Here is a 56,720-nt window from a genome sequence, read left to right on the forward strand (position 1 = left end):
GAACCGCGCGTCACCGTAGCAAAGGCAGGGGCCTGAATTATGACTGACGAATTCTCAGTGGAAAGCGTGTACGCCGAACTTCTTGGCCGTGCACCTGAAAACAAGATGGAACCCCGGTTGGCACCACTTTTCAGGGCCATGGACGTGCTGGGGGAGCCCAACAAGGCTTTCCCGATCATCCACATCACGGGAACCAACGGCAAGACCTCCACGGCCCGCATGATTGAGGCCGGGCTTCGTGCACACGGGTTGAGCACAGGCCGTTACACCAGCCCGCACCTTTCAAAAGTCACCGAGCGCATCAGCATTGATGGTGAGCCCGTATCAGATGCGACGTTTGTTCGGATCTGGGACGAGATCCGTCCGTACCTGGAAATCGTGGACAACGAGCTCATAGCTGAGAACCAGCCCCGGCTCACATACTTTGAGTGCGTGACGATCCTTGGCTTCGCGATTTTCGCTGACCAGCCGGTGGATGTGGCGGTCATGGAAGTTGGTCTCGGCGGCATTACGGATGCCACCAATGTGGGCGATGGCCAAGTCTCTGTCATCACGCCGATCTCCCTGGACCACACGGATCTCCTGGGCGACACCACCGAGGACATCGCCTATGAGAAGGCCGGGATCATCAAACCGGGTGGTTTCCTGGTGAGCGCGGCCCAGCCGGTGGACGCTGCCCAGGTCCTGCTGGAAAAGGCCCGCGAGGTGGACGTCCCGTTCCGCTTCGAGGGTGTTGAGTTTGGTGTGGAGTCGCGCAGCGTTGCGGTGGGCGGACAAGTGCTGACCGTCCAAGGCCTGGCGGGTCGCTACGAGGACCTCCTGCTGCCTCTGCATGGTGCGCATCAGGCAGAGAATGCGGCCGTTGCTGTAGCGGCATTGGAGGCGTTCTTCGGTGGAGGAGAGAAAGAGCTCGATATAGATGTCTTGAAAGAAGCCTTCGGCAATGTGACGTCCCCCGGCCGCCTGGAAGTGGTGCGGACAGCACCGACCATCGTGGTGGATGCCGCCCACAACCCCGAAGGGATCCGTGTCTCTGCGGAGGCCATCCATGAGGCCTTCAGCTTCGGCAAGCTCGTGGTGGTCGTGGGAGTACTCCGGGAGAAGGATGCCGAGGAGATCCTGAAGACCCTGAAGGAGCAGCTCGGAGACCTGGCCGAGGAGTTCTGCTTCACCCAGTCCAACTCGCTGCGGGCCGTCCCTGCAGCGGAACTGGCCGAACTCGCCGTCGATCTTGGCTTTGGCGAGGACAACGTCCACATCGCCGAGAAACTTGATGATGCCCTGGAGTGGGCCGTTGAACGCGCCGAGTCCAATGATGACCTTTCCTGCGGCGTCCTGGTCACCGGCTCCATCACTCTGGTGGCCGAGGCACGCATCCTCCTTGGCAAGGAAGGTGCCTGACCGTGGCAAAGCTGACCAAGGCCCAGCGTGAATGGCGCCCCGGGATGCCCAAAAAGCGCCGGTCCACCAAGGTGATGTTTGCATCCACCGTGCTGTTGCTTGAAGCCTTCGTAGCCTTCTTCGGCACGTTGGTGGTCTTTGGCTTAAAGCGTGGCGAAGTGCCTCCTGGAATCATCCTGGGCGTCGGCATCACGCTCAGCGTAGTCCTCGTTCTGGCCTGTGCCGTGTTGTCCAAGCCCTGGGGAATCGGCCTGGGCTGGGGGCTGCAGCTCCTGTTGATCCTGACTGGGATCGCCGAGCCCATGATGTTCATCGTGGGCGTCCTCTTCGCCATCTGCTGGTGGTACGGAATCCGGACGGGGATGCGGATCGACCGTGAAGTGGCTCAACGGGACCGGGAACAGGCTGAATGGGATGCAACGCACAGTGACGGGGCAGGTCCGGAAACCCCGTAAACTGGCTGGGAAACCCACCCGCCCATCACATTGGAGCAACTGTGAGCATTGAACGGACCCTTGTCCTGATCAAGCCCGACGGCGTCGCCCGCAACCTCAGCGGAAGCATCCTCGCCCGGATCGAAGCCAAGGGCTACGCCTTGGCTGAGCTGAAGAAGGTCAACGCGACCCGCGAGCTGCTGGAGCAGCACTACGAAGAACACGTGGGCAAGCCGTTCTACGAACCACTGGTGGAATTCATGCTCAGTGGCCCGGTCATCGCCGCTGTCTTCGAAGGCCACCGCGTGATCGAAGGCTTCCGCTCCTTGGCGGGCACTACCGACCCCACCACTGCCGCGCCGGGCACCATCCGAGGCGACTTCGGGCGGGACTGGGGCCTGGCAGTCCAGCAGAACCTCGTGCACGGCTCGGACTCCGTTGACTCCGCCGAGCGTGAGATCAAGATCTGGTTCGCGGGCTAACGACGCCCTCGCCGAGATAACAGTTAAGGCCAATGTTCACCATGAACATTGGCCTTAACTGTCATCTCGCGGAGTTGTTTTAGTAGCCCGAGGTACCGGCGAAGACGTGGATGAAGGCGAAGAAGATCGTGGCGATCACAGCTACGTACAGCAGTGCCACAATGATCCATCCGGAGTCACCCAGGATCTTGGCCAGCGCTGGCGGGGCTTTGATGACTCCATGGGAGATGTTGCGGATGGTCACCCAGACGAACATGGGAATCATGACTGCCCACACCACCATGCAGTACGGGCACAGCACGTTGATGACGTACAGGGCCTGAGACCACAACCACACAACAAAAACGAATCCAAGGGTTACACCTGCCTGCAAGCCCAGCCAGTAACTGCGTGAATACTTGGCCCCGGCCAGGAGTCCCATGGCAGTGGTGATGATCACCGCAAAGGCAACGATCCCGATGAACATGTTGGGGAACCCGAAAACGGAGCTTTGCGGTGTCTGCATCACGGCTCCGCAGGAAACCCACGGATTCACATCGCAGAGCGTGATGTGGTTGGGGTCTTTGAGCACTGCCAGCTTCTCAAGGACCAATGCCCCGGAAGCCAGCCAGCCGACGACGCCGGTGATCAGCAGGAGCCACGCAAATGGCTTGTTCTGCACGGCCCTAGGCAGGGAATCAGGCAGGGCCGCCCGCTGCAATCCTGGCTCGGTGATCTTTCCACCTGCAGGGGTGGAGGCTTGATTGGCCAGGTTTCCCCTGGCGGTGCTTGGCATCGCGGACGCAATCCTTTTCGACAATGACCCGGCCGGTCCGGGAACGGCTCTTGTGAGGATTGTAACGCCGGAGGCTGGACATGGTCCCCAGCTTGTACAGGCACTTTCCCCACCGTGCGACACAGTCTCCTACGCTTCGAATGTGCAGGGGTGTGAGAGAATGAACATGGCCGGAAGCCGATCCACATTCGGAATCCGGTCCGGTGACTTGTTCCCAAGACCGCCAGTATGAGCAGGGCCTGCCCGGATCACGTGATCCTCGGCATGCCCGCCATGACAATGGACGGCACCTGGTTGTGGCAGCAGAACAACGGGTTTCAGAGCAAAGCCACCGGCCTTCCAGGGCTGCCGCACCCCAATGATGGTGCGAACCGGAAGGAATACTACCGACTTCTGTCAACGCCTGAGGGTTTTGACAAATAATTGCCCCACTGGGCGCCGGATGTGGCGGCGTCGCTGGGGCAGGAGTGTTGCCACATATGGATAATGACCAGGTTGTAGCCGTTAATGAAGAGGCAGCTACCGCGGAAACTGCGGAAGCGCCCAAAAAGACCACCCGGACACGGCGCAAGGCTGCGCCCAAGGTGGTCGAAACAGCCGGTACCGAAGAAGCCGTCGCTTCTGAGGAAGCTGCCGAAGAAGCCACCGGTACTGAACCCACCGAAGCAGCCGTGAAGGCGCCGGCACGCCGCAGCCGCGCGCGCAAGACAACAGTGCCTGCCGAGCCGCTCCCCGGTTTTGATGACCAGGCCGGGGTAGCGTCCCAGCCGGAAACCGATGTCGAACCTGCCCCTGAAAAGCCGGTCCGCCGTCGTCGGACTACCAAGCCCAAGGACGTAAACGCAGCTGACGCAACGGCCGCTGAGACGCCTGCAGCCTCTGCCGCCGTGGAAACCACCGAAGAAATCACGACGCCGGATGCCGCGTCCCAGCCCACGCCGGACGCTTCTGTAGAAGGCACCATTCCCGCCGAGGAAGAGGCCGAAGCTGCCGAGGAGTCCGCCCCCGGTTCAACGTCTTTGTTCCTGGAGCCGGTCTCCATTACGTCCATGATCTTCCAGGCCCCTGACCTCAGCACCGTGGCACGTCCGGCCGTCGAGGAAAAGGCCGAAGAGGCTGAAGAAACTCCGGAAACGGGGACAACCGAGGAGCTGGAGGATTCCAGCAGCCGTCGTCGTCGCCGGAGCCGTGGCCGCCGTGGTCGGCGCGGAAACGAACGCGACGAGTCCGATGCCGAGGACGGCACTGAGACTGAGGACGAAGAAGAAGCTCCGGCAGCGGAAGCGCTCGAAGAGGGCGTCACGTCGCGTCGTCGTCGCCGTCGCCGCAGGGGTGACCAGGATCTCGAACTGACTGGCGGCTCTGACGATGACCCGCCCAACACGGTGACCCGTGTCCGCGCGCCCCGCCCGATCACTGAGACGGCCCCGTCAAACCGCGTTACCAGCGTTAAGGGTTCCACCAGGCTTGAGGCCAAGAAGCAGCGCCGCCGCGAATCCCGCGAGACCGGACGTCGCCGCCAGGTGATTACCGAGGCTGAGTTCCTTGCCCGCCGCGAGTCCGTGGATCGCCAGATGATCGTCCGCCAGCGCGATGACAGAATCCAGATCGCGGTCCTTGAAGACGGCGTCTTGGCCGAGCACTTTGTGTCCAAGACCCAGCAGGACTCCCTCATCGGCAACGTGTACCTGGGCAAGGTCCAGAATGTTCTGCCTTCCATGGAGGCTGCTTTTGTTGACATCGGACGTGGCCGGAACGCGGTGTTGTATGCCGGCGAAGTGAACTGGGACGCAGTGAACCTTGAGGGCCAGCCGCGCCGGATCGAGAATGCGTTGAAGTCCGGCGATTCCGTCCTGGTACAGGTCACCAAGGACCCCGTCGGCCACAAGGGCGCCCGCCTTACCAGCCAGATTTCCCTCCCGGGCCGCTACCTTGTGTACGTGCCGGGCGGTTCCATGACCGGTATCTCGCGCAAACTGCCTGACGTCGAACGCAACCGCCTCAAGCGCATCCTCAAGGATCGATTGCCGGAGAACGCCGGCGTCATTGTGCGCACAGCCGCTGAAGGTGCTTCCGAGGAAGAACTGACGCACGATATCAACCGTCTGCGCGCGCAGTGGGAAGGCATTGAAGGGCAGGCGTCCTCCACCAAGGTGCTTGCTCCGGAACTGCTCTACGGAGAACCCGACCTCACCATCAAGGTTGTCCGGGATGTCTTCAACGAAGACTTCTCCAAGTTGATCGTTTCCGGCGACGACGCCTGGGACACCATCGAGGCTTACGTCACCTACGTTGCTCCTGATTTGGTGGGCCGCCTCGAGAAGTGGACCAAGGACCAGGACATTTTTGCTGCCTGGCGGATCGACGAACAGATCCACAAGGCGCTGGAACGCAAGGTTTTCCTGCCGTCTGGTGGTTCCCTTGTCATCGACCGCACCGAAGCCATGACTGTGGTGGACGTCAACACAGGTAAGTTCACCGGCAGCGGCGGAAACCTGGAAGAAACCGTCACCAAGAACAACCTTGAAGCAGCCGAGGAAGTTGTTCGCCAGCTGCGCCTGCGCGATATCGGTGGCATCATCGTCATCGACTTCATTGACATGGTCCTCGAATCGAACCGTGACCTGGTGCTCCGCCGAATGGTGGAATGCCTGGGTCGTGACCGCACCAAACACCAAGTGGCCGAAGTGACATCGCTGGGCCTGGTGCAGATGACGCGCAAACGCATGGGCACCGGCCTGCTCGAGGTCTTTGGTGAGCAGTGCGAGCACTGTGCCGGACGGGGTGTCGTCACCCATGATGAGCCGGTGGAGCACCGACGCGCCAACGTCGTTGCTGCCGAGCATCACCGCCCGCACGTCGAACCCCAACAGCCTGCTGCACGCACTGATCGTAAGCGCCGCCGTGGCAAGGGTGGGGGACCGGCAATGGCCGAAGTGCCTCCTACAGTCCACAGCACGCCGGCCGCCCCCGCAGCTCCTGCGACCACGGAGTCCGTGGACCCGGTCCGCCAGGCGAAGGCTGAGGCGACCAGGGCAGCTCTTGCCACGATCGCCGCTGCAGCACATGCCGCCCACCTGCACGATGACGAGGTTCACCGCGCGGAGGAGCAGGCCCGTGCAGCAGGCCAGCAGGGTCACACCGATGGATCTGCACCTGAGGCTGCAAGCGGCGAGGCTGGCGTTCCGGCTGCACCTGATACCGCCAGTCATGAGGCTGCGGTTCGGGAAGCGCGCGCCACTCCTGTTCTGCGTTTCGGTGGCGAAGAAGTGGCTCTTCCGTTTGTGGAACACCATGAGGAACCAACTGCTGGCAAGCCGGCCATGAGCCTGGACCTGCTGGCCGAGGCGTTCTCGCACCTTGGTGCCGCACCTGCTGCGGAGGAAGAGGCCACGGCTTCGGTTTCCGAACCTGCGGCTGCTTCCGCCGTTTCCCCTGCCAATGCTTCTGCTGGCATTACCGATGAGCACGATCATTCGTTGCGTTCCCGTGGTCGTCGTGGCCGGAGGAACCGCAGTGCCAGCAGGGCGCAGGGTGCCGCAAACGAAACCAGTGTGGAACACCGCGAGGTAACTGCTGCTGCCGCAGGCGGATCTGCCCATGAGGCCAAGGCGCCGGCAGCGGAAGAGCCCGCCAAAAAGAAGGTAGCGGACGAACCCATCATCCTTGGGGTGGGAGTTCCCGCTTCAGAGTTGTAAGCAGGGCAACCAGTCACTAAGCAACCAAAGAGTCCCGCAGCATCCGTTTACGGCGGATACTGCGGGGCTCTTTCGTTGCCCGCCAGTCACATCGATTCCCCGAAGCTGTCCGGTTCCCGGGGCGAGGGGCTTCCGGGCTACGCTAGGAAACTGACACGGGGTGCCGGGCACGGGCCAGGCTGAGATCCAAACCCGTTGAACCTGTCCGGTTAGCACCGGCGAAGGGATGTCCACCATGGCTTCATCGTCGAATTCCGCTGTCTACCCTGTCTACGCCGCGGGTATGGGAGCAGTCCCGGCCCGGCCACATCCGAGGGTGCTCAGCATTGCCGGCTCGGATCCTTCTGGCGGCGCCGGAATCCAGGCAGACTTGAAGAGCATCGCAGCGCACGGGGGCTATGGCATGGCTGCCATCACGGCTTTGACGGCCCAAAACACGTTGGGCGTCAGTGCAGTCCATGTTCCGCCCGTCGAGTTCCTGCGTCAGCAACTGGACGCGATCAGCAGCGATATTGAGATTGATGCGGTCAAGATCGGGATGTTGGGTGATGCGGCCGTCATCGACGAAGTCCGCAGTTGGCTCGAAGAGGTGCGTCCCGCCGTCGTGGTCCTTGACCCCGTGATGGTGGCCACCAGCGGCGACCGCCTTCTGCGGGAGACCGCTGAAACTGCGCTGCGCAGCCTCCTGCCGTTGGCGGATCTCGTCACCCCAAACCTTCCCGAGCTGGCGATGTTGCTGGGGGAGCCCGAAGCCCCCGACTGGGCTACGGCGCTTGACCAGGGTAAACGCCTGGCTGCTGAGTGTGGAACGACGGTTTTGGTAAAGGGCGGCCACTTGGCAGGAAACGACTGCCCCGATGCGCTGGTCAATACGAGCGGTTTGCTGCGACAGGACGTCATCGAGGTGCCTGGGCCCCGCGTTGATACCAGGAACAGCCACGGAACGGGGTGCTCGCTCTCCTCGGCGTTGGCCACGGTCCAAGCCCGTACCGGCGACTGGGAGGCGTCTCTCCGCGAGGTAAAGCCGTGGCTGCTGCAGGCCCTCGCGGCGGCCGACGGGCTGAAGGTAGGTAAGGGTAGCGGGCCGGTCCACCACTTCCACCACATGGAGCCAGCGCTGAATCATGCTGGGAAATCCGGGAAATCCGGCGACTTTGCCGCGCGGCTGTGGGCCGAAGCTGCGCCGGAATTGGATGCGATTTACGGTCTCGCCTTCATCCAAGGCCTGCAGTCCGGGCGGCTCCCGGAGCCCGAGTTCAACTACTACCTGGCCCAGGACGCCATTTACCTGAACGGCTACTCCCGGGTTTTGGCGCGCGCAGGCGCACTTGCCCCCACTGAAGAAGAGCAGCTCTTCTGGGCGAAGTCATCGCAACTCTGCCTTGAAGTGGAGTCCGAGCTCCATCGGAACTGGCTGAGCACGCGCTCGGCCTCAACACAGACCGGACCCGTGACAAGGTCGTACGTGGACCACCTGCTGGCCACATCAGCCTCCGGCAGTTACGCCGTGTTGCTGGCGGCAATCCTGCCCTGCTATTGGCTGTATGCGGAGGTAGGACAGCAACTCCACGCCGCCTATGTGGACGCCGGCGCCCCCAGCGAGCACCCGTACGCCGCCTGGCTGACGACGTACGCGGACGAGGAGTTTGCTGCCGCAACCCGGAAGGCGATCGACTTTACTGATGCCGCGGCAATTAGCGCCTCCGCCCAGGAGCGCGGGGCCATGGTTGAGGCCTTCGCCCAGTCTTGCCGCTACGAGACAGCCTTCTTTGATGCACCCCGGCTCTTCGCCTGAGCAGGGCTTCCGGGGTTGGCGGCTGGGCAATTCCACAAAAATCCAGCGCGTCGTCGGCCAAATCGCAGTATTCCTCCACAAACCCTGTAGGCTGTATGGGCACGGTGCCGGGAGAGTCCGTTACAACTGGTGATGCAAGTCACCCGATAGCCTCCGGACGCGGCCTCATTTGCAGCTGAAGGTCAAACTAGCGTAATCTTGATCTTCGGTGCTTACGCCAACACTTGGGTTATGCCCCTTGGAATTGTTCATGGGATGACTCGCGGGCTTCGATCAGAAGTCCACGGCGTTGAGGCACAGCGCGAACCAAGCCTGATTCCGGTTCAAGGTTCCGCACGCAAATTTAGTAAGAAACGTCGAGAGAAGTGAGTACCCAAGTGGTGTACGCGATTGTCCGCGCAGGCGGCCGCCAAGAAAAAGTTTCCGTTGGAGACTACGTAACGCTTAACCGCGTCCCCGGTGGAGCCGGCAGCACTCTTGAGCTGCCCGCCTTGCTCCTGGTTGACGGCGACAAGGTCACGTCCGCTGCTGCGGACCTGGCCAAGGTCACGGTCACGGCTGAGATCCTTGAGGACCTTCGCGGTCCCAAGATCGTCATCCAGAAGTTCAAGAACAAGACCGGCTACAAGAAGCGCCAGGGTCACCGTCAGGAACTGACCAAGATCAAGATCACGAGCATCAAGTAACTTTCGTTACTCTGTTCAGATTTTCAGTTTCCCCAGAAATTTAGAGGCAGGCATTTCACATGGCACACAAAAAAGGCGCGAGCTCCACTCGCAACGGTCGTGACTCCAACGCACAGCGCCTCGGCGTCAAGCGGTTCGGTGGCCAGGTAGTTTCCGCAGGCGAGATCATCGTTCGCCAGCGTGGAACCCACTTCCACCCCGGTGCAGGCGTCGGCCGCGGTGGCGACGACACCCTGTTCGCACTCGAGGCCGGTGCGGTTGAGTTTGGTACTCGCCGCGGCCGTCGCGTAGTGAACATCGTTGCTGCTGCAGCTGCAGAGTAACAACAAGTTCTGAACCGGTGGAGCGGGCCAAACGGCCCGCTCCACCGTTCTTTTAACCGCATTACAATCGATTAGGGCGTCTATGGCGCTCTGATTTATGCAACAGCGCTGGCAACAGCAAGAGGAGATTCACGTGGCGAGCTTTGTAGACCGGGTAGTCCTGCACGTATCCGGCGGAACCGGCGGCCACGGCTGTGTCTCTGTTAAGCGCGAAAAGTTCAAGCCGCTAGGCGGGCCTGACGGTGGCAATGGTGGCAATGGTGGCGACGTCATCCTTCGGGTGTCTGCGCAGACCACCACCCTGCTGGATTATCACCACGCCCCCCACCGCCATGCCACCAACGGTGGCCCTGGCATGGGCGATTGGCGCGGCGGCAAGAACGGCGAAACCTTGATCCTTCCCGTGCCGGACGGCACTGTGGTGAAGACCAAGGACGGCGAAGTCCTGGCCGACCTCGTTGGCGAGGGCACGGAGTATGTTGCGGCTGCAGGTGGCCAGGGAGGCCTCGGAAACGCCTCACTTTCCTCCCAGAAGCGCCGCGCGCCAGGCTTTGCGCTGCTTGGCATCGAGGGCGAATCCAGTGACATCGTCCTGGAGCTGAAGTCCATCGCCGATATCGCCTTGGTCGGATTCCCTTCAGCTGGAAAGTCCAGCCTCATTGCAGCGATGTCAGCTGCCCGGCCCAAGATTGCCGATTACCCGTTCACCACCCTCATTCCCAACCTTGGCGTCGTCCAGGCCGGCGACATCCGCTTCACCATCGCCGATGTTCCCGGACTGATCGAGGGCGCCAGCGAGGGCAAGGGCCTTGGCCACAACTTCCTGCGCCACGTCGAGCGCTGCGCAGCACTGGTTCACGTCCTGGACTGCGGCACTTTGGAATCGGACCGTGATCCCCTCTCCGATTTGGCCATCATCGAGGCGGAACTGGAAAAGTACGCCGTTGACATGAGCTATGCCGGCGTCGACGGCGAAGTTGTGCCGTTGAACGAACGCCCCAAGCTTGTTGTCCTGAACAAGGTGGACCTCCCTGACGGCAAGGACATGGCTGAGTTCGTTCGTCCGGAACTCGAATCACGCGGCTACCGGGTCTTCGAAGTCTCGGCCACCAGCCATGAAGGCCTGCGCCAGCTTGGCTTCGCCATGGCGGAGATCGTCAAGGCTGCACGGGACGCCGTTGAGACTGCGCCTCCCAAGATTGCCCCGCCTGTCCTTCGTCCCCGCGCCGTCAACGAGAGCGGCTTCCGCATCCGCCGCGAGGAAAAGAATCTCGAACCGTTGTTCCGCGTCCTTGGCGAGAAGCCTGTCCGCTGGGTCAAGCAGACCGATTTCACCAACGAGGAAGCCATTGGCTACCTGGCTGATCGTCTGGCCAAGCTTGGCGTCGAGAATGAGCTTTTCAAGGTTGGTGCCAAGCCTGGCGATACCGTGGTCATCGGTGAGGACGATGGCGTGGTCTTCGACTGGGAGCCCACCATGATGGCCGGTGCCGAACTGCTGGCTACTCCCCGCGGTACCGACATCCGCGTCGCCGACATCGGCGACCGTCCCACGCGTTCACAGAAGCGCGATGAACAGCTTGAGCGCCGCGAAGCCAAGGCTGCTGCCCGCGCCGAATTGGAAGCCGAGCGCAAGGCAGGCATCTGGACTGAGTCCGTCAGCCGCCGTCGTGCGCAGCCTGTGACGGAAGGCACCCTGGATACCGGTGATGACGACTAGGACCGTCGAAATTCCGAACGAAGAGGTTCTTGAACGCCAGGCCCTGGCCACCGCCAAGAGGATTGTGGTCAAAGTGGGCTCGTCCTCGTTGACCAGTATCAAGGGTGGCATCTCCGAGAAATCGCTGACGTCGCTGGTTAATGCGTTGGCGGACAAGCGAAACGCAGGCACTGAAATCATCCTGGTTTCTTCGGGTGCTATTGCAGCCGGCCTTGCTCCCCTGGGGCTGGCCAAGCGCCCGAAGGATCTTGCGACGCAGCAAGCCGCGGCAAGCGTGGGGCAGGGCCTCTTGATGGCGCGCTATACGCAAGCTTTCAGCGCTCACGGCGTCACGGTCAGCCAGGTCCTGCTGACGGCTGATGACCTCATGCGCAGGACGCAGCACACCAACGCGTTCCGGGCCCTGGATCGCTTGCTGAATCTTGGTGTCGTTCCGGTCGTGAATGAGAACGACACCGTCGCGACCCACGAGATCCGCTTTGGCGACAATGATCGCCTCGCGGCTTTGGTGGCCCACCTGGTCCGCGCCGACGCGCTCGTGTTGCTCTCCGACGTCGACGCCCTCTATGACGGTCCGCCCTCCCATGGGGCCAAGCGGATCGCCTTGGTTCGCGGTCCCCAGGACCTCGAAGACGTGACCATTGGCAAGGCGGGCAAAGCAGGTGTGGGCACCGGCGGCATGATGACCAAGGTGGAAGCCGCTTCCATCGCGGCGGGCTCGGGCATCCACGCCTTGGTGACGTCCACGGCGAACGCTGCGGCAGCCCTTGCGGGGGAGGACGTGGGAACGTGGTTCGCCGTGAACGGCAACCGCAAGCCCGTTCGCCTGTTGTGGTTGGCCCATCTGGCAACGGTTCACGGGCGCTTGATGCTCGATGACGGCGCGGTGAAAGCCGTGCGCGACCGGCACAGGTCACTCCTTCCTGCGGGCATTTCGGACATCAGCGGTGATTTTGAAGCAGGTGACCCCGTGGAAATGGTGGCCTTGGACGGGACCGTCGTGGCGCGTGGTCTGGTGAACTATTCCTCGGAAGAGCTTCCCCGCATGCTTGGTCGCAGCACACAGGAGCTCGGACAGGCGATGGGCAGGGGTTACGACCGCGAAGTTGTTCATGTTGACGACCTCGTACTCCTTCAGGCCGTCCGCTCATCTAAACTTGGAACATGACTGAAGCGCTGACCCCTGACGCCCCTGTGATTTCCGACGTTACCGGTGCCGCCGGCCCGACGCCGGAGACCCCTGTGGCAGGCGGCGTTCCGTTGTCACCGGAGGACGTCCAAACCGCGGTATACGCCATTGCAGACCGCTCCCGCAAGGCTGCCCGACGCATGGGACAGGCCAACCGGGCATGGAAGGATAGCGCCCTGCGTGCCATCGGGACCGCCCTTCAGGAGCGCCGGAAGCACGTGCTGGACGCAAACGCGAAGGACGTCGCCGCAGGCCGCGCCAATGGTACGTCTGCCGCACTCCTGGACCGGCTGACACTTACAGCTGCGCGCATTGATGGCTTGGTTGCGGCTTTGGAGAACCTGGCTGGCCTGCCGGATCCTGTCGGAAACGTAGTCCGCGGCCAGACCCTTCCCAACGGCTTGCGCCTGCGCCAGGTCAATGTTCCCATGGGCGTTGTTGCCGCTATTTATGAAGCGCGCCCCAACGTCACGGTGGATATTGCCGGACTGGCACTCAAGAGCGGGAACGCCGTCATCCTGCGCGGCGGTTCAGCAGCTGCGAACACCAACGAGGCCTTGGTGCAGATCCTTCGCGAAGCTCTGGACTCGGTAGGCCTGCCTGCCGATGCCGTGCAGACCGTGGACCAGTACGGCCGTGAGGGCGCCAACGTGCTCATGCGTGCCCGTGGCCGCGTTGACGTCCTGATTCCCCGCGGCGGACGGGACCTTATCCAGACTGTCGTGACCAACTCTGCCGTGCCCGTTATTGAAACCGGTGAAGGCAACGTGCATATCTTCATCGACGAATCAGCAAACGAAGAGATGGCCGTTGACATTCTTTTGAATGCCAAGACACAGCGTCCCAGTGTCTGCAACACCGTCGAGACCCTCCTCGTTCACTCGGGCTCCACCGCGTTGCCTGCCGTTGCAGCCGCACTCCGCTCTGCCGGAGTCACGCTCCACGTGGATGACCGAATCGCCGCTGCCTTGGGCAAGGACGTGGAAACCGTTCCGGCCGACGACGACGATTGGGCCACCGAGTACATGGACCTGGACCTCGCTGTGGCCATGGTGGACAACCTTGATGATGCCGTTAATCACATCCGGAAGTGGACCACTGGACATACCGAAGCGATCCTGACGAACAACCTGGCCAACGCCGAAAGATTCATCGCTGAAATCGACTCGGCCGCCGTCATCGTCAATGCTTCCACGCGTTTCACCGACGGCGGTGAGCTCGGGCTCGGAGCAGAAGTGGGCATTTCCACCCAAAAGCTGCACGCCCGCGGGCCCATGGGCCTTACGGAACTGACCACTACCAAGTGGATCGTCCAGGGCGAAGGCCAGATCCGCGGCTAGCTACGCGGTAACATAGAACAGAAGTCCGGAACGGCGGGGAGTCCCGCCGTCGAAAATCCTTGAGAACCAACTAGGGGAGAAGATGCTGTTTCAGCAGATCGCCACGTCCATAGCAGCCCAAACAGAAGGCGGCCACGAAGCGCCCGCCCCGCTCTGGGCCGAGCCGTGGGTCTTCGGAGTCAGCATGTTTGCTCTCCTGCTGGTTTTGATGTTCGTTGCTCTCTCCTACACCAACCTCGGCAACCGTCACGAGGCTGTCGAAGAGCACTCGGACCCGCACCGCCAGCACCCGAACAAGCACACCCACAAGCAGGGCCACTAACATTATCGCCGCAACTCCGCGCGGGGAGTCGGAGCGCAGGCTCCGGCTGGGCGTGATGGGTGGAACTTTTGATCCCATCCATCACGGCCACCTTGTGGCTGCAAGTGAGGTTGCCGCCAAGTTCGATCTCGACGAAGTCGTTTTCGTGCCTACCGGCCAACCTTGGCAGAAGTCCAGCAAGCAGGTCAGCAAACCCGAGCATCGCTACTTGATGACCGTGATCGCCACGGCGTCAAACCCGAGGTTCACGGTGAGCCGGGTTGATGTTGACCGCCCCGGACCCACTTACACCATCGACACCCTGCGCGATCTAAGGGCCCAGCGACCCGACGCTGATCTGTTCTTCATCACCGGCGCCGACGCCTTGGCCCAGATTCTGTCCTGGAAAGACGTTGACGAACTCTGGTCTTTGGCGCACTTCGTTGGTGTCACGCGCCCTGGCCACGAACTGGACGGCATGGGCAGGGAAGACGTCAGCCTCCTGGAAGTTCCAGCTATGGCGATTTCTTCAACGGATTGCCGAACCCGGGTAGGTGCCGGGAACCCCGTCTGGTACCTCGTGCCCGATGGCGTGGTGCAGTACATCGCCAAATATGGTCTATACGCCGCGCACTCCGGGAGCGCGCGGCCAGGGACAGGGGAGCTGGCCCCCGCACTATCCGGATCAGACGACCAAGCACGTACTGAATGAGTTTTGAATGAGCAGCCAGGAACAGCGACCCATCCGCAGCAGGCGTGAGCTTCGCCGCGCCCGCGAAGAGAATCAAGAGCCGCAGGCGGAAGCTACACCACCCCAGGTAGTGGACGCAGCGGAAAATGCTGTAACTGGTCGTAATCGCCGTGCTGCTGACGCGCCCGTAGACGCAGTGGGTGCCGCCGCGCAGGAGCGCTCCTCCCAGATCCGCGCCCGCGACCGCGCAGCCTTGCGCACCATCAAGGAGCTGGCAGACAAGGAAGAGCAGCTCTCCGGCGGCGGCCCACCAACACGTCGGCAGCTTCGCCTGCAGCAACTCCAGGCAGAAGTAGCCACGTCTGCCAACCCCATTGTTCCCATACCTTCCGGAAAGCCAGCCGATGAACCGACTGACAAACCGGTTGCTGCCAAGGCCGCCCCAGCGCAAGATGCGGGCGCCAAGGGTTCCGACGACGATTCGGCAGCCAGCGCTGGTACCGCAGAATCTGAAATGTCTGTGGAGCAGGCACTCGCGGTACGTGAACTGATTGCTGCCCAGGTCCAGAATCAAACCGCCAAGCTTGAGCACATTGCCGAGCAAGATCCACTGGCTGTCGATCCAGAAGTCCTCGCCCAGCAGATTGCCCTTGCCGAGCGTGCTGCTGTGTTGAACAAGCGGGCCGCGGCCAAGCAGAAGCTTGCCGAACAGAACCAAGCCGAAGCAAAGGTGCCAGCTGCAGCCTCGGTCGGCCCGTCCACTGCCAACAACCTTGCCATGGTCACGCCGCTGGAGTTCGTCAAGGTTCCGGGCATTGAACGCCCGGTCATGAAGCGTCCCAGCACCACGTTCGTGCCGCTCGTGACGTCGTCGGGTCCCACGCTTGATAGCGCGAAGGCCCCGGCCAGCGGAAAGGGCACACGTGGCCGTTCGGGTGTTCTCGCGCGTGCCGAGGCTGTGGCAAGGAACGCGCGGAAGCGGCCTGTCGCCGTCGACGAACAGCTTGAAGAAACGCAACGCCCGCCGGTTTCTGCCAGTGCGGCCTATGGGCTTGACCCCCTGGACGCCAACACGGCCGGCTTGGCCCGGGCACAGCGCAACAGGCTGCTGCAGCTCGGCGTTCTGGCGTTGGGTGTTCTCGCGCTCATCGTCGGCATCATCATGATCACCAGCGGCTAGTTTCGCTAGAACCCGGCTAACGCCATTTACAGGCCACTGGCCACAACAAGGAGTCCCCGTGTCTGCACATGAACAATCCATCACCCTCGCCCGTCACGCCGCGCGTGCTGCGGCCGACAAACTGGCAGAGGACATCGTTGCCCTCGATGTCAGCGAACGTCTGGCCCTGACTGACATCTTCCTCATTGCCTCTGCGCCCACAGAACGCCAGGTCAACGCAATCGTTGATGGCATCGAGGAAGAGCTGATGAAGCAGGACCTTCGCCCGGTGCGTCGTGAAGGACGATCCGAGGGCCGCTGGGTGCTTTTGGACTACGCTGACATCGTCATCCACGTCCAGCATGCCGAGGACCGTGTTTTCTACGCGCTGGAGCGCCTTTGGAAGGACTGCCCTGTAGTTGACCTTGAACTCGGGGATGACGCCTCGGCAAAGGCCGCGCCAGCAGGGGAATCAGAACTCTAAACATGGGCCGGCATCCGAATATGCCCGATTTGGAATTTTCGGAATCGCTGTTCTAAGATATTTGAGTTGCTTCGGCGTGAACAGCTTTGAAGCAGCAAGGATATGGGGCTGTGGCGCAGCTGGTAGCGCACCTGCATGGCATGCAGGGGGTCAGGGGTTCGAGTCCCCTCAGCTCCACTCTTGAGGTTCTGCCCTTCTTCGTGATGAAGAAGGGCAGGGCCTTTTTTGTGTGGCTTTCGCCCTGGCTGCGACCTGCTAGGCGCCAGCATCCGCTTCGATGGCTGGCAGCATGAATTCCCACATCTCGTCAATGCGGCGAAGTACGTCCGAGCGGGCATTGAGGACGTTGGAAACCATCTGGACTCCGGTGAAGGAAGCAACCAGGTAGCGGGCAAAGGCGGCGGGATCCAGCATGGTCCGAACGGTCCCCTCGTCCTGGGCTTTGCGAAGCAGTTGCTCCACCGTTTCAATCCAGTCCTGGTAGGGGCCCGAGATATCGGCATCAAACGCGGATGCTTCGAACGTCAGGCGGATTCCGCCCTGGACAATCGCTTCGTCCAGCAATTGCCTGCCAAACATCCTGCAGAGCGCAATGATCTTCTCCAGGGCAGGCATGCTTGAGGCCACAATGCCAGCACCCGCCGCGAGGACCAACGCATGCTGCTCCTGGATGACGGCCAAGGCGAGCTCCCGCTTGGACGTGAAGTGGAAGTACAGTGCTCCCTTGGTCACTCCGGCACGCTTGGTGATGTCGCTCAGGCTTGCGTTGCCGTATCCAACTTCTGCGAAGACATGGGCGGCGCCTTCAATGACGGAAAGGCGGGTGTCTTTCGCACGTTGCTGCATGGAGGGTGGGGAGCCTCTCAGTTATTCCGAGGTGTGGTGGCAAGCAAAAACGCGCCGCCGGACCCCACTACGCTACCACCGTGCCTAAATTCAGGTCGCTAAAACCGACTGGACGGTTTGGTTTATCCTTCCCATGATTCTAGACTTCAGATGGAGTCGCCGGTCCGGACCGGAGGGACTCCCGTGCAGCCGTTGGGGGGAGGTGCGGTGGAGCAATCCAGCGCACCCCGGCTGCGGCGTTACGAGTTCAGCAGGGCGGAAATACCCAGAATCCCGGTGATGGGGATCACTCTCCTGTGATTTCGCTTCTCGGGGGATTGTGGTTAGTATTGACGAGTTGCTTCGGCGGGAAGGGAAATCTTCCTACGGAAATCAACAAAATCCGGGGCTGTGGCGCAGCTGGTAGCGCACCTGCATGGCATGCAGGGGGTCAGGGGTTCGAGTCCCCTCAGCTCCACTTCGGATAAAAGACCCCGCTCGGGTGAGCGGGGTCTTTTGCTTTCTGGTTCCCTTGAGGGATGCCTGCCTTAGCGGGTTAGGAGGCCGGATTCCTACTCCGGACGGACGCCGAACTCGGCTGCACTGAGGAATTCGATGCCTTGGAACGGCTGATCGCCTACCACCCGGGCATGGTGTCCCGGTGGGATCGAGTAGGAATCACCGCCGGAAATGCTGACCTGCCCACCATCATTGGTTTCCACCTCGAGGGAGCCGGAGACGCAGAAGCCTACATGGCTCAATTGGCAGGAGTCTGTTCCGACTACTGGTTTGATGCAGTCGTCCCATGTCCAGCCGGGTTCAAAGGTGGTTCGGCCGATTGTGTAGTCTCCGACAGTAACGATCTCAACCGTTGTCTTGTCCGGACTGCGCGTTTCATCGGGGGAGTTAAGTGACTTCACTTGGAGTTGCGTGACAACATTGACACTCATGGTTTGCTCTCAGGGAGGGAGCCGGTTAAGTGCGGTCCCGTGGCCTGGCTCTGCGGTTGGGCGGGACCGGTGCCTGCTGCCGTCAGGGTATGGGTTCGCCATCCGACGCGACAACAGGTGCTTGGAATGCTGCATCATCCACATTCCTCCGAAGCCAGCATGAAGTCGAGACACTAAAGCGAACGAATTTAAGGAAAGCGAGAACGCGATCGTGACCGTACAGGAACTGGAGTCGCTGTTCGGCGCGCTTCGTAGGTTCCCCGATGTCGAGGCGGACAACCTTCAGGCATATGACGCCACAGACAGGCTGTTGCTTCAGGCGGCCTCGGATCATATCCGGTCGGAAACCAAGGTTGTTGTCATCGGCGACCGGTATGGTGCCCTGACGCTGGGCGCTTTGGCCGGGACCGGCGTCGGGCACGTCCGCGTTAATCAAGATCTCTACACCGGCAGGCTTGCGCTGCAGCGCAATGCGGAAGCAGTTGGCCTGCAGGGACGGTTCAGTTCCCACGAATTGGGTGCTGAACTCCTGGAGGGGGCCAATCTGGTGCTCATGCAGTTGCCGAAATCGCTGGCGGAGCTGGAGGAAAACGCCGACGCCGTTGCCCGCTACGCAGCGCCGGATGCGGTCCTGCTCGCGGGGGGCCGCGTCAAGCACATGTCCCTGGGTATGAATAAAGTGCTGGACCGTTATTTCTCATCTGTGCAGCCGCAGTTGGCCCGGCAGAAGTCCAGGGTACTGGTGGCCAGCAATCCCAAACCGGTTTCGAGCGAGCCTCCCTACCCTGTGGTGGAGCAGTTGCCGGAATTGGGGATCACGGTTTGTGCTCATGGTGCTGCATTTTCCGGTGCACGCCTGGATATCGGAACCAGGTACCTCCTGACCTTCCTGGACAGGATGCCGCAAGCGCGACGGGTGGTGGATCTGGGGTGTGGGACCGGCATTCTTGCCACGATGTTGGCACGGCACCAGCCGAAGGCGAGCCTGGTAGCAACTGATCAGTCGGCGGCGGCCGTGGCATCAGCTACGGCCACGGCAGCTGCCAATGGACTGGAAGACCGGATTTCCGTGATCCACGACGACGCCTTGTCAACGTTTGATGCAGGCAGCGCGGATCTTGTCCTGTTGAATCCACCTTTCCACCTTGGAGCCAGCGTGCATGCCGGCGCTGCCCTGAAGATGTTCGAGGCGGCTGCCCGCGTTCTCGCGCCTGGCGGCGAGCTGTGGACTGTGTACAACAGCCATCTGCAGTACCGGCCGGCCCTTGAGCGGCTCATTGGCACCACCGTGGAGGAAGGCCGGAACCCGAAGTTCACGGTGACTCGGAGTCGTCGTGGATGAGCCGGTCCCGCGCTTCACGGCGGGAATTTAGTGTCATCGTTACCAAGCCCTGACACCGTTGCCTGCGTGTGCGCATACCCGTGTGAGCATGGGTATCGTACGATTCAGACAAAGACGAAGTACGATGATGTTTTTTCGAAAACGACTAGGGGAATCAGTGACTGAGATCCGGCAGCCCACACCGAGGCGCGGAACGAATCTACCCCGCATGGGTGACTTTAATCTGACGGTCATCCTGGAGGCGATCCGGCGGTCCTCGGGAGGGCTCAGCCGTGTTGAACTCGCACAGATTGTTGGACTGTCCCCGCAAACCATCTCCAATATTTCCCGTCGCCTGCTTGACCAGCACTTGATTGTGGAGGCAGGCAAAGAGGGTACTGGCCCAGGCAAGCCGCGGACCATCCTGCGGCTCAATCCATCGGGCATGTATGCGGTAGGCGTCCACCTTGACCCTGCAGTCATCACCTTTGTTGTTCTGGATCTCCTCGGCGACGTCGTCAGGCATTCGCGGATGGCTACTCCCGGTGGAGACCCCGCCGCGGTGATCACGAGCATCGCCCAGCAGATCAAGGTCCTCATTGAGGAATCGGGCGTTGATGCATCCAAGATCGCGGGGCTCGGTGTAGCCGTCCCGGGGCCAATCGACCTCGATGAAGGTTCCGTCGTGGAGCCTCCGCTGTTGACTCGATGGAACCGTGTGCGTATCCGCGAAGCCCTCACAGAGGCCACGGGCCTGGAGACGCTGGTGGACAAGGACGTAACGAGTGCTGCGGTGGCCGAAACCTGGGCCGGCGGGGCCAGCGGTGCCGGCAGTTTCGTCTTCATGTATATGGGCACCGGTATTGGCTGCGGCATTGTCCTGAACGATGAAGTGGTCCGTGGAACGTCCGGCAACGCGGGCGAAATCGGCCATATCATCGTTGATCCGATGGGGCCCCAGTGTGACTGCGGGCTCCGTGGTTGCGTGAAGTCCTCGTGTATCCCACAGGTCCTGGTGGCTGAGGCCGAGGCGGCCGGTGTGCTGGACAGCCATGGCGAGGACGCAGATGGGCCGCAGGTACAGGAACGTTACGCCTTGTTGTGCGACAAAGCCGATGCGGGCGACGAAAAAGCCATCGCCATTCTTGATAAGTCAGCCACTCTTGTGGCCCGTGCTGTCTCGGTGGTGACCAACACCCTTGACGTGGAACGCGTTGTTTTTGGTGGTCCTTTCTGGGGGCGGATGTCAAAGTACTTCCTGGAGCGTGTTCCGGGCCTGATTGCTGAAAACAGTGCGGCCCGCATGATCCACGGTATTGAAGTTGTGGGTTCCGGAGTGGGTGAGGATGTGGGCGCCATTGGTGCGGCCTGCCTCGTGCTGGAGCACACGCTGGCACCACGCGCCCAACGGCTCCTGCTGGAGGGCTAACTACTCCGCCACGTCGACTCGATTGGAGCATAATGCGCCGCCCCATGAGGTTTGCCACCGTCCTTCCCGTCGTAGCCGCTCTTCTCGCTGCAACCGCTTGTTCCTCGACGCCGCCTACTGCCGAGAACAAGACCCTGAAGATCGTCTACCAGAAATCCGACTCCTTCACTGCCCTGGATACCGTGATGCAGGACGCCAAGAAAGAATTCGAGGCAGCCAACTCTTCGGTGACGGTCAATCTCGAACCGATCCAAGCCAACGATGACGACTACGGCACCAAGCTCGCTCTGGCCCAGCGATCCCCGGACACCGCGCCGGACGTCTTCTATGAGGACACGTTCAAGGTGCGCTCCGACGTCGACGCCGGTTACCTCCTGAAGCTGGACAGCTATCTGGAAAAGTGGGATGACTGGTCCCAGTTCAATGAAGCGGCCAAAGCTGCAGGCCGGGCCGACGACGGAGGTATTTACGCGGTGCCTCTGGGCACTGACACGCGTGCTATCTGGTACAACAAGGCAGTGCTGCAGAAGGCCGGAATTCCTGTTCCGTGGCAGCCCAAAACGTGGGAAGACATTCTCTCCACGGCACGTGCCATCAAAGCCTCGGACCCAACCGTGATTCCCTTCAACATGTACGCCGGCAAGGGTACGGGCGAGGGAACCGTCATGCAGAGCTTCTACGAACTCCTCTACGGGACTGACAGCACGCTGTACGACGAAAAGGAAAAGAAGTGGGTAGTCGGTTCCCAGGGTTTCACTGACTCGCTGGCTTTCCTGAAGACCCTCTACGACGAAAAACTCGCAACTAGCCCGGCTGAAGCCCTCGACGCCAATGTCTGGAAGAAGGTCTTTGGCGAGTGGTTCCCGCAGGGCAAACTGGGGGCAACCGTGGAAGGCTCCTACACGCCGTCGTTCTGGCAAAAGGGCGGTCCCTATGAGTGGGCAGGCTACGAGCAGGACATGGGCGTGGCCATGTTCCCCACGCGGAACGGACAGGAACCGGGTGGCGTCAGTATGTCCGGTGGATGGACCCTTGCAGTTGGTGCCAAGAGCAAGAACGCTGAGCTGGCGTTCAAGTTCCTCACCACCGCGCTGAACAAGAAGAATGCCTTGGCCTTTGACGTTAACAACTCCCAGATAGCGGTCCGCACGGATGTTGCCAAGGAATCGAGCTACGTTTCGGCGAATCCGTTCGTCAAGGACGTGTCGGAATTGGTGAAGGTGACGCATTACCGCCCAGCCACCGCCGATTATCCGAGGATTTCGACGGCGGTCCAGGTAGCCACCGAGTCTGTCATCACCGGAAAGCAAAGCCCTGAAGATGCCGCAGCCGAGTATGACGCCACGGTGCGCAAGGTTGTTGGCGATGACAAGGTCCTGGACAGATGACGGGCATGAGATGACATCAAAGAAATGACAGCAGCGAAATGACGATTCGCCGCTACCTGCGGCTCCTGCCGGTCGTTCCGTCCGTTCTCTTGCTCTTGTTGTTCCTGCTTGCCCCGGTGGCCTGGTCCTTTTATGCGTCTTTTACCAATGCCGCACTTTCAGGCCGGGCTGCCCGGGATCCACAATGGGTGGGGCTGGAGAACTATGTCCGGATGTTCAGCGATGACTCGTTTCCACTGGCGGCATGGCTGACTGTTGTTTTCGTCGCGGCCTCAGCCGTGTTCGGCCAGAACGTGCTCGGCCTATTGATCGCCCTGCTCATGACGCGCTCACGTAAGGCAGTTTCCTCGTGGGTGGGAACGGCGGTGGTAGCCGCCTGGGTACTTCCGGAGATCGTGGCTGCCTTCGCGGCCTACGCCTACTTCAACCGTGACGGCACACTGAATCAGATGCTGGCCTTCTTTGGCGGGCAGGGGCCGGACTGGTTGTACACGTTCCCGCTTGTCGCGATTATCCTGGCGAACACGTGGCGGGGAACGGCGTTCTCCATGCTTGTATACAGGGCCGCCCTCGCGGACGTTCCGCAGGATGTCTCGGAGGCTGCCCTGATGGATGGGGCTCAAGGCTGGCAGCGCCTGGCATTCATTACGTTGCCATTGATCAGGAGCAGCATTGCCACCAACCTGATGCTGATTACGCTGCAGACGTTGGCCGTGTTCACGCTCATTTGGGTGATGACGGCCGGCGGCCCAGCCAATGCCAGTACCACCTTGCCGGTGTTGGCCTACCAAGAGGCCTTCAAATTCGGGGATATTGGCTATGGGACGGCCATTGCCTCGGTATTGATCGTGTTGGGAGTGGTCTTCGGCGCTGTCTACGTGCGCCTGCTCAAGGAGCAGAAGTCGTGATGTCCAAGCCGCGGCTGGCGGCAGATGTTGCCTTGGCCGTGATCGGTTTGTGCTTTGTGGCGCCGTTGCTCTGGTTGCTGCTGGCCGCCGTCGATCCTCACGCGGGCTATCAGACGGCGGTGCCGTCGGCGCCTTCGATGGATAATTTTGGTGCGGTGTTCACGCCGGAATTGTTGTTCCAGCCCTTGACCAACAGTTTCCTTCTCTCGGCCGGAACAGCGGCGGTCAACCTGGTGGCAGCAGTCCTTGCTGCGTATCCGCTGTCCCGCTACCAGTCCAGGTTCAACAAGCCGTTCATGTACTCGGTCCTTTTCGGGACGTCGTTGCCCGTGACTGCCATTATGGTGCCCGTCTACGGATTGTTCGTCCAGCTCCAGTTGCTCGATTCCATGATGGCCACCGTATTCTTCATGGCTACAACCACCCTGCCCATGGCCATCTGGATGATGAAGAACTTCATGGACTCCGTTCCTTTGGAAGTGGAGGAGGCGGCATGGATGGATGGCGCCTCAAGCATGGCGGCCTTACGCACCGTCGTGCTGCCTCTTATGAGGCAGGGACTGGGCGTGGTATTCATCTTTGTTTTCATACAGGCATGGGGAAACTTCTTCGTCCCGTTCATCCTGTTGCTCTCCACAGCCAAGCAACCAGCGGCAGTGTCCATTTTCAGCTTCTTTGGCCAGCATGGCGCCATAGCCTATGGGCAGCTGGCGGCGTTTTCCATCCTGTACTCAGTGCCGGTGTTGTTGCTGTACGTGCTGGTATCCCGGAGCGTGGGGAGCTCCTTCGCGTTGTCCGGCTCGGTGAAGGGCTAGTCGATGTCCTCGACTATTTCGCCGTAGGGTATCGATTCATCCAGATGAGCCTGGTGCCCGGTGGGGCCTGTGTTGTAGATAATCCGGACTCCATGCCTTTGGTCTGCGGCGGACTGCAACAGAACTGGGCGGACGGCGTCGATGACGCGCTGGCTTTGGCCGTTGAGGTACTGCTCATAGCGGACTGGTAGCTGAGGCATGGCAAAAGAATAGACCTCAGAAGCCCGCATGGGGAGGTCTCCCCATTGCAAGCTTGTTCAGGGGAGGCTTGGATAGAGTGATTCACGCCAGCGAGGGGACCACGAGTGCTTCAGAACACAGCCACGACCGGAATCCATGCACCGGACTTGGCCCGTGCCCAGCAGCTCGTCGGCAGCATTATCCGCAGCTTTGAGACCAAGGTGGTGGGCCAGTCGAGGCTCCAGGAGACGCTGGTGATCGGCCTCCTGACCGGCGGACATGTCCTTTTGGAGAGCGTTCCGGGTCTGGCCAAGACCACAGCGGCGCAAGCTCTTGCGGAATCAGTGAGTGCGGATTTTCGCCGGATCCAATGCACTCCGGACCTGTTGCCCAGCGACATCGCGGGCACCCAGATATTTGATGCGGCCAAAGGCACGTTCGTCACCCAATTGGGACCGGTTCACGCGAACATTGTGCTGCTTGATGAGATCAACCGTTCCAGCGCCAAAACGCAGAGCGCCATGCTGGAGGCGATGCAGGAACGGCAGACGTCCATCGGTGGCGAGTCCTATCCTCTGCCCGAGCCCTTCCTGGTGCTGGCAACGCAAAACCCGATTGAGCAGGAGGGAACCTACCGCCTTCCGGAAGCACAGATGGACCGCTTCATGCTCAAGGACGTCCTGGACTATCCGAGCCCGGCGGAGGAAGCCGAAGTCATCAGGCGCATAGATGCCGGGGTGTTCAGCGCAGCGCAGAAGCCACCGGCGGCCGCTTCCCTTGACGCCATTGTCAAGGTGCAGGAACTCGTCAAGAGGGTTTACGTTGATCCTGCCATCATCAGGTACATCGTTGGCCTGGCCTATGTGACCCGTCATGCTTCCCAATACCTGGAGCCACGTTTGGCCAACCTCATCGAGTTTGGTGCAAGTCCGCGCGCGAGCATTGCCTTCAGCCAGGCGGCGAGGGCGTTGGCACTCTTGAGCGGGCGGGATCACGTCATTCCGGAGGACGTCAAGAAACTGGCCCACAGGATCCTGCGTCACAGAATAGTGCTCGGGTTTGATGCCGTGGTTGAAGGGGTCCCCGTGGAAACCATCATTGATGCAGTGCTCGCGTCCGTGCAGACGCCGTAGCGGTCACCGCATGCCAAGCCTGCTCCGACGCGTGAAGTCGAAGATGTTCATCTTCGCCCATCGCAGGACCCTCACCCTTTTGGATGGCGAATACGGTTCTGTCTTCAAGGGCCGCAGCTTGGACTTCGATGAATTGCGCTCGTACGTACCCGGCGACGAAGTCAGGGACATTGATTGGAAAGCCACTGCCCGCCACGGATCACCACTGGTCAAGCGCTATGTGGCCGTCCGCCGTCATTCGGTGCTGTTGCTCGTGGACACAGGACGGAACATGGCAGCCCATGCCGCCTCCGGTGAATCCAAGAAGGAGATTGCCGTTGATGCTGCCGGCGTGTTGGGCTATCTCGCCTGCAGGCACGGGGACGACGTCGGACTCCTGCACGGCTCGGCCGTTACCTCGCGCTACCTCCCGCCCCAGGGCGGTGAAGAGCACTTGGAGCGGCTGCTCCGGGAACTGGATGCGCGCATTTCCCTGGGTGGGCCGGCGAGCGCCATCACCGAGCAACTCGACTATGCGCTCAGGTTCTTGAAGGGCCGGCTGCTTGTTGTCGTTCTCGCCGATGAGTTTAAGCCCGACCACCGCACGGAAACTCTGCTGCGGCGGCTGAGGGCCCGGCATGAAGTCCTTTGGCTTACTATCCTTGACGCTGAGTTGGCCAAGGAGGGCCATCCGACGCCCACGCACGAGGCTAGCTTCGACGTCGGGAGTGGGCAGCGGATCCCTGCGCCGTTGGCGGGGAACAGTGTTGTTCGTGCCGCATACGCCACCGCCATGCGGAAACGCGCGGAGGAGCGCAGCGCCTTCTTCCGCGGGCTCGGCATTGCTGAGCAGGCGGTTAGTGCCACAGGCGACGTCCTCCCGGCGGTGTTCGCGCTCCTGGAGAGGCACCGCTCGGGCGCGAAGTCCGCCAAGGGTAGCACCCGTGCAGGATGACGCGGGCTTCTACGCACCCCTTCAATATCAGCAGCTGTGGCTATGGCTGGGCTCGGTGCTGCTGCTGCTCGTAGCGTGCTGGTACGGGTGGATCCTGTGGCCCGTCCGCAAAGCCACACCAAAAACTCCGGCAAGGTTGCATGGGGGGTCACACGATCTGGAAACGCTGCGGGCCGGGTGCCTGTCAGCAATAGATACCCTCGAAAGAGAGGCCGACGCCGGCCGCCTCCCCGGGCGCGACGCCCACCAGCGACTCAGCCTCCTCGTGCGGGAATTTGCGGGTGCAGCAACAGGCCTTCCGGCCACTTCCATGACACTGGAGGAATTGCGCGGCAACGGACTGGATCAGTTCGCCGTGGGTATCGCTTTGATCTACCCCAACGAATTCGCGCCCGTAGCCATGCAATCCGTTCGGGACTCCGCAAAGACCGCACGCCAGGTGGTACAGGCGTGGAGCTGACGTACTGGTGGATTCTTCCCCTCGCCGCCCTGGTTGTGGTGATAGCCGCCGGACGGTTGATCCGGCGTCGACCACAAACGGGCAGGCCAGTGGCACACGGCGAGCGCCTCACTGAGCTTCCCGAATACCAAGATGCTCTGCGGCGCTACAAGGCCACGTTGGTCCTCGCCATGGTCTTGGGTGGGTTGTTCCTGGCGGCCACAGCCACAGCAGCGGCAAGACCCGCCCAGCGCACCATGGAACAGCCCGAAATCCGGAACCGGGACATCATCCTCTGTCTGGATGTTTCAGGATCCATGACCAGTACGGATGCCGCCATCACCAAGGTGTTCCAGGAACTTGCCGGGGAATTCGATGGCGAGCGCATCGGCATGGTGATTTTCGATAGCAGCAGCGTCCAGCTGTTCCCGCTGACAGACGACTACGACTACGCCGCGGAACAGCTCCTTGCAGCTCAGAAGGCCCTGGACAGCGGGGCGGGATCCTTCTTCGACGGAACATGGAACGGGGGAGGATCGTCCCTGATCGGCGATGGCCTGGCATCCTGTGTACAAGGCTTCCCGGACGTCGAATCGGAGTCCGGCAACGCCAAGCGCTCGCGGTCTGTTGTGCTGGCGACCGACAACTTCCTCTCCGGTGACCCCATCTTCACCCTGCAGCAGGCCAGCGACTTGGCCCGCAGCAAAAACGTCAAAGTGTATGCACTGAACCCGGGCGACTTTGACTACGGAGATCAAGCTGATCAGCCAGGCGTCCAACTCAGGGCGGTTGCCGAAGGAACCGGGGGCAGCTACTTCACCCTTGACAGTCCTGACGCGGTGCCCGGGATCGTCCAGAAAGTGCAGGAGACCGAAGTCAGCAGCTACCTGGCCGCGCCCCAGGTTGCCGTGAGCGATAGTCCGGCGCTGCCGCTTGGGGTTGCGCTGCTAACAGGTGCCGGCATGGTGATCCTGGGATGGAGGCTGAACTCATGACCCTGGAACCAATTATTCCGTGGCCATTCCTCGCTACCCTGGGTGTCGCTGTCATAGCCTTCACCCTGTGGACCATCCTTCGCAGGCCAGGACCCGGCAGCACTGGACCACAAGGGTCGGTGCGGCCAGCCGCCATCCGGGGCGCCGCCGTCGTGCTTCTGGTCCTCGCCGCGCTGCGACCGGGGTGGCCAGGCAGTGAAGCGAGGACCGCGGTCGCGGACGTTGATGTATTTTTCGTCGTCGATACCAGCACCAGCATGGCCGCTGAGGATTACAACGGCACGGGCACCCGCTTGTCAGGGGCCACGAACGACGTGATGGCGATCGCCAAGGAACTGGCGGGAGCCAAGTTTTCCCTGATCACCTTCGATAACAAGGCGACCGTCCGCATGCCGTTGAGCCAGGACGCCACAGCGCTCCAAACCGCCATGACAACATTGCAGCCGCAAAACCCGCGGTACGCCAACGGCAGCAGCATCACCGGCGCGGGAGGGTTGCTCAAGGACAGACTCGCGGCCGCCAAGGAGCAGCACCCAGGACGTCCAGCATTGGTCTTCTACGCCGGGGACGGCGAGAACACGGCCGCCGAGGCACCAATGCCGCTGCCGGTGGATGCGAACAGCGTAAGTGGGGGAGCGGTGCTGGGTTACGGGACAGGGCAAGGTGGCCGGATGAAAGACCCCTCGGACACCGAAGCCGGGTACGTACAGGACAAGGGCTCGGGCCAGGACGCGGTGTCCAGGATCGATGAAGGGCAACTGAAAAACATCGCAGCACAGCTCCATGTCCCATTTGTCCACCGGACCGGGTACCAACCCACGGCTGACATGCTTGCCAAAGCCCGGCCCGGCGCCCTCACGCCTACCAACAACGATGGACCCGGCCGCGTGGAACTCTACTGGCTCCTGGCGCTCGCAGGCTTCCTGCTGGCCCTTCACGAACCCCTGCGTCATCTGACCACGCTGCGGGAAGTACGGGGTCAAAGCTTGCCCCCGAAAACCAAGGAGCCAGTGGCATGAATCATGCACGACGCCGGAGACGCCGACTTGCGCTGTGGTCCGCCCCGCCGGCCCTGCTGGCGCTCGACGTGGCAGCGAAACTCCTCAGCGTAGGTGCCTTGGGCGGGTATGCAGCACACGCGTTCGGAACAGACGATCAGGATGGTGCAGCCAGGGCCGCTTCCTGGCTGCAGGTTGCAAACCTGTTCGAGCCGCACAAAGCGTACTTTGCATCCGGCGACGCCCATGTTCTGGCCGGCGACTTCTCGGCGGCACGGAAGGACTTCGAGGCGGCGTTGGATGCCGGTGCCGACACTGATGAATGCCGAGTGCGGGTAAATCTGGTGTTGAGCGTCGAGAAGCTGGGCGATGCTGCCCTGTCCGCTGGGAGTAAGCCAACGGCAGCCACGTTGTTTCGTGAAGCATTGGACGTCATCGAGTCCTCACCTGCACAGTGTGCGCAGGAGGGTCCCGGAAATTCGTCAGGGGAGGGAAAGGCCCTGGACTCAGCGGCCGATCGGCTCAAAGCCAAGATAGCGGCGGACTCCGGCGGCACGGCCGAGGGGGAGAAGCAAGCCAAGGATTCGCTGTCCGAGCAACCGCAGGAGCAACTGCAAAAGCTCGGGGAGAGCGCGCGGCAGGCCCAACGGGAGCGGGCAGAAGGGCAGGAACGCGAGGAGTACCTGCACGGCCCCGAGAATGACGCGGGCGTAGACAGGCCGTGGTGACGGTTTCCACGGCACCTTTTGGCGAACAAAGTTCACAAATCCTTCTTCACGGATCGTAAAACTGCGTCTTAATTCGGTGGTCGAGTTGAACCCCTCGATGCCCACGACCTAGAGTCATAAACAAGTTACCGCGGTAACGTGTCAGCGATCCTCCGTTGGATCCGCCCCGCAAGGGCGGTGAGGAGGGTGTGGGTGCCCCCATGTGGGCCTGACATTTGCACACGGAAAGCTTCATTCCAGGCGTACCAGTCGCGGCTGCGTCCTGCTGGAGTTCTTTCGTGTATCCCAAACTCAATTCATCGATCATGCAATCAATGGTTCCCTTGGATCCATTGGGTGACGTTCGATGACGAACAGCCAAGGACGCAAATGTCGCCACCAAGCCTTATTGACATACATCCCAACCTCGCCGGAACGGCACCCGTAGCACTTTCCTACGAGCTGTTTCCCCCTCGCTCCCCGGCAGCCGCAGAAACCCTGTGGACCACTATCCGTGAACTCGAAGCCACCGAGCCGGACTACGTTTCCGTGACGTACGGTGCCAGTGGCTCCAACCGGGACACCGCTGTTGACCTCATCAACCGTCTCCTGCTCGAAACCACGCTTCGGCCCCTGGCCCATCTGACGTGTGTTGGCAACACACCGATTGAACTGGCGGAGATCATCGGTGAGCTCCTGGACCACGGCGTCCGTGGCATTCTGGCACTGCGCGGCGATCTGCCCAAGGACGGAAGCCAGCCTGCCAGCGGTTCACTCCGGTACGCCCAGGATCTGATCGAACTGATCCGCCGGGTGGAGCAGCGTCGTTCAGCACTCCTTTGCGCTGGCAAGATCGCTGTCGGAGTGGCGGCGTACCCCACCAGGCATCCTGAATCGCCAAGTGTGGGACACGACGTCGAAGTTCTTTTGGCCAAGCAGCGTTCCGGCGCGGACTTCGCGATCACGCAGGTCTTTTTCCACGCGAACGAATACTCGGACCTTGTTGCCCGTGCACGTCGGGCCGGGGTCACCATTCCGATCATCCCCGGTGTCATGCCGCTCACCAGTCTCCGGCGCCTGAAGCGCCTCGGCGAGCTGGCCGGCGTCGAGCCTTCCGTGGAACTCATGGAGCGGCTTGCTGCCGTAGACACTGAAGCAGAGCGTCGCCGCATCGGCGTCTCCGCCACCGTGGATCTGGCCAACGCAGCCTTGGATGCCGGTGCACCGGGCATTCACTTGTACACCTTCAATGAGCACGCTGATGCCCTGGACGTGCTGGACAAGCTGGCTCTGCCGCGGCCGTCGCGCCCTGCTGGCCGCGTAAACACCCTGGCGCTCCGCCAGGAATACGCAAGCTAACAGCCTGCCACCAACCCGTCGGCTCTATCCCGGCCACCCAAGACACCAACCTTTTCAAACCACTTCATCAAGGAATTCCCATGACTGAAAAGAACACGCCCGCCACTCCGTTCCCGGCAGCCTCGCTGCTCGGCTACCCTCGCATCGGCCGTCGCCGCGAGCTCAAGAAGGCTGTTGAAGCTTACTGGGCCGGCAAGATCGACGCCGCAGCACTGGACGCAGCAGCAAAGGACATCCAGCTCACCATCGCCAAGCGCCTGCAGGAACTGGGCCTTACCGAAGCTGCCGCTGTTCCGGGTACCTTTTCCTTCTACGACCAGGTGCTGGACACCACCGCTCACCTGGGTGCAGTTCCGGCTCGCTTCGGTAACCTCCTCAACGCTGAGGGCCAACTGGACATCGATGGCTACTTCACGCTGGCACGCGGCAACAAGGAACAGCAGCCGCTGGAAATGACCAAGTGGTTCGACACCAACTACCACTACCTTGTTCCGGAAATCGGCCCGGAAACCGAGTTCACGCTCGCCTCCACCGCCAAGGTTGACGAGTTCGCCTTCGCACTTGCCAACGGCATTGAGACCCGCCCGTACATTGTCGGCCCGGTCACCTACTTGCTGCTCTCCAAGGCATCCGACGACGCCTCGGCGGGTTTCGCCCCGCTGTCCCGCCTCGAGGACATCCTGCCCGTTTACGTGCAGCTGCTTGAGAAGCTCGCCGAGGCTGGCGCCAGCTGGGTTCAACTCGATGAGCCGGCCCTGGTTGTTGACCAGGACACGCCGGCCGCTGAGATCGAAGCAGCCGTTGCCCGCGCTTACGAGGTCCTCACGTCTGCCGCGAAGCGTCCCCAGATCCTTGTCTCCACCCCGTACGGTTCGCTTGACGGCCAGCTCGGCACGATTGCTGCCACCAACATCGACGGCCTGCACATCGATGTCTTCAAGGGTGGAGTTCCCTCTGCAGCTGCCCTCGCAGGCCTGGGCAACAAGACCTTGGTTGCCGGTGTGGTTGACGGTCACAACATCTGGCGCAACGATCTCGCAGCATCCGCCGCGAAGCTGGACGAACTGAAGGCAGCTGCCGGCAAGCTTGCCGTCAGCACGTCCACCTCCACCCAGCACGTCCCGCATGATGTTGCTGAGGAAACCACGCTTTCTGAGCAGCTGCGCAGCTGGTTGGCCTTCTCCGACCAGAAGGCAGTGGAGGTCAAGACCCTCGCTTCCTACTTGGCAGACCCCGCGTCGGCCCAGGCTGCCATCGATGAAGCATCCGCCGTGATCGCTTCCCGTGCAACCGCCGAAGGCGTTCGCCGCGACGACGTCCGCGCCCGCACCGAAGCACTGACCGCTGCGGACTTCAACCGCTCCGAGTACGCGGTTCGTGAAGCTGCCCAGGAAGAGGCACTTCACCTTCCGCCGCTGCCCACCACCACCATCGGTTCGTTCCCCCAGACGTCCGAGATCCGCTCCGCACGTGCCCGCAACAACAAGGGCGATCTCACCAACGAGCAGTACGAGCAGCTCATGAAGGACGAGATCAAGCGCGTTGTGGACCTGCAGGAAGAACTGGGCTACGACGTCCTGGTTCACGGCGAGCCCGAGCGCAACGACATGGTCCAGTACTTCGCGGAGAACCTTGAAGGTTTTGACGTGACGGTCCACGGCTGGGTCCAGTCCTATGGATCCCGCTGCACCCGCCCGTCCATCCTGTGGGGCGACGTCACCCGCAGCGCTCCGATCACGGTTGCCTGGGCTGAGTACGCGCAGTCGCTGACCAGCAAGCCGATGAAGGGCATGCTGACCGGTCCGGTCACCATCCTGGCCTGGTCCTTCGTTCGCGATGACCAGCCGCTGGGCGAGACCGCCAACCAGGTTGGCCTGGCACTCCGCGACGAAATCGCTGACCTCGAGGCAGCCGGCATCAAGGTCATCCAGGTGGACGAGCCCGCCCTCCGCGAGCTCCTCCCGCTGCGCAAGGCAGACCACGCCGACTACCTGAAGTGGTCCGTTGACTCCTTCCGCCTTGCCACTGCCGGTGCTGCCGACTCCACCCAGATCCACACCCACCTCTGCTACTCCGAGTTCGGTGTGATCATCGATGCAATCGACGGCCTCGACGCAGACGTAACCTCCATCGAAGCTGCACGCTCCCGCATGGAGGTCGTCCACGACCTCGAGTCCCACGGCTTCGGCCGTGGCGTTGGTCCGGGCGTTTACGACATCCACTCGCCGCGCGTTCCGGGTGAAGCTGAAGTCACCGAACTCCTGGCCACCGCCGTCAAGCACGTTCCCTCGCGCCAGCTCTGGGTCAACCCGGACTGCGGCCTGAAGACCCGTGGCTATGCGGAGACCGAAGAGTCCCTGCGCAACCTGGTCAAGGCAACCCAGACGGTTCGCGCCACGCTGCTCGAAACCGCTAAGTAAACCAGCCACAACGACGGCGGCCGGTCACCGAAAGGTGACCCGCCACCGTCGTTCGCGGTTAAAACTGTTTTACGACTCCCAAAGAATTTCATCATCCACTACGCCGTCTTCATCGGCGGCCACTACCAGCAGCTCATCCGTGAAGTGCGAACCGAGGGTGAAGTCCAGGACGAAATAGCGCTCGGGCTGGCCAGGGTAGATGGCCACATGACCTAGTTTGAGGGCTTTGAGGAAGACGTCGTTGGTGAGCTGGGACTTGTCCCTGACCCCGAAAACCGATTCGAGCTGCTCTTCCTTGAGCTGGGAACTATGGAAATGCAGGAACTGCTGCGGATTGGTACCGTCCTGGTCCAGTTCATCGGCGATCATCTCCCGGACCTGGTCAACCAGCTCCGGCAGGAAGCGCAAGCGGTAGTCCACCTTGTGCATGGCAGCCTCGTCGAAATGGTCATGCGCCGTGACGTTAAGGTCCAGCTCAAGCTGATTGCCGCCGAGTTCGTGTTTGGTCACGAAGCAATGTTCACGCCCGTGATTGAGCTCGATCTCCCCAAAATGTGTGCTCGCTACCTTGCCCATGTGATCAATCTAACCCCAACATCGGGCCGGTTCCAGCAATTGGGAAGAATTCACCTCCGACGCTGCGGACCCTTGACAGGCGCTGATTTCAGGGGATGCAAACCGCTCTTTTCGGACGTACCACGGAGGGTATCGGCCAGGAGCTGCGTAAACAGTTGCACTTGCGCTGTGCGCTTTTCATTGATGAGCAGCGCGAACACGTTTCGTGCCAGCCGGATGTCGGGGACGTCAAGGACCACGACGCCGGGTGGCCTGTTGCGCAGCGCCAGTTCCGGTACCAGCGAGGCACCCAGGCCAGCTGCGGTCATCTCCAGGCTGGCGTGGAAATCGTCACTGTAAGCCACGACGCGGGGGTGCAGGTTGCAGCTGGCGAACAGGCGTTCGATCACGAGGGCGTCGCTGGTTCCCGGGTGGTGGACAATCCACGGCATGTCCGAGAGGTGCGAGGCTTCAATCTCGGCGTCCTCGCGGATTTTCCACGAAGCGGGCAGTACCACGCGGAAGTCGTCGTCGCCGATCCATTGCCGCTCCAGGGAATGTGGCCACGCCAATCCGGACTGGCCCACCTGGTACACCAGTGCGACGTCCAATTCTCCGCCACTGCGCAGTCCCTGGATGGTCTGTGCCGGCTCAGCGACTGATACCCGCAGCTCGATGCCAAGTCCGTTCCACCGCTCGTTCTTCAGGATGTCCGGGAGCACATAGGTGGCAAGGCTTGGGAAGATGCCCAGCCGCAATTCCTGTGGTGGCGCATCGTTGGTCCTTGATGCTGCCGCCATCAGCGCTTCGACGTCGGTCAGCACCTTTGAGGCGTGCCGCGTCATGGTGATGGCCGCCTCGGTGGGAATGACGCTCCTCGCCGAACGCTGGAACAGTTCCACGCCCGTATCGCGTTCCAGTGCTGCCATCTGCTGGGAAACGGCGGAGGCTGTGTAGCCAAGCTGTGCGGCCGCCGCAGCGAAAGAACCTAAACGGGTTACTTCCATCAGCGTCCGGAGGTGGAGGAGATTGACCATCAGGAGAGTTTAGCTGTTCGCCACGCCACATTTTCAAAGTGTCACGACACGCCGGAACCCGGCGACACGCTGGAGATTAAATGTGTCTAAGTAGTCCACAGGGTGTGGATTTCATCTCCCACTTTGGCGGAATCACGGACATTTTGAGGCACCTGCCCTGTGGACGAGCGGTGGATTGAATGACATACTTGTAATACATCATCTTGGGGTCCCGGCGAGGCGCTTGCACTACATGTAGTATCGGTTTACGGATTGAGCGGGAAACCAGCACAAGACTAAATAAGCGTGTTGGCTGCCACAGCAGCCTGCGGGCCGGTATCGGATTCAGTATTCAGTTCCGGTTGAGCCCGCCAGATACGAAGAGCGACAGACTTCAACTAAGGGGACAGGGATCATGACCGTTACGGTTTACACGAAGCCGGCCTGTGTTCAGTGCAACGCAACCTACCGGGCACTCGACAAGAAGGGCATTGCCTACCAGAGTGTCGATATCTCCCAGGATGCCGAGGCGCTCGAACGCCTCAAGGCGCTGGGTTACATGCAGGCTCCCGTCGTCGTGACCGAGCAGGACCATTGGTCTGGATTCCGCCCGGACAAGATCGAGGAACTGGCCCAGGCCGTTTCCTCCGTGGCCTAAGTTTCCTTTCGGACTTCGCCACCACAGCAAGCAAGAATTCCTATGTAGTCGAGGTGACTTCCATGGCACCGCTGGCAACGGCATCCGTGCGCAGTGACACGGACACTGTGACCACGAGGAGTCACCTCATCTACTTTTCCTCGACATCTGAGAACACCAAGCGCTTTGTCCAGAAATTGGGCAGGGATGCAGCGCGCATCCCGCTTTATGCGCACGATGCCCCACTACAAGCACTTGAACCCTTTGTCCTCGTCCTGCCGACTTACGGTGGGACGAACGGCGAAGGTTCAGTGCCTAAGCAGGTCATCAGGTTTCTCAACAACCCACGGAACAGGGAACTGATCCGGGGTGTTATCGGTGCAGGAAACACCAACTTCGCGGACAACTATTGCGCAGCGGGAGACATCATCGCCGCCAAGTGCAACGTGCCGCATCTCTACAGGTTTGAACTCATGGGGACGCCGGAAGACGTCGATCGGGTCAATCAAGGATTGGAAAAGTTTTGGACACTACTGTCGCAGAAACAGAAGTAACCGGGGGCGCTGTGGAAACGGCCAAGAAGCCACTGCCGGAGGCCTACAAGGGCCTGGGCTATCACGAGCTCAACGCCATGCTGAACCTGTATGGCCCCAACGGCGAGATCCAGTTTGAAGCCGACCGTGAAGCCGCGCACCAGTACTTCCTGCAGCACGTGAACAACAACACCGTGTTCTTCCACGACCTGGAAGAGAAGCTCGACTACCTGGTGAAGAACCAGTACTACGAGCGCGAAACCCTCGACCAGTACACGATGAACTTCATCCGTGAGCTCTTCAACCGTGCATACAAGAAGAAGTTCCGCTTCGAGACTTTCCTTGGCGCCTTCAAGTTCTACACGTCCTACACACTGAAGACGTTTGACGGCAAGCGTTTCCTTGAGCGCTACGAAGACCGCGTCTGCATGGTTGCCCTGCACCTTGCCCGCGGTAACGAAGAACTTGCCAGCCGCCTGGTTGACGAAATCATCGACGGCCGTTTCCAGCCCGCGACCCCCACCTTCCTGAACGCCGGCAAGGCCCAGCGCGGTGAGCTGGTCTCCTGCTTCCTGCTCCGCATCGAAGACAACATGGAGTCGATTGCCCGCGCCATCAACTCCGCACTGCAGCTCTCCAAGCGCGGTGGCGGTGTAGCCCTATCACTCACCAACATCCGTGAGCACGGCGCCCCGATCAAGCAGATCGAAAACCAGTCCTCGGGCGTCATCCCCGTGATGAAGCTCCTCGAAGACAGCTTCTCCTACGCCAACCAGCTTGGTGCCCGCCAGGGTGCAGGTGCCGTGTACCTGCACGCCCACCACCCGGACATCCACCGCTTCCTGGACACCAAGCGTGAGAACGCCGACGAGAAGATCCGCATCAAGACGCTCTCCTTGGGCGTTGTGGTTCCGGACATCACGTTCGAGCTCGCCAAGAAGAACGAGGACATGTACCTCTTCTCCCCGTATGACGTCGAGCGCGTCTACGGCGTTCCCTTCTCCGACATTTCCGTCACGGAGAAGTACTACGAGATGGTTGACGATTCGCGGATCAAGAAGACCAAGATCAGCGCCCGTGAGTTCTTCCAGACTCTCGCCGAAATCCAGTTCGAGTCCGGCTACCCGTACATCATGTTCGAGGACACCGTGAACCGGGCCAACCCGATCGACGGCAAGATCACCATGAGTAACCTGTGCTCGGAGATCCTGCAGGTTTCCTCGCCGTCCATCTACGCGGAAGACCTCAGCTACGAAACCGTGGGTAAGGACATTTCCTGCAACCTCGGTTCCATGAACATCGCGAAGACCATGGACTCGCCGGACTTCGGTCTCTCCATTGAGACGTCCATCCGCGCCCTCAGCGCCGTTTCGGACATGTCCTACATCAACTCGGTGCCGTCCATCGCCCAGGGCAACGCCCAGAGCCACGCGATTGGCCTCGGCCAGATGAACCTCCACGGCTACCTTGCCCGCGAGCACGTCCACTACGGTTCCGAAGAGGGCCTGGACTTCACCAACATCTACTTCTACACGGTGCTGTTCCACGCTCTGCGGGCCTCCAACCGTCTGGCCATCGAGACCGGCCAGAAGTTCGGCGGCTTCGAAAAGTCCACCTACGCCTCCGGCGAGTTCTTCGAGAAGTACACGGAGCAGGAATGGGTTCCGGCAACGGAGCGCGTCCGCGAGCTCTTCGCCGGCCACCACATTCCTACTCAGGATGACTGGCGTGAGCTCAAGGCTTCCGTCATGGAGCACGGTATCTACAACCAGAACCTGCAGGCCGTTCCGCCCACCGGTTCCATCAGCTACATCAACAACTCCACGTCGTCGATCCACCCGGTGGCCGCCAAGATTGAAATCCGCAAGGAAGGCAAGATTGGCCGCGTCTACTACCCGGCTCCGTACCTGACCAACGACAACCTGGAGTACTACCAGGATGCCTACGAAATCGGCTACGAGAAGATCATCGACACCTACGCAGCTGCAACGCAGCACGTGGACCAGGGCCTGTCCCTGACGCTGTTCTTCAAGGACACTGCCACCACGCGCGACATCAACAAGGCGCAGATCTACGCATGGCGCAAGGGCATCAAGACCCTCTACTACATCCGTCTCCGCCAGATGGCCCTTGAAGGGACAGAGGTGGAGGGCTGCGTCAGCTGCGCCCTCTAATCAACTTAAATCGGTTGATTCCCTGCGGCGAGCTGCCGCACTCAAAACTAAAGATTACGACGGCGGGTTTCCACCCGCCGTCGTAGGCTTACCTTAAAGAACCCAACGCTAAAAGGGGATGAAATGACCGAAAAGGTCAAGCTGCTTAGCCACGTCGAAGCGATCAACTGGAACAAGATCCAGGACGACAAGGACGTGGAAGTCTGGAACCGACTGGTCAACAACTTCTGGCTGCCGGAGAAAGTGCCGCTGTCCAACGACGTCCAGTCGTGGCATACGCTGACGCCGGATGAGCAGCAGCTCACCATGCGTGTTTTCACTGGCCTCACCCTGCTGGACACCATCCAGGGCACAGTCGGCGCTGTTTCGCTGATCCCGGATGCACTGACTCCGCACGAAGAGGCCGTTTACACCAACATCGCCTTCATGGAGTCGGTGCACGCGAAGTCCTACTCGTCCATCTTCTCCACCCTGTGCTCCACCAAGGAGATTGACGACGCTTTCCGCTGGTCCCTCGAGAACGAGAACCTGCAGAAGAAGGCTCAGATCGTCATGGACTACTACCAGGGCGACGATCCCCTGAAGCGCAAGGTTGCCTCCACGTTGCTGGAGAGCTTCCTGTTCTACTCGGGCTTCTACCTGCCCATGTACTGGTCCTCACGCGCGAAGCTTACGAACACGGCCGACCTCATCCGCCTGATCATTCGCGATGAAGCCGTGCACGGTTACTACATCGGCTACAAGTTCCAGAAGGGCCTGGAGAAGGTTTCCGAGGCCCGCAAGCAGGAAATCAAGGACTACACATTCGAGCTCCTCTTCGAGCTGTACGAAAACGAAGTCCAGTACACCCACGACCTCTACGACGGAGTCGGCCTGGCCGAGGACGTCAAGAAGTTCCTGCACTACAACGCCAACAAGGCCCTCATGAACCTCGGCTACGAAGCCATGTTCCCGGCTTCCGTCACCGACGTGAACCCGGCCATCCTTTCGGCACTCTCCCCGAACGCTGACGAGAACCACGACTTCTTCTCCGGCTCGGGTTCCTCGTACGTGATTGGCAAAGCTGTCAACACCGAGGATGAGGACTGGGAGTTCTAAACGGATTTAGTTCTTGGTATCTTCAAAGCCCCTTACGCTGTGCTGGCGTGAGGGGTTTTGTTGTTAAGAGCGCAGTTGTGGAAGGCACGTATCCGGGGCAGGACGTATGCGCGCTAGAGCTCAGGCAGCTCCAGTAGGACCATGCCAATTGACTCGAAACTTCCTTAATGAACCCGGGTTCGTTCATAGCCTGGCAGTGGCGGACCCGTTGAGTGGTAGTTGTGCCCGGTGGGCGTGGTCACCTTCAGCGTGTGTCTCTCTGCGGGTTCTGGTCTGACGCTCCATCCGGGGTTTTCCTTGGTGTGGTTGCATCGTTCGCAAAGCCCGGCAGCGTTATTCAGTGTGGTTTTACCGCCTTTGGCCCACGGCAGGATGTGGTCGTAATGGCGGATGGGGGCGTCGCAGTATGGCGTGCGGCAGGTGTGGTCGCGGGTTTCGATGACCCGTCTCATGCCCGTGGGGAAGAAACGTGCCCTGGAGTCGGTGGCAAGGAGCTCGCCCGTGCTTGGTGCCGTGAACAGTCGTCGCAGCCAAATGCTGAAGTCTTGGTCTGTCTTGCTCTCACCGCTGGTTAGGAGCTCCCTGGCACATTCTGCGGGCACGATCCCGTAGCCAGTAAGTCTTGCGGGTTCGCTGTCGCCTTGTAGCAAGGTGCGGTCGGTCATAACGAGTTGAAGGTCGATCCCAGAGAAACCTGCGGGCGAACCGGTGATGCGTTCGACGAGCGTGTCCGCCATTACCTGTCCCCGGGGCCGGCTGTCCCCATCGGAGCGTGCTGAGTCTGCATGGCGGGTGAGCGCGGCGTATACAGCGACGCCTTGGGCGACCGGGAGTAGCGCTGTGAGGATCGTCATTGTGTCTGGAGCCGGACGGAGGCTGACATGCCGTTCCGATGCCGCGTGGGCAGCCCGTTGCGTCACGGAACGAGGATCACGACGATAGGCCGCTGCTTTTGCGGCGGCGATGATGGTCTTGTCGCCGGCACCATCGAATGTGCCCGCATCCGGGGCGAGTTCCTCGTCCACTGCACAGCGATCTTCAGCACTGAGGCACGCTGTTTCCTTCACGAGGAGTGTGGCGCGCCATTCGTTGAGCTTTCCCGACTCCAGAGCGGCCATAGTGCGCGGCATCTCCGACACCAGCGCCTTCGCCAGTCCCAGAAGCCGGGAACCCTTGTTTGGTGATTCACGCCGGGCGAGCGCGATCTGCGCTGCCACACCTTGGCTTCGTTCAGCCGCTGGAACTCCGGACTCTGCGCGCTCTTGGCGCTGGGCAAGGTCAAAGGCCACGGCTATTTTCGCTTGCAAACTTGAGATCGCAGACTTCATGTCCTCAAGAACACGCAGCTGATCTATCAGGTCACCGCTGACGTTGCCTGCATGAGCACGTTCAGGCAGCGAAGCGACCGCTTGCGTGGCTTGTATCTGCTGACTCCGGCTCATGTTTTTACTATGTCAGTAGCCACCGACATTTTTACCGCCGGGAACCAAGACAGCAGATCCAAGCGGCGACTGCACACAACTTGCTGATACTCATCCGCGCTCGATCCACAACACCGAGCGCGGACGAGCCTCATCTGTTATCCGACTGTCTTGCGCCTCCGATTCGAGCGCTCGATGCCACGGATGATAAGTTCTCCCGCAATTCCGAGGCCAATAGCAGCAGTCAGGGCGCCGTTCCGGTCAGAGCTTCTGGCGAGATAGCTGTTCTGGGATGCTTGGACTTCAGCAAGGTCGTTCGCATACCAGCCATTGACGACAGACTGCTGCGGCGCTCCCTTTGTTTCCCCGTTATTCACTTCATTCTTGATGGCGGCTGAACTCAGCTGGGACCGCCACTCTGATGGACTGCCGGAATCGATCAGGTTCGGGTTGTTACCAAACCACGCGAGCAGCAGAAGCAGGGCGGTCACAACCCCGAGCAGGATACGTGCGAAGTTCGGGCCTCCAACGGCGGCCACGAGGGCTTTTAGTTTAGGCTTTCGGCGCACTTCGTTGAATTGTGGTGCCTGCTCCGGCGTTGGCGGCAATGCTTGCGATGCGGTGCCGTCGGTTGTTTCGGATGTCATTCTTTCCCCATTTTCATATTGTTATCAGAGCTGACCGCCTGGTCGCGGCGACCCTTTGCCAGCGCCCGTTCCAACAGGCGGTCGGAAGGCGGAGTGCAGGTCGGCCCTCACCTCATGACGGACAGCCCACCACGGTAACACTGAAGGGGGAACTCATAGGGTCTTTGTGTCGGTTGGACGCACGGGTAGAGAGGTTCTACGGCAAAGGTGGAAACGCACCGAACAATAGATCATCGAAGATGGCCAATACCGAGCAGCCCGCCGTGTGAACCCTTCCACCCTTGCCCGCGTCTTGCCATCGGAGGAGGATACTGCCCAACTTCGGGAGGACGCCATGGTTCAGCTTGAGAAGTTTGAAAAGTACTTGATCGAAGAGTTCTACGACGACTACCGCTCGGGCGACATGTCCCATGGGACTTTCACCCGGCGCGTGGCGTTCATCATGGGAAGCATGACCGCGGCTGCGGCGGCTATGACCTTGGTGGGCTGTACACCGGACGAGGTGCCAAAGACCGGTGACCCAATGCCAACGCCCACGGCGTCAGCATCGACGGGAAACACGGCAGCCGTCCCAAATGGCAAGAGTCCGCTGACAGTGCCGGAAGGGACAGCGGGCCTGACAACAGCCACGGTGAAGTTCGATTCCGGAGGGACTGAAATCAGTGCGTACCTGGCCCGGCCCGAGGGAAGCCAAAAGGGTCCGGCCGTCCTGGTCTGTCATGAAAACCGCGGCCTCACGCCACACATCCAGGACGTCGCCCGGCGCTTTGCCAAGGAAGGGTACGCGGCTCTAGCGCTGGACCTCCTCAGCAGGGAGGGCGGCACCGCTGCGATGGATCCGGACGCCGTCCCGGGTGCACTTACCAAGGCCGGCGCCCAGCGGCACGTTGGCGACTTCCAGGCAGCATTCGAGTATCTGAACGGCCAGGAGTTCGTGGACAAGGGCCGCATTGCCATGGTCGGCTTCTGTTTTGGTGGAGGCATCACCTGGCAGGCAGCGACTGAGATCCCGGGGTTGAAGGCAACGTCTGCGTTCTACGGTCCCGCCCCGGACCTTGCGAAGGTCCCCACCATCAAGCCCGCGGTTTTCGGTGTCTATGCTGAAAAAGACGCGCGCATCACCGGCTCCATGCCGCAGTTGAAGGACGCGTTGGATGCGACGCAGGTAAAGCACCAGCTCAAGGTGTATCCGGGCGTGGACCATGCATTCCATAACGACACAAGCGACCGTTACGACGAGGCCCAGGCCACGGCGGCCTGGAACGACACCTTGGCCTGGTTCAAGGACAACGTCTGAGCTCAGTCCGGCAGGCTAGGGGCTTGGCTGGCCAGCTCAGCCTCCAACGTCTCGATACTGGGCAGGCTGGCAACAAATTCGTCGGGCAAGGATTCGGCAATGGAGGTCCGCCACTCGGCGATGCCCACTGGAGCGTTGAATCCACGCAGGGCGTACTCGGCAACCACGCTGTTCTTCTCCTTACATAGCAGCAGGCCGATAGTCGGTTTGTCATCGGGATGGGCCATGAGGTCGTCGACGGCGGCCATGTACATGCCCAACTGGCCCAGGAACCCGGGTTCGAACTTCACGGCCTTCAGCTCAATGACCATGTAGCAGCGCAATTTCAAATGGTAGAAGAGCAAGTCCGCGAAGAATTCGTCGCCGGCGATCTCCAATCGCACCTGTTCACCAACGAATGCGAAGCCTTGACCAAGTTCCAACAGAAATTTCTCCACGTGCTGCACCAGTTGGAGCTCCAGTTCCCGCTCGCTCCTGCGGTCCGTCATTGCCAGGAAATCAAAGACATACGGATCTTTGGTGGCCTGCTGAGCGAGGTCTGAATCGGCAGGAACCATGGTGGTTTTGAAATTGGTGATGGCCTGCCCGGAACGCTCGTGCAGGCGGGTCTCGATCTGGTGCGTCAGCACGTTGCGCGACCATCCATGTTGTGCAGCTGCCGCTGCGTACCAGAGGCGCGTGGCGGCGTCGTCGAGCTTTTCCAAGAGTGCGATCTGGTGGTACCAGGGCAATGTTGCAAGCGGCGCTTGCAACATTGGAAACTCGGGCCATGCCTGGGCAAAGCTCTTCATGTACCGCAGGTTCCTGGGGGAGAAGCCCTTTGCGTCAGGGAAGCGCGTTCGGATGTCGGCGGACAATCGGGTGACCACTTTGGCGCCCCAGCCCTCCTGCGATTCGCGCTCGGCAAGTTGCCGACCGATGCTCCAGTAGGAAGTGAGCAGCTCGCTGTTGGCTGCCGCCAGAGCGCGCGTGCGGCCTGTCCGGACTTCCTTCGCGACAGTGTTGAGCAGTGCGGGATACCAGTCGGGCATCGACGTCTCGGCCGGGACGCCCGGGAACGACGCTGTTGTTTCTGCCGCTGCAGTGACGAGCTCTTGCGAAGGCATAATCTCTCCTGTCGATTGCTATTGCCCTCACGCTAAAGGGAGGCACTGACAGAATGGACTGGTGAGTGAAGCGGGTGAATTTGTGGACTTCACGCTGCAGCGTGAATCGTCCTGGGAGAAGGCCATGGAAGCCCGCGAACGCCTGGGTGGAATGAAGGTCTACGGGGCATCGGTTGGTGCGGTGAGAGGAACGGTGCGGGACGCCCTGAAGCGCCACAAGAATCTGGGCCATGACGACATCACGGCGCTGAGTTCGGAACTATGGGATGAACCGGTCTTTGAGCGCAGGCTCGCTGCTGTTGTGCTGCTGCAAACCAAGGTAGGGATCCTGGTCAACACAGACCTGACCCGCATTGAGGGCTTCATCAGGCAGGCCGGCACGGAGGAACTGGCCGATCCTTTGGCAGCGGACGTAGTCAAACCCCTGCTCGCCAGTCTCGAAGGACAGGCGAAGGAGCGCGCCGCACGTGTTGTGGAGCGATGGTCCCAGGACACGGATCCATGGCTCCGCCGGGCCGCGCAGCTCGCCACGGACAGCTCGACCCCTTGATTAGCCGCAGCCACCGGCTTACCGTTTCATCAACGCATGCCAGGCACCAATTCCGTGAATTGAGAGGCAGGTTGTTCGATGAAATCGCTGTGGTTGGACAGGGAATCCAGCTTCACGTCCGATGCAATCCCCGATGATAAGCACTTCGACACAATAGTGGCAGGCGCAGGGCTCACAGGAATGGTGACGGCCCTGCTGTTGTCAAGATCGGGACAGCGTGTGGCAGTTTTGGAAGCGCGCACCCTTGGCGCTGCAACTACCGGTAACACCACTGGCAAACTAAGCCTCCTGCAGGGAGGGGCACTCTCGGCCCTGCGTGGCCAGTACTCCCTGAAAGTGGTGCAAGCCTACGTGGAGGCGAATCGCACTGGACAGGCATGGCTGATGCGGTACATGGAAGAGCAGGGCGTCGCGTTTCAGCGCCGGACGGCAGTCACCTTCGCAACCACCGACGACGGCGGCCAGCGGCTTCGCAAGGAGGCCGCAGTTTCACGGGATGCCGGCGTGGACGTACATTTCAGCCGTGACCCAGGCCTGCCGTTCCCCGTGGTTGAGGCACTGGAACTTGATGACCAAGCGCAGATCCACCCCATGGAAGTCCTGGAAACGCTTGCAAGGGATATCCGGGAGCACGGCGGAATAATCGTCGAAGGTGTCCAGGTGCAGAATGTGGGTTCTGACCTTCCGGTGGAAGTATCCACCCGAAAAGGCGCCTTCACCGCGGACACAGTCGTCATTGCCACGGGCACGCCGATCCTGGACCGCGGACTCTATTTCGCCAAGCTCGAACCCAACCGCTCTTATGCGGCAGCACTTCGGCTTCCAGGCGAAACCCCGCCACCGAGCGGAATGTACCTGAGCATTGATCCACCCACACGTTCCCAACGCACTCACCCGACGCCGGAGGGTGAGTTGCTGCTGGTAGGCGGCTATGGACATACGGGAGGCCGGGCGGCCTCACCCAAGGCCCACCTGGATGACCTTCTCGCCTGGGCCAACCAGCATTATCCGGGCGCGGAGGTCACCCATACGTGGTCTGCCCAGGACTACCGGCCAACCAACCTCGTTCCCTTCTTCGGCAAAATGCCCCGGGGCCACGGCCGGATCTTCTTCGGCACTGGCTACAACAAGTGGGGCATGAGCAACGGAGTCGCTGCCGCGCTGTCCATTACTGCGGACATTCTGGGCGGCCAGTCTGATTGGGCCAAGGTCATACACCACCGCGTTACGTCGCCCCAGGGCGCATTGGAATCTGTTCGCCTCAATGCCAGCGTCGCCAAACGCATGGTCGATGACAAGGCCAAGGTCAGGAGGAACCCCGAGATCACGGACCAGACGCGACCGCCGGAGGGGAGCGGCGTCGTCGGGCTTTACAAGGGCGAGCCAGCAGCTGTATCTACCGTTGATGGCAACGTCTGTATGGTGTCGGCGAGCTGCGCCCACTTGGGAGGCTTGCTGAGCTGGAACGACGCCGAGAAATCCTGGGATTGCCCTTTGCACGGCTCCAGGTACGCACCCGACGGCAAGTATCTGGAAGGTCCTGCAACCCATAACCTTCAAAAGTCGCCTGTTAAAAAGAAGGACTGACTACGCCAGCCGTTCGACGCGCCGTCGGGCCTGGTCCGCGGTGCGTCGTGCCTGGGTGGCGGCGCGGACTGCCAGCTTCTTCTGCGACTCAGCAGCTTCCGCGTCCCGCGTGATACCGATCAGTTCAGCTTCGAGGGACGCCAAACGCTTCTTGACCTCGGTGATCTCGGCCTCGACATCCGAGCGCCTGCCCGCGACTTCCTTGACAACATTCCACGCTGTGGATGCGGCGTCTTCAGCCTCCCTGGCTTCCTGATCGGCTGCCTCAAATTCCTCGCGGGCTTCCTCCAACGCGGCCTGGCGCTTTTGGGCCCGGCGTTCGGCCAGGGATGTTGGGGTTTCCGCAGGTGCTTTCTCTTTCGGCTGCGGCTCTTGTTTCTTCTTGCTCTGGCGCGCCGGCCTGGGTTCGGCAGGCAGCTTCACTTTTGGCGGTTCTCCTGCAGCGGACATCTCTTCCGGAGTTGTTGCAGCCACGGCATCCGTCAGGTCCACGGACTCGAATCCGCTTCCGCTTAGTGCCCGGACCAGCCGGCCCGTGGTCACCGCGGCTGCGGCGCCGGCGTCGGCCATTGCTGCCCGCAGCGTCTGCTCGACGTCGGCAGCCCCGGCCGCGCTCAATGGCGCTCCCAGCCCGCTCGCCAAGTCCTTTGCTGCGTGCACGGCCGAGGTCAGTTGGCCTTGGCGCTGCTGGCCAAGTTCACGGAAGGCTTCAGCGTCTCCCTCCTCTTGTGCTGCACGGAGGGAAGCGCCAAAACGCACGACGCCGTCAATCACCTCGGGCAGGTGAACGGCCAGCATGTTGATGGCCCAGGCACCGGCGGCGGGCTTTGGCAAGCTGCCGATCTCCTTCGCGAGGTTCTTCTCACCTGCCTCCTTGGCTTGTCGCGCCAAAGCTGTCCGCTCCGTAGTAAATTCACGCGGCAGGACGGCGTACAACTGTTGGGCGGCATCGCGAAGATCCATGGATTCATCCTAGGTGCGCTTGTGCTGACCCCGTCCACGACACCGCAGCGCTTAGGGTAGCCTAAGTCACGTGGACCAGATCATGAGCTTGCCCTTTGGCGTCGCGCTTGCGGCGCTGTTTGCGATTGTCATGATCCGCGTCAATGTCACGTACTGGCTGGGTCGTGGAGTGGTTGCCGGCTTCGCCCACACGCGCTTCGGGGCGTCGCTCCAACGGCCCAAAGCAGCCCAGGCCCAAGCCCTCATTCAGCGTTGGGGACCGCACGCCGTCGTGCTGTCCTTCCTGACCATCGGCCTGCAGACTGCCGTTAACCTGGCCGCCGGTGCAGCGCGGATGCCGTTGCGCCGCTATCTCCCCGCTGCCGTCCTGGGCTCCATCATCTGGGCGTTGCTGTACGCAACTATCGGACTCGCCGCACTTGAAGCGTGGCTTGCGGTAGCTGCGGCGTCGCCGGTTGGTGCCGGGCTGTTAGTGACGGCTGTGGTCGCCGTGATCGTGTGGGTGATCGTTGCCCGACGCCGTCGGGCGGCTGCCAAATCAGCGGATACAGTGGTCTGAGTTCTACTGCTGGATCTGCGAAAGGCTCGGGTTGACTACTTCATTACCGGAACTGGCGGAGGGTAACTTCTACTACGAATCGTTGGGTGAGGGCCGCTACCGCTCCACGATTCATGCCCAAGGTGCCTGGAATCCGCACGAACAACACATGGCCCCTGCCTCGGGCATCATGGCTGACGCCCTCCTGAGGCATGAGCCCCGTGACGACGTCCGTATGGCGCGTATCAGCTACGAGATCCTGGGGCTGATCCCCGGCGGCGAGTTTCAAGTGACCACCTCAACGTTGAGGCCCGGACGAACCATTGAACTTATCCAGGCTGAGCTTTCCGCCGGGGGTCGGGTGGCGATTCGTGCCGCGGCGTGGCGCATGATCACCAGCGATACCAGCGCGGTGGCGGCGTTCGAAGACGAGGCCATGCCCGCCCCGGACGAATGCAAGTTGTGGGATGGTGCCAGCGTCTGGCCTGGGGGTTACATCCGTTCCCTGGAAATGCGTATCGGCGAAGGCCATCGGCCAGGTTCGGGCAGGGTGTGGATCCGGACCATGCATCCCTTGACGGACAAGGAAGACAGCAGCGATCTTGCCCGGCTCATGGGATTGGTCGATACAGCCAACGGCATCGCTGCACGGATCACGCCGGGCGAGAACAGCTACATCTTCCCCAACGTGGATCTGCAGATCCACATGTACCGTGCGCCTTCGGGCGAGTGGCTCGGGGTTGATAACAAAGTCTCCTTCGGAGCCGATGGCATCGGCCTGACGTCCAGCGTGCTTCATGACATCAACGGACCTTTCGGCAGGGCCGAACAAATCCTGACGCTGAGGAAAAGCTGATGAGCGAAGCACGGAATGACCCCGACGGCGGTCGCACTCAGCGCTCCAAGCTCACCGTCTACCGCCAAGAGGAAACCCTCGGCGCTGCTGAGGATCTTGATTTTGCGTTGGAGTTGCTGAAACGAGCCCGCAGCGGGCAGTTGGGTCCCTCCCTGCGCTTGTACCGCCCGCAGCCCACCGTTGCTTTTGGCCAGCGCGATGCGAACCTGCCCGGCTTCAGCGCAGCTGAGGATGCCTGCCGGGAGCTCGGCTTCGAACCTCTCGTGCGGAAGGCCGGCGGACGTGCGGCGGCGTATCACCAGGGCACCTTGGTGATTGATCATATTGAGCCGCACCCCGACGCGATCGTCCGTGCAAAAGCCCGCTTCGCGGAGTTCGGTGAGTTGCTGGCAGGTGCGCTTCGCAGCGTCGGTGTCCATGCCGCCGTCGGGGAGATCCCGGGGGAGTACTGCCCCGGGGAGTTCAGCGTGCACGGGGAGGACGCGGAGTTTCCCGCCCATCGCATCAAGCTCATTGGCACAGCCCAACGGGTGGTGTCCGGAGGCTGGTTGTTCAGCTCTGTGATTGTGGTGGAGAACTCCGGCCCCATCCGTGACGTCCTGACGGCAAGCTACGCTGCGCTGGGCCTGGACTGGGATCCAGCTACCGCCGGCGCAGCAAATGACCTGCTTCCGCACCTGGACGTCAAAACAGTGGAGGACGCGGTGGTTGACGCGTACCGCGGCTATGCAGACATGGTCGACGGCGACTTCCGGAGTCTGCTGGCCTAAGTTGAGCACGCTGGGGGCCGGGTTTACGCTGAGGGAATCAGGAACCTAACCACACGAAACCTGGTGGAATGATGGGCCGGAAGAAGCACCCAGTTCAGGATACCGACGTCGACTTGAGCGTCAGCGAGCCCAAGAGGTCGGCCGCTGGTTTGTCCAGCCTCAGCGAAACCCTGCCCCATGCGATGGCCCATATGGGCCCTTCCCGCGCCTGGAAGACCCTCACGGCGGTCAACCAAAAAGACGGTTTCGACTGCATGAGCTGTGCTTGGCCCGATCCACCGGAACGCAAGGCTGCAGAATTCTGTGAAAACGGAGCCAAGGCCATCGGCTGGGAAGCAGAGCCGCTGAGGATCCCCACGGAGTTTTGGGCCGCGAATCCGCTGAGTTCCCTGGAATCCCGATCCGAGTATTGGCTGGGCCAACAGGGCCGGCTGGTGGAGCCGGTGTATAAGGCGGCAGGGGCGGAGCATTACGCACCCATCAGCTGGGAGCGGGCCTTGGACCTCATTGCAAACGAGTTGAACGCCCTTGATGATCCAAATCAGGCCACGTTTTACACCAGTGGACGCACCAGCAATGAAGCAGCATTCCTGTACCAGCTTTTCGTCAGGGCTTTCGGGACCAACAACCTTCCGGATTGTTCCAACATGTGCCATGAGTCCACGGGTGTGGCCATGGGCGAGACCATCGGGGTGGGTAAGTCGGCCATCACGTATACGGATTTCGCAAAGTCGGACTTGATCATCATCATGGGGCAGAATCCGGGAACCTGCCATCCACGGATGCTGACGGCGCTGGAGGAGGCCAAGCTCGCCGGTGCGTCCATTGTCGCTGTTAATCCGTTGCCTGAGGCTGGCCTGATCAACTTCCGGAACCCGCAACGCGTTCGCGGGATCGTTGGTAAGGGAACTGACTTGGCTGACCAGTTCCTCCAGATCAGGCTCGCCGGAGACATGGCGCTGCTGCAGGCTGTTTCCAAGCGCGTCCTGGATGCCGAATCAGCGGCGCCGGGTTCGGTGCTGGACCGCACGTTCATCGATGAGCATTGCCAGGGGTTTGTTGGATTCGCTGCCCACCTCGCAACTTTGCAGGAGCGGGACGTTCTTGCCGCAACCGGCCTGACCAGCGCAGAAATCGATGAAGTTGCTGACAGGTACATCCACGCGGACAGAGTCATCATCACCTGGGCCATGGGACTGACCCAGCATAAGAAGGCGGTACCGACCATCAAGGAGATCATTAATCTCCTGCTGCTCCGCGGCAACATTGGCAAACCGGGGGCTGGACCTTCGCCGATCCGTGGACACAGCAATGTCCAGGGTGACCGGACCATGGGTATTTGGGAGAAGATGCCATCGCGGTTCCTTGACGCCGTGCGGGATGAGTTTGGCTTTGACCCGCCACGGAAGGATGGTGTCGATTCCGTGGACAGCATCCGTGGAATGCGGGACGGCAGGATCAAGGTCCTCGTCGCGCTGGGCGGGAATCTGGTCCACGCGATCTCGGACACCACTGTTGCTGAGCAGGCTGTGCGAAAGACCCGGCTCTCTGTTCAGATTTCCACCAAGCTGAACCGCTCCCACGTGGTGGTTGGCGAGCGGGCCCTGATCCTTCCGACCCTTGGCCGCACGGAAATCGACAAGCAGGATGGGATTGAGCAGTTTGTCACGGTAGAGGACACTGTGTGTGCAGTGCACCGCTCTGCCGGGACGCTGGAAGCTATCGCTCCGGACGTTCTCTCCGAAGTGGCGATCGTCAGCCGGCTGGCCGAGGCGGTTCTTGACCACAAGGTTCCGGTGGATTGGGCGGGCCTGAGGCGCAACTACGACACCATCCGTGACCACATTTCCCATGTGGTGCCTGGATTTGATGATTTCAATGCCCGCATCCGCGAGCGCGACGGTTTCGTGCTTCCGCATGGCCCCAGGGATTCGCGGACGTTCCCCACAGCAACGGGAAAAGCCATGTTTTCTGTCAATGACCTGGAAACCATTGAAGTGCCGCCGGGCAGACTGCTCCTTCAGACTGTGCGGTCCCATGACCAGTTCAATACGACCACATACTCCATGAACGATCGTTACCGTGGCATCAAGAAGGGCCGCATGGTCTTGCTGGTGAACCCTGAGGATCTGGCGGGGTTGGGTTTCCAGGATGGCGCCTACGTGGATGTGCACAGCGAAGCCGACGACGGCGTTGACCGTGTGCTGCGCCAGTTGCGTTTGGTGGCGTACCCCAGTGCCAAGGGCTGCGCGACTGCCTACTATCCGGAAGCGAATGTGTTGGTGCCGCTGGACTCAACAGCGGAAGGCAGCAATACGCCGGCGTCGAAGTCTGTGATTATTCGTCTGGAACCGGCTACCGCCCCGATTTTCGAGGCGGCAGCCGGACAGGGAAAGTAAGCCTTAGGCGACCCTGGCGCTTAGGCTGCGAGGCGGTTTTCTACCTCGGAAGCAGAAGGGTTGGTTGCCGCGGTTCCGTCCGGGAACAGAACGGTGGGGACGGTGCGGTTGCCTCCGTTGAGCTGCTCGACGAGCTCGGCCGTGCCATCTACTTCTTCGATGTTGATCTCGGTGTAGGCGATGCCCTTGGCGTCGAGCTGCTTCTTCAGGCGGTTGCAGTAGCCGCACCAGGTGGTCGAGAACATGGTGATGGTGCCGGAGTCGGGAGTGAAGTCCACAGAGCTCTCCTCAGTATTGGTCGTTTCCACGGGTGATTCGTTGGTATCAACCGTAACCCGCAGCCCAATAATTCCCGTGAGGCCGGGAATCGGGGTTACGTCACATTCCGGGCTGGTGCGTCCTTGAGCGACACGGCAGACTGTTCCCATGTGTGGACGATATGTAATGGCCCGTGCCGTGGGGGATCTGCTGGCTGACTTTGATGCCGAACTTGAAAACGAGATCGCCCTGGAAAAATCGTGGAATGTGGCTCCAACGGATGCTGTTCCGATTGTGCTGGAAAGGCTCGTGGACGATGGATTGAAGCGGCAGTTGCATGTTGCGCGTTGGGGGTTGGTGCCCTCATGGGCGAAAGATCCCAAAGGTGGCGCGCGCCTGATCAATGCGCGCAGTGAGACTCTCCTGGAGAAGCCGTCGTTCCGAAAGGCTGCTGCGGCCAGGCGCTGCGCTGTTCCCGCTGATGGGTATTACGAGTGGAAGAAGGGTGAGGGAAAGTCCAAGCAGCCGTACTACGTGCATCCGGCGAATGGTGAGGGGTTGGTCTTCGCTGGCCTGTATGAGTGGTGGCGGGACCAGACGATGTCCAACGACGACCCCGACCGGTGGCTGCTGTCCATGTCGATCATCACGGCCGACACCCCGACGTCCGAATCGGCCCGGACGCGGCGCAGTGCCTCCGTCTTTGACGAGCTGACTGTTCTGCATGACCGGGTTCCCTTGCCCATGAGCAGGGAAACGATGGAGGCCTGGCTGGATCCACGCCAGGACGATGCGGCCGGTTTGGTGGACATGGTCCGCTCAAGGGCGCACGATGCCGCTGCTGACTGGACGCTCGACGCTGTGGGGGCAGCGGTCGGAAATGTCCGCAACAACTCACCGGAACTCATTGAACCGGTGGAGGGCCTTTTCTAGCTAGAGCGCTTCCGTGACCGGTACGCCGGCCTGGAACTCGCGGCCGTCCGCTTCGCTGAAGGCCGTCATGACGTGGCCTTTGCTGAGTCCATGGATGGCGGACATCGGGAAGTTTCCGGTGATCACGTTCCCGGAGTGTTCCACGCCCTTGATGTCGTAGTTTTCCTCGGCACTGAGTGAGTGGTTGAAGGAGTAGAACGAGATCGCTTCTCCATTCATGAACTCAATGCCCAGCCTGCGTTGGGAGGAATAGTCCTCGCTGGCAGCAACAAGGCCCACGACATAAGCGCCGGAGCCCGGTATGTTGCCTTCGATTTCGAATCTCGCAACGAGGTTGTCATCGGCGGCGGAGATACTGACCTGCTTCAGGAGTGCGTCATTGGTACTCATGCCACAATCCTGCTCTGTGGACCCGCCCGCGTCCACCCCTTTGCTTCATCCCTCCAAGAGTCGCCGCACACTGGCCGCGACTGTGGTTTGGTCCATCGCCTGGCCGCTGCGTGCCGTCAGGAGGTGCAGGGCCAACCCGTCGCCGTAGTCCGATACGGCTTCTGCGCGGGCCCTTGGGTCAGGAATTCCCAGTGAATCGAGCATCTGTTCAAGAGCTGAAAGCATCCTCTGGTGCCCGGCGGCCACCACCTCGGGTTGGTCAAGGGCAAAGGCGAACCGTGCCCGCGTCAGTGCGGCATGGTCTCTTGCCAGGCCGAGCAGCGCTCCCGCGAGTTGTTCCGCCAAGGCGGCTACCGACGTCGGGAATTCGGACCCACCCTGCTGCTGCAGCAGGAGCGAATCCCGTTCTTCAACGCGGTCGACGGCGGCAGCTACCAAAGCGGCACGGTTGCGGAAGTAATTGGAAGTAGTTCCGACGGCCACGCCCGCTTCGGCGTCAACGGCCCGATGGGTCAGTCCCTTAAGACCTTTGGCGGCGACCACAGCGAGGGCGGCGTCGGCAAGATCGGTTCGTCTGTCCGGCATGGAGAAAGTCTAGTCTTTAACCTCGTAATTACTACAAATGTAGTAGTACATTGGCACCATGAAAAAAGTGGATATCGTCGGTGGTGGCATAGCAGGCCTCGCCCTGGCAGGAACTCTTGATCCCAGTCAGTTCCACGTCACCGTGTATGAACAGCGGGCCGGCCTCCCGGCGGTAGGAACAACCCTGGCCATGTGGCCCGAAGCCCAGGAGGCCTTGGCCTCATTGGGGATACTTGGCGCCGTCCGGGAAAACAGCCCCATCATCAGGGGCGGCGCGCTCCGGAGTGCCGCAGGGGCGCCGTGGCTGAGTGTGGAAGGGCAGAACCTTGTGGGCGTCGCCCGCCACACGCTCCTGCGCCTCCTCGACTCAGCCGTACCCCCAACAGTCCAACGACGCATCGAAAAGCTGGACGCGGTTCCAAGTGACGCCCACCTGATAGTGGCGGCGGATGGGGTGCACAGCATGGTGAGGCGCTCCGTATGGGGCCAGGCGCGTTCGGCCAAGCTGACACCCTACCTCGCCGTTCGAGGCGTCATTGCCCAAGAGCCAGGCAGCGAAACCATAGGTGAGTACTGGGGGCGCGGGGACCTCTTTGGCATAGGCCCTTCAAGCGGCGGAACCAACTGGTATGCGTCCTTCCGCTCCCGGATGGGGCCCGAGGGAATTGACGTCGGCGAAGCCCTGGCAGTTGCGCGCCGCCGCTACGCCGGGCACTCGCAGGGTATCCAGCATGTCCTGCAGGCAGCGACGCCCCAAACATCATTGGCACAACGCATTTGGACCACCCCGCCGCTGTGGCGTTATTCCCGGGGCAATGTGGTCCTCATCGGCGACGCGGCCCACGCCATGGCACCCAACCTGGGACGAGGCGCTTGTGAGTCGCTGCTAGACGCCGTCACCTTGGGCAAGCTGGTCAACACCCTGCCCCTGGACAAGGCCCTTGATGCCTACAACCGTCAACGCGTTCTTCGGACCCAGCAATACCGCATCGGCTCATCCCTGATGATGCGCGTGGCGCTCGCAGAAGGTGCGCAACCCCTGCGCGACAAGCTGCTGGACCTTGCTGCCAAACGAAAGTCCAAAGCGCCCGGAAGGAGCAAAACTTCCCAGTAGGTTTTGTCGGAGGGGCGACGTAAACTGGAGATATTCGAACATACATTCGAACGAATTTTCACCAGGCAAGGAGTGTGGATATGGGGCTTTTCAGTGAGTCCGTGGACGTCATCTGCACGGATACAGGCCAGCCGCAGGAAATCCAGTGGAAAGGAACCCACTACGTCGTTACTAACGAACCCCTCAGATGGTACGAACGACGCCAATGGTGGGTAGAAGAAAGCCGGGCCCCACTGGGAAGCGGCGCAGGCTTGGTGGATCACGAGATCTGGCGGGTCCAACTCCAGCGCCCGCAGGACGAAGGGCAAACCGGCAAAACCATCACCCTTGACCTCGTCCGCCACCTCGCCAGCGGCCGGTGGCGGCTCCTACGGATCCACGACGCCGCACCGGCCCAAGCAGTCGAACCAGACGAAGCCGCCTGAACCTTGAGCTTCACACACCTGCACGTCTCCACAGCCTTCAGCGCCCACTACGGTGTCTCCTGGCCAGATGAACTTGCCCAGTCAGCCGCAGCAGACGGGGCAACAGCGCTCGCCTGTACTGACCGGGACGGCTTGTACGGCACCATCAAACACCTCAAAGCATGCATGGACGCCGGTATCGACCCCATCATCGGCGTGGACCTCGCCATCTTCGACGACGACGGCGACCACCGCACCCAAGTAGCGGGCCGCGTCATCGTACTCGCCCACGGCAACAACAACGGCGCCGGCTACCGAGCCCTCTGCCGACTCGTCTCAGACGCCCATGCCCGCACCTCCGGCAAGGCCGGGGGAGTAGTGCCCGTCGCTGTGACACGGGCAGAACTCGCATCACGCACACTGGACCCAAAAACCCTCAAGCCCGTGCTAACCGTCCTCATAGGACCGGACTCCGATGTGGGCCGCGCCATGGGAGGGCGGAAATATCTTCGCCCCCGCACACTTTTCAAACAATGGATCGACGCCATGCCGCCCGGAACAATCGTCGCCGAAACCGTATCCCACCTCAGCGCCCCAGGAGAACCCCTCAGCACATCCCACGCTGTACGCATGCTCAAACTCGCCCTCGAATACAACATCCCCGCCATCCTCAGCAACGCCGTCCGCTACTGCGCCCAGGACGGCGCCCCCACCGCAGACGTCCTGGACTCAGCACGCACACTAAAATCCCTCCCCGAACTCTCATCGGCCCCACAGCTGCAAACAACCGGCCTGCTCCAACCAACCGGGCAGCTGCAACCAACAGGGCAAGGCTGGTTGAAAAACGCCCAACAAATGCACCAACTCGGCAAGGAAATCATGGGCGCCGCAGGGCAAGGAGCGGCAGGGCTGAACAAGCTGCTCTCCAACACAGAAGCGCTCGCCGACAAATGCCGCATCGATCCAGTCCTGGACATGGGATGGAAAAAGCCCGTTGTTCCCGAAGCTTCCATCATCGGCATCGACCGTGACCCCATGGTGGAACTCACCCAACGATGCGAGGCAGGAATCACCCGCCGCTTCCCCGGCATCAACGGCGATGCGGAAATACAGATGCGCTCGCGGTTGCAGCATGAGTTGGGGATCATCGACAAACTCGGCTTTGCCTCCTACTTCCTCACTGTTGCGGAAGTATCCAGAATGATCATCGAGATGGGCGTCCGGGTAGCTGCCAGAGGTTCCGGCGCCTCCAGCTTGGTCAACTATCTGATCGACATCAGCCAAGTGGATCCTATCCGGCATAACCTCATTTTTGAACGGTTCCTCTCGGGTCGCCGATCCACCCTTCCCGATATTGACATCGACGTCGAAAGCGCCGAACGGCATAACGTCTACCGGAAGATCTTCGAGCGCTTCGGAGCCGAACGGGTGACCCTGATGAGCATGCAGAACGGGTACCGGGCCCGTGGTGCTGTCCGCGATGCCGGCATGGCCCTTGGCATGGACGATGGTGAAATCGGTGAAATTGCCAAGCAGTTGTGGCGGTTTTCTGCGCGTAAATTCAGGGAGGCATTGGTTGAAAAGCCTGAACTCCGAGAATTTGCCGGAAG

At 61.2% G+C, this 56,720-nt stretch carries 56 protein-coding genes, 2 tRNA genes and 1 riboswitch (2 of these 59 only partly in view); of the genes, 45 read left to right on the forward strand and 13 right to left on the reverse strand.

The annotated features are described in order from the left end of the window. The 4 genes in view from ileS to ndk are tightly spaced (at most 41 nt apart) and all read left to right on the forward strand, a layout consistent with a single transcriptional unit that may run on beyond the window. Positions 1-36 carry the end of an isoleucine--tRNA ligase gene (ileS, locus tag AC1DD5_RS18270; protein WP_477522349.1) on the forward strand. Its footprint begins 3,273 nt before the window's first position, so 36 of the gene's 3,309 nt are visible here — the last part of the coding sequence; the start codon falls outside the window, past its left edge; it ends in the stop codon at positions 34-36. A gap of 3 nt (positions 37-39) precedes the next feature. Continuing rightward, positions 40-1,401 (forward strand): bifunctional folylpolyglutamate synthase/dihydrofolate synthase, encoded by a 1,362-nt coding sequence (locus AC1DD5_RS18275; protein WP_477522350.1) that lies wholly within the window; start codon positions 40-42, stop codon positions 1,399-1,401. Between the two features lie 2 nt (positions 1,402-1,403). Beyond that, positions 1,404-1,856, forward strand: coding sequence for a DUF4233 domain-containing protein (locus AC1DD5_RS18280; RefSeq protein WP_477522351.1), 453 nt, complete (start codon positions 1,404-1,406; stop codon positions 1,854-1,856). A 41-nt stretch (positions 1,857-1,897) separates the two neighbouring features. Further along, positions 1,898-2,317: a nucleoside-diphosphate kinase gene (ndk, locus tag AC1DD5_RS18285; RefSeq protein WP_216925485.1), complete on the forward strand. Its 420-nt coding sequence runs from the start codon at positions 1,898-1,900 to the stop codon at positions 2,315-2,317. A gap of 79 nt (positions 2,318-2,396) precedes the next feature. Here ndk and AC1DD5_RS18290 read toward each other — a convergent pair whose 3' ends face one another. Continuing rightward, positions 2,397-3,092 (reverse strand): vitamin K epoxide reductase family protein, encoded by a 696-nt coding sequence (locus AC1DD5_RS18290; protein ID WP_477522352.1) that lies wholly within the window; start codon positions 3,090-3,092, stop codon positions 2,397-2,399. Between the two features lie 479 nt (positions 3,093-3,571). On the opposite strand from AC1DD5_RS18290, the gene AC1DD5_RS18295 reads away from it, so the two are divergent. The 12 genes from AC1DD5_RS18295 to AC1DD5_RS18350 all read left to right on the forward strand — a co-directional run bounded on the left by AC1DD5_RS18295 (position 3,572) and on the right by AC1DD5_RS18350 (position 16,655). After that, on the forward strand, positions 3,572-6,790 hold the full coding sequence (locus tag AC1DD5_RS18295) for an Rne/Rng family ribonuclease (RefSeq protein WP_477522353.1): 3,219 nt from the start codon (positions 3,572-3,574) through the stop codon (positions 6,788-6,790). Between the two features lie 146 nt (positions 6,791-6,936). Further along, positions 6,937-7,034: riboswitch (TPP riboswitch) on the forward strand. Then, a complete protein-coding gene (locus tag AC1DD5_RS18300) occupies positions 7,026-8,585 on the forward strand; it encodes a bifunctional hydroxymethylpyrimidine kinase/phosphomethylpyrimidine kinase (protein ID WP_477522354.1) in 1,560 nt (519 codons plus the stop codon). It overlaps the preceding riboswitch by 9 nt. 377 nt (positions 8,586-8,962) lie before the next feature. Further along, a complete protein-coding gene (gene rplU / locus AC1DD5_RS18305) occupies positions 8,963-9,271 on the forward strand; it encodes a 50S ribosomal protein L21 (protein ID WP_216925647.1) in 309 nt (102 codons plus the stop codon). Positions 9,272-9,330: 59 nt separating this feature from the next. Further along, on the forward strand, positions 9,331-9,594 hold the full coding sequence (gene rpmA / locus AC1DD5_RS18310; RefSeq protein WP_021470683.1) for a 50S ribosomal protein L27: 264 nt from the start codon (positions 9,331-9,333) through the stop codon (positions 9,592-9,594). Between the two features lie 133 nt (positions 9,595-9,727). After that, on the forward strand, positions 9,728-11,314 hold the full coding sequence (gene obgE / locus AC1DD5_RS18315; protein WP_477522355.1) for a GTPase ObgE: 1,587 nt from the start codon (positions 9,728-9,730) through the stop codon (positions 11,312-11,314). Beyond that, positions 11,304-12,482 carry a glutamate 5-kinase gene (proB, locus tag AC1DD5_RS18320; protein WP_442018411.1) on the forward strand — a complete coding sequence of 393 codons (1,179 nt, stop codon included), beginning with the start codon at positions 11,304-11,306 and terminating at the stop codon, positions 12,480-12,482. Before obgE ends, proB begins: the two co-directional genes overlap by 11 nt. Beyond that, positions 12,479-13,843, forward strand: a complete 1,365-nt coding sequence (locus tag AC1DD5_RS18325) for a glutamate-5-semialdehyde dehydrogenase (protein ID WP_477522356.1) — start codon at positions 12,479-12,481, stop codon at positions 13,841-13,843. Before proB ends, AC1DD5_RS18325 begins: the two co-directional genes overlap by 4 nt. A gap of 82 nt (positions 13,844-13,925) precedes the next feature. Continuing rightward, positions 13,926-14,165 (forward strand): hypothetical protein, encoded by a 240-nt coding sequence (locus AC1DD5_RS18330; protein ID WP_224090660.1) that lies wholly within the window; start codon positions 13,926-13,928, stop codon positions 14,163-14,165. Between the two features lie 4 nt (positions 14,166-14,169). Then, positions 14,170-14,856, forward strand: a complete 687-nt coding sequence (gene nadD, locus AC1DD5_RS18335; RefSeq protein WP_477522386.1) for a nicotinate-nucleotide adenylyltransferase — start codon at positions 14,170-14,172, stop codon at positions 14,854-14,856. A gap of 7 nt (positions 14,857-14,863) precedes the next feature. Then, entirely contained in the window at positions 14,864-16,015 is a 1,152-nt protein-coding gene (locus tag AC1DD5_RS18340) for a hypothetical protein (protein WP_477522357.1), read from the forward strand. A 58-nt stretch (positions 16,016-16,073) separates the two neighbouring features. Further along, positions 16,074-16,478 (forward strand): ribosome silencing factor, encoded by a 405-nt coding sequence (rsfS, locus tag AC1DD5_RS18345; RefSeq protein WP_442006133.1) that lies wholly within the window; start codon positions 16,074-16,076, stop codon positions 16,476-16,478. Between the two features lie 104 nt (positions 16,479-16,582). Next, a tRNA-Ala gene (locus AC1DD5_RS18350) sits at positions 16,583-16,655 on the forward strand. A 78-nt stretch (positions 16,656-16,733) separates the two neighbouring features. Here the strand turns inward: AC1DD5_RS18350 and AC1DD5_RS18355 are convergent. Next, on the reverse strand, positions 16,734-17,324 hold the full coding sequence (locus AC1DD5_RS18355; RefSeq protein ID WP_442018414.1) for a ScbR family autoregulator-binding transcription factor: 591 nt from the start codon (positions 17,322-17,324) through the stop codon (positions 16,734-16,736). A 384-nt stretch (positions 17,325-17,708) separates the two neighbouring features. On the opposite strand from AC1DD5_RS18355, the gene AC1DD5_RS18360 reads away from it, so the two are divergent. Further along, positions 17,709-17,781 (forward strand) — tRNA-Ala (locus tag AC1DD5_RS18360). A gap of 94 nt (positions 17,782-17,875) precedes the next feature. Here AC1DD5_RS18360 and AC1DD5_RS18365 read toward each other — a convergent pair. After that, the gene (locus tag AC1DD5_RS18365) at positions 17,876-18,253 is read right to left on the reverse strand and encodes a cupin domain-containing protein (RefSeq protein ID WP_477522358.1); all 378 of its coding nucleotides are present in this window, start codon (positions 18,251-18,253) and stop codon (positions 17,876-17,878) included. Between the two features lie 211 nt (positions 18,254-18,464). On the opposite strand from AC1DD5_RS18365, the gene AC1DD5_RS18370 reads away from it, so the two are divergent. From AC1DD5_RS18370 to AC1DD5_RS18390, 5 genes are all read left to right on the forward strand, one after another. Continuing rightward, on the forward strand, positions 18,465-19,595 hold the full coding sequence (locus AC1DD5_RS18370) for a class I SAM-dependent methyltransferase (protein WP_477522359.1): 1,131 nt from the start codon (positions 18,465-18,467) through the stop codon (positions 19,593-19,595). 208 nt (positions 19,596-19,803) lie between these two features. Continuing rightward, the gene (locus AC1DD5_RS18375; RefSeq protein ID WP_431115445.1) at positions 19,804-21,003 is read left to right on the forward strand and encodes an ROK family transcriptional regulator; all 1,200 of its coding nucleotides are present in this window, start codon (positions 19,804-19,806) and stop codon (positions 21,001-21,003) included. Between the two features lie 32 nt (positions 21,004-21,035). Then, on the forward strand, positions 21,036-22,391 hold the full coding sequence (locus AC1DD5_RS18380) for an extracellular solute-binding protein (protein ID WP_442018418.1): 1,356 nt from the start codon (positions 21,036-21,038) through the stop codon (positions 22,389-22,391). 38 nt (positions 22,392-22,429) lie between these two features. Continuing rightward, positions 22,430-23,299, forward strand: a complete 870-nt coding sequence (locus AC1DD5_RS18385; protein WP_477522360.1) for a carbohydrate ABC transporter permease — start codon at positions 22,430-22,432, stop codon at positions 23,297-23,299. Then, the gene (locus tag AC1DD5_RS18390; protein ID WP_477522387.1) at positions 23,299-24,114 is read left to right on the forward strand and encodes a carbohydrate ABC transporter permease; all 816 of its coding nucleotides are present in this window, start codon (positions 23,299-23,301) and stop codon (positions 24,112-24,114) included. Before AC1DD5_RS18385 ends, AC1DD5_RS18390 begins: the two co-directional genes overlap by 1 nt. Here the strand turns inward: AC1DD5_RS18390 and AC1DD5_RS18395 are convergent. Beyond that, entirely contained in the window at positions 24,111-24,314 is a 204-nt protein-coding gene (locus AC1DD5_RS18395; protein WP_442006678.1) for a hypothetical protein, read from the reverse strand. The genes AC1DD5_RS18390 and AC1DD5_RS18395 overlap by 4 nt on opposite strands. Before the next feature lie 105 nt (positions 24,315-24,419). Here AC1DD5_RS18395 and AC1DD5_RS18400 point away from each other — a divergent pair, with 105 nt between their 5' ends. The 8 genes from AC1DD5_RS18400 (at position 24,420) to metE (ending at position 33,279) form a co-directional block, all read left to right on the forward strand. After that, the gene (locus AC1DD5_RS18400) at positions 24,420-25,427 is read left to right on the forward strand and encodes an AAA family ATPase (RefSeq protein ID WP_477522361.1); all 1,008 of its coding nucleotides are present in this window, start codon (positions 24,420-24,422) and stop codon (positions 25,425-25,427) included. 10 nt (positions 25,428-25,437) lie between these two features. Continuing rightward, positions 25,438-26,361, forward strand: a complete 924-nt coding sequence (locus AC1DD5_RS18405; RefSeq protein WP_477522362.1) for a DUF58 domain-containing protein — start codon at positions 25,438-25,440, stop codon at positions 26,359-26,361. Further along, positions 26,351-26,821, forward strand: a complete 471-nt coding sequence (locus AC1DD5_RS18410; protein ID WP_477522363.1) for a hypothetical protein — start codon at positions 26,351-26,353, stop codon at positions 26,819-26,821. Before AC1DD5_RS18405 ends, AC1DD5_RS18410 begins: the two co-directional genes overlap by 11 nt. Further along, a complete protein-coding gene (locus tag AC1DD5_RS18415; protein WP_477522364.1) occupies positions 26,812-27,795 on the forward strand; it encodes a vWA domain-containing protein in 984 nt (327 codons plus the stop codon). The genes AC1DD5_RS18410 and AC1DD5_RS18415 overlap by 10 nt, the downstream gene beginning before the upstream one ends. Continuing rightward, positions 27,792-28,814, forward strand: a complete 1,023-nt coding sequence (locus tag AC1DD5_RS18420; protein ID WP_477522365.1) for a vWA domain-containing protein — start codon at positions 27,792-27,794, stop codon at positions 28,812-28,814. Before AC1DD5_RS18415 ends, AC1DD5_RS18420 begins: the two co-directional genes overlap by 4 nt. Continuing rightward, on the forward strand, positions 28,811-29,521 hold the full coding sequence (locus AC1DD5_RS18425; RefSeq protein WP_477522366.1) for a hypothetical protein: 711 nt from the start codon (positions 28,811-28,813) through the stop codon (positions 29,519-29,521). Before AC1DD5_RS18420 ends, AC1DD5_RS18425 begins: the two co-directional genes overlap by 4 nt. A 369-nt stretch (positions 29,522-29,890) precedes the next feature. Beyond that, on the forward strand, positions 29,891-30,859 hold the full coding sequence (locus tag AC1DD5_RS18430) for a methylenetetrahydrofolate reductase (protein WP_477522367.1): 969 nt from the start codon (positions 29,891-29,893) through the stop codon (positions 30,857-30,859). Between the two features lie 80 nt (positions 30,860-30,939). After that, positions 30,940-33,279, forward strand: coding sequence for a 5-methyltetrahydropteroyltriglutamate--homocysteine S-methyltransferase (gene metE, locus AC1DD5_RS18435; RefSeq protein WP_477522368.1), 2,340 nt, complete (start codon positions 30,940-30,942; stop codon positions 33,277-33,279). A gap of 69 nt (positions 33,280-33,348) precedes the next feature. Here metE and AC1DD5_RS18440 read toward each other — a convergent pair whose 3' ends face one another. Both AC1DD5_RS18440 and AC1DD5_RS18445 read right to left on the reverse strand, forming a co-directional pair. Next, on the reverse strand, positions 33,349-33,855 hold the full coding sequence (locus AC1DD5_RS18440) for a DUF2004 domain-containing protein (RefSeq protein WP_223933081.1): 507 nt from the start codon (positions 33,853-33,855) through the stop codon (positions 33,349-33,351). A gap of 50 nt (positions 33,856-33,905) precedes the next feature. Next, positions 33,906-34,871, reverse strand: a complete 966-nt coding sequence (locus AC1DD5_RS18445) for a LysR family transcriptional regulator (protein ID WP_477522369.1) — start codon at positions 34,869-34,871, stop codon at positions 33,906-33,908. Between the two features lie 394 nt (positions 34,872-35,265). Here AC1DD5_RS18445 and nrdH point away from each other — a divergent pair, with 394 nt between their 5' ends. The 4 genes from nrdH (at position 35,266) to nrdF (ending at position 39,292) form a co-directional block, all read left to right on the forward strand. Then, complete coding sequence (nrdH, locus tag AC1DD5_RS18450; protein WP_011775022.1) at positions 35,266-35,508, forward strand: glutaredoxin-like protein NrdH; 243 nt, start codon at positions 35,266-35,268, stop codon at positions 35,506-35,508. Positions 35,509-35,570: 62 nt separating this feature from the next. Continuing rightward, a complete protein-coding gene (gene nrdI, locus AC1DD5_RS18455; RefSeq protein WP_216925512.1) occupies positions 35,571-36,041 on the forward strand; it encodes a class Ib ribonucleoside-diphosphate reductase assembly flavoprotein NrdI in 471 nt (156 codons plus the stop codon). Between the two features lie 11 nt (positions 36,042-36,052). Beyond that, positions 36,053-38,194: a class 1b ribonucleoside-diphosphate reductase subunit alpha gene (gene nrdE, locus AC1DD5_RS18460; protein ID WP_477519825.1), complete on the forward strand. Its 2,142-nt coding sequence runs from the start codon at positions 36,053-36,055 to the stop codon at positions 38,192-38,194. A 123-nt stretch (positions 38,195-38,317) separates the two neighbouring features. Continuing rightward, positions 38,318-39,292, forward strand: a complete 975-nt coding sequence (gene nrdF / locus AC1DD5_RS18465; RefSeq protein ID WP_431115430.1) for a class 1b ribonucleoside-diphosphate reductase subunit beta — start codon at positions 38,318-38,320, stop codon at positions 39,290-39,292. A 164-nt stretch (positions 39,293-39,456) separates the two neighbouring features. On the opposite strand, the gene AC1DD5_RS18470 is transcribed toward nrdF, so the two are convergent. Together AC1DD5_RS18470 and AC1DD5_RS18475 are read right to left on the reverse strand one after the other, a co-directional pair. After that, positions 39,457-40,734, reverse strand: a complete 1,278-nt coding sequence (locus tag AC1DD5_RS18470) for an HNH endonuclease (RefSeq protein WP_477522370.1) — start codon at positions 40,732-40,734, stop codon at positions 39,457-39,459. Between the two features lie 137 nt (positions 40,735-40,871). After that, entirely contained in the window at positions 40,872-41,360 is a 489-nt protein-coding gene (locus tag AC1DD5_RS18475) for a hypothetical protein (RefSeq protein WP_477522371.1), read from the reverse strand. A gap of 265 nt (positions 41,361-41,625) precedes the next feature. On the opposite strand from AC1DD5_RS18475, the gene AC1DD5_RS18480 reads away from it, so the two are divergent. Beyond that, on the forward strand, positions 41,626-42,657 hold the full coding sequence (locus tag AC1DD5_RS18480) for a dienelactone hydrolase family protein (RefSeq protein ID WP_477522372.1): 1,032 nt from the start codon (positions 41,626-41,628) through the stop codon (positions 42,655-42,657). 2 nt (positions 42,658-42,659) lie between these two features. On the opposite strand, the gene AC1DD5_RS18485 is transcribed toward AC1DD5_RS18480, so the two are convergent. Next, positions 42,660-43,763, reverse strand: coding sequence for a PDDEXK nuclease domain-containing protein (locus tag AC1DD5_RS18485; RefSeq protein ID WP_477522373.1), 1,104 nt, complete (start codon positions 43,761-43,763; stop codon positions 42,660-42,662). Positions 43,764-43,824: 61 nt separating this feature from the next. Between AC1DD5_RS18485 and AC1DD5_RS18490 the strand changes: the two genes are divergently transcribed. Together AC1DD5_RS18490 and AC1DD5_RS18495 are read left to right on the forward strand one after the other, a co-directional pair. Then, on the forward strand, positions 43,825-44,313 hold the full coding sequence (locus AC1DD5_RS18490) for a DNA alkylation repair protein (protein ID WP_477522374.1): 489 nt from the start codon (positions 43,825-43,827) through the stop codon (positions 44,311-44,313). A 78-nt stretch (positions 44,314-44,391) separates the two neighbouring features. After that, positions 44,392-45,900, forward strand: coding sequence for an FAD-dependent oxidoreductase (locus tag AC1DD5_RS18495; protein ID WP_477522375.1), 1,509 nt, complete (start codon positions 44,392-44,394; stop codon positions 45,898-45,900). On the opposite strand, the gene AC1DD5_RS18500 is transcribed toward AC1DD5_RS18495, so the two are convergent. Continuing rightward, positions 45,901-46,863 (reverse strand): hypothetical protein, encoded by a 963-nt coding sequence (locus AC1DD5_RS18500; protein WP_477522376.1) that lies wholly within the window; start codon positions 46,861-46,863, stop codon positions 45,901-45,903. A 70-nt stretch (positions 46,864-46,933) separates the two neighbouring features. Here AC1DD5_RS18500 and AC1DD5_RS18505 point away from each other — a divergent pair, with 70 nt between their 5' ends. The 4 genes from AC1DD5_RS18505 to AC1DD5_RS18520 all read left to right on the forward strand — a co-directional run bounded on the left by AC1DD5_RS18505 (position 46,934) and on the right by AC1DD5_RS18520 (position 51,426). Further along, positions 46,934-47,422 carry a DedA family protein gene (locus tag AC1DD5_RS18505; RefSeq protein WP_477522377.1) on the forward strand — a complete coding sequence of 163 codons (489 nt, stop codon included), beginning with the start codon at positions 46,934-46,936 and terminating at the stop codon, positions 47,420-47,422. Positions 47,423-47,453: 31 nt separating this feature from the next. Further along, positions 47,454-48,257, forward strand: a complete 804-nt coding sequence (locus AC1DD5_RS18510; protein WP_477522378.1) for a thioesterase family protein — start codon at positions 47,454-47,456, stop codon at positions 48,255-48,257. Continuing rightward, the gene (locus AC1DD5_RS18515) at positions 48,257-49,027 is read left to right on the forward strand and encodes a lipoate--protein ligase family protein (RefSeq protein WP_477522379.1); all 771 of its coding nucleotides are present in this window, start codon (positions 48,257-48,259) and stop codon (positions 49,025-49,027) included. The genes AC1DD5_RS18510 and AC1DD5_RS18515 overlap by 1 nt, the downstream gene beginning before the upstream one ends. Before the next feature lie 71 nt (positions 49,028-49,098). Continuing rightward, positions 49,099-51,426, forward strand: a complete 2,328-nt coding sequence (locus AC1DD5_RS18520) for an FdhF/YdeP family oxidoreductase (RefSeq protein WP_477522388.1) — start codon at positions 49,099-49,101, stop codon at positions 51,424-51,426. Between the two features lie 20 nt (positions 51,427-51,446). Here AC1DD5_RS18520 and AC1DD5_RS18525 read toward each other — a convergent pair whose 3' ends face one another. Then, complete coding sequence (locus AC1DD5_RS18525; RefSeq protein WP_477522389.1) at positions 51,447-51,704, reverse strand: mycoredoxin; 258 nt, start codon at positions 51,702-51,704, stop codon at positions 51,447-51,449. Between the two features lie 166 nt (positions 51,705-51,870). On the opposite strand from AC1DD5_RS18525, the gene AC1DD5_RS18530 reads away from it, so the two are divergent. Next, the gene (locus tag AC1DD5_RS18530; RefSeq protein WP_477522390.1) at positions 51,871-52,617 is read left to right on the forward strand and encodes an SOS response-associated peptidase; all 747 of its coding nucleotides are present in this window, start codon (positions 51,871-51,873) and stop codon (positions 52,615-52,617) included. Here the strand turns inward: AC1DD5_RS18530 and AC1DD5_RS18535 are convergent, their stop codons facing one another. Both AC1DD5_RS18535 and AC1DD5_RS18540 read right to left on the reverse strand, forming a co-directional pair. Continuing rightward, positions 52,618-53,007, reverse strand: coding sequence for a hypothetical protein (locus tag AC1DD5_RS18535; RefSeq protein ID WP_216925525.1), 390 nt, complete (start codon positions 53,005-53,007; stop codon positions 52,618-52,620). A gap of 45 nt (positions 53,008-53,052) precedes the next feature. Further along, complete coding sequence (locus AC1DD5_RS18540) at positions 53,053-53,592, reverse strand: TetR/AcrR family transcriptional regulator (RefSeq protein ID WP_477522380.1); 540 nt, start codon at positions 53,590-53,592, stop codon at positions 53,053-53,055. A 58-nt stretch (positions 53,593-53,650) separates the two neighbouring features. Between AC1DD5_RS18540 and AC1DD5_RS18545 the strand changes: the two genes are divergently transcribed. From AC1DD5_RS18545 to AC1DD5_RS18555, 3 genes are all read left to right on the forward strand, one after another. After that, complete coding sequence (locus AC1DD5_RS18545) at positions 53,651-54,706, forward strand: FAD-dependent monooxygenase (RefSeq protein ID WP_477522381.1); 1,056 nt, start codon at positions 53,651-53,653, stop codon at positions 54,704-54,706. An 80-nt stretch (positions 54,707-54,786) separates the two neighbouring features. Beyond that, entirely contained in the window at positions 54,787-55,131 is a 345-nt protein-coding gene (locus AC1DD5_RS18550; protein ID WP_477522382.1) for a DUF6504 family protein, read from the forward strand. Positions 55,132-55,134: 3 nt separating this feature from the next. Next, positions 55,135-56,720 carry the start of a DNA polymerase III subunit alpha gene (locus tag AC1DD5_RS18555; RefSeq protein ID WP_477522383.1) on the forward strand. Its footprint extends 1,966 nt past the window's final position, so 1,586 of the gene's 3,552 nt are visible here — the first part of the coding sequence; its start codon is at positions 55,135-55,137; its stop codon lies beyond the right edge, outside the window.

Source organism: Paenarthrobacter sp. 10L420 (assembly GCF_056395385.1).

Bases quoted from the DNA above. Each gene is read 5' to 3' on its own strand.
- AC1DD5_RS18275 (WP_477522350.1), top strand. From the start codon at position 40: ATGACTGACGAATTCTCAGTGGAAAGCGTGTACGCCGAACTTCTTGGC.
- AC1DD5_RS18290 (WP_477522352.1), bottom strand. From the start codon at position 3,092: ATGCCAAGCACCGCCAGGGGAAACCTGGCCAATCAAGCCTCCACCCCT.
- AC1DD5_RS18295 (WP_477522353.1), top strand. From the start codon at position 3,572: ATGGATAATGACCAGGTTGTAGCCGTTAATGAAGAGGCAGCTACCGCG.
- AC1DD5_RS18300 (WP_477522354.1), top strand. From the start codon at position 7,026: ATGGCTTCATCGTCGAATTCCGCTGTCTACCCTGTCTACGCCGCGGGT.
- rpmA (WP_021470683.1), top strand. From the start codon at position 9,331: ATGGCACACAAAAAAGGCGCGAGCTCCACTCGCAACGGTCGTGACTCC.
- proB (WP_442018411.1), top strand. From the start codon at position 11,304: ATGACGACTAGGACCGTCGAAATTCCGAACGAAGAGGTTCTTGAACGC.
- AC1DD5_RS18325 (WP_477522356.1), top strand. From the start codon at position 12,479: ATGACTGAAGCGCTGACCCCTGACGCCCCTGTGATTTCCGACGTTACC.
- AC1DD5_RS18330 (WP_224090660.1), top strand. From the start codon at position 13,926: ATGCTGTTTCAGCAGATCGCCACGTCCATAGCAGCCCAAACAGAAGGC.
- AC1DD5_RS18340 (WP_477522357.1), top strand. From the start codon at position 14,864: ATGAGCAGCCAGGAACAGCGACCCATCCGCAGCAGGCGTGAGCTTCGC.
- AC1DD5_RS18355 (WP_442018414.1), bottom strand. From the start codon at position 17,324: ATGCAGCAACGTGCGAAAGACACCCGCCTTTCCGTCATTGAAGGCGCC.
- AC1DD5_RS18365 (WP_477522358.1), bottom strand. From the start codon at position 18,253: ATGAGTGTCAATGTTGTCACGCAACTCCAAGTGAAGTCACTTAACTCC.
- AC1DD5_RS18375 (WP_431115445.1), top strand. From the start codon at position 19,804: ATGGGTGACTTTAATCTGACGGTCATCCTGGAGGCGATCCGGCGGTCC.
- AC1DD5_RS18380 (WP_442018418.1), top strand. From the start codon at position 21,036: ATGCGCCGCCCCATGAGGTTTGCCACCGTCCTTCCCGTCGTAGCCGCT.
- AC1DD5_RS18385 (WP_477522360.1), top strand. From the start codon at position 22,430: ATGACGATTCGCCGCTACCTGCGGCTCCTGCCGGTCGTTCCGTCCGTT.
- AC1DD5_RS18390 (WP_477522387.1), top strand. From the start codon at position 23,299: ATGTCCAAGCCGCGGCTGGCGGCAGATGTTGCCTTGGCCGTGATCGGT.
- AC1DD5_RS18395 (WP_442006678.1), bottom strand. From the start codon at position 24,314: ATGCCTCAGCTACCAGTCCGCTATGAGCAGTACCTCAACGGCCAAAGC.
- AC1DD5_RS18405 (WP_477522362.1), top strand. From the start codon at position 25,438: ATGCCAAGCCTGCTCCGACGCGTGAAGTCGAAGATGTTCATCTTCGCC.
- AC1DD5_RS18420 (WP_477522365.1), top strand. From the start codon at position 27,792: ATGACCCTGGAACCAATTATTCCGTGGCCATTCCTCGCTACCCTGGGT.
- AC1DD5_RS18425 (WP_477522366.1), top strand. From the start codon at position 28,811: ATGAATCATGCACGACGCCGGAGACGCCGACTTGCGCTGTGGTCCGCC.
- AC1DD5_RS18430 (WP_477522367.1), top strand. From the start codon at position 29,891: ATGTCGCCACCAAGCCTTATTGACATACATCCCAACCTCGCCGGAACG.
- metE (WP_477522368.1), top strand. From the start codon at position 30,940: ATGACTGAAAAGAACACGCCCGCCACTCCGTTCCCGGCAGCCTCGCTG.
- AC1DD5_RS18440 (WP_223933081.1), bottom strand. From the start codon at position 33,855: ATGGGCAAGGTAGCGAGCACACATTTTGGGGAGATCGAGCTCAATCAC.
- AC1DD5_RS18445 (WP_477522369.1), bottom strand. From the start codon at position 34,871: ATGGTCAATCTCCTCCACCTCCGGACGCTGATGGAAGTAACCCGTTTA.
- nrdH (WP_011775022.1), top strand. From the start codon at position 35,266: ATGACCGTTACGGTTTACACGAAGCCGGCCTGTGTTCAGTGCAACGCA.
- nrdI (WP_216925512.1), top strand. From the start codon at position 35,571: ATGGCACCGCTGGCAACGGCATCCGTGCGCAGTGACACGGACACTGTG.
- nrdF (WP_431115430.1), top strand. From the start codon at position 38,318: ATGACCGAAAAGGTCAAGCTGCTTAGCCACGTCGAAGCGATCAACTGG.
- AC1DD5_RS18470 (WP_477522370.1), bottom strand. From the start codon at position 40,734: ATGAGCCGGAGTCAGCAGATACAAGCCACGCAAGCGGTCGCTTCGCTG.
- AC1DD5_RS18475 (WP_477522371.1), bottom strand. From the start codon at position 41,360: ATGACATCCGAAACAACCGACGGCACCGCATCGCAAGCATTGCCGCCA.
- AC1DD5_RS18485 (WP_477522373.1), bottom strand. From the start codon at position 43,763: ATGCCTTCGCAAGAGCTCGTCACTGCAGCGGCAGAAACAACAGCGTCG.
- AC1DD5_RS18495 (WP_477522375.1), top strand. From the start codon at position 44,392: ATGAAATCGCTGTGGTTGGACAGGGAATCCAGCTTCACGTCCGATGCA.
- AC1DD5_RS18500 (WP_477522376.1), bottom strand. From the start codon at position 46,863: ATGGATCTTCGCGATGCCGCCCAACAGTTGTACGCCGTCCTGCCGCGT.
- AC1DD5_RS18515 (WP_477522379.1), top strand. From the start codon at position 48,257: ATGAGCGAAGCACGGAATGACCCCGACGGCGGTCGCACTCAGCGCTCC.
- AC1DD5_RS18520 (WP_477522388.1), top strand. From the start codon at position 49,099: ATGGGCCGGAAGAAGCACCCAGTTCAGGATACCGACGTCGACTTGAGC.
- AC1DD5_RS18530 (WP_477522390.1), top strand. From the start codon at position 51,871: ATGGCCCGTGCCGTGGGGGATCTGCTGGCTGACTTTGATGCCGAACTT.
- AC1DD5_RS18535 (WP_216925525.1), bottom strand. From the start codon at position 53,007: ATGAGTACCAATGACGCACTCCTGAAGCAGGTCAGTATCTCCGCCGCC.
- AC1DD5_RS18540 (WP_477522380.1), bottom strand. From the start codon at position 53,592: ATGCCGGACAGACGAACCGATCTTGCCGACGCCGCCCTCGCTGTGGTC.
- AC1DD5_RS18545 (WP_477522381.1), top strand. From the start codon at position 53,651: ATGAAAAAAGTGGATATCGTCGGTGGTGGCATAGCAGGCCTCGCCCTG.
- AC1DD5_RS18550 (WP_477522382.1), top strand. From the start codon at position 54,787: ATGGGGCTTTTCAGTGAGTCCGTGGACGTCATCTGCACGGATACAGGC.